The 56,889-nt window shown below is 43.5% G+C and carries 58 protein-coding genes and 2 tRNA genes (2 of these 60 running past the window's edge); 27 read left to right on the top strand and 33 right to left on the bottom strand.

All coding sequences use genetic code 11. The features are described 5' to 3' along the window. The 3 genes from E0H88_RS00585 to uvrA all read right to left on the bottom strand — a co-directional run. A protein-coding gene (locus E0H88_RS00585) for a DUF945 family protein (protein WP_131272712.1) crosses the window boundary here: on the bottom strand, positions 1-1,130 show its 5' portion. The gene continues 148 nt to the left of window position 1, outside the view; only the first 1,130 of its 1,278 coding nucleotides appear in the window; it begins with the start codon at positions 1,128-1,130; the stop codon falls past the left edge of the window. A gap of 62 nt (positions 1,131-1,192) precedes the next feature. Continuing rightward, positions 1,193-2,062, bottom strand: a complete 870-nt coding sequence (locus E0H88_RS00580) for an IS982 family transposase (protein WP_131272711.1) — start codon at positions 2,060-2,062, stop codon at positions 1,193-1,195. Between the two features lie 314 nt (positions 2,063-2,376). Then, complete coding sequence (gene uvrA, locus E0H88_RS00570; protein WP_131272709.1) at positions 2,377-5,208, bottom strand: excinuclease ABC subunit UvrA; 2,832 nt, start codon at positions 5,206-5,208, stop codon at positions 2,377-2,379. A 243-nt stretch (positions 5,209-5,451) separates the two neighbouring features. Here uvrA and E0H88_RS00565 point away from each other — a divergent pair, with 243 nt between their 5' ends. Next, positions 5,452-5,808, top strand: coding sequence for a DUF1304 domain-containing protein (locus E0H88_RS00565; RefSeq protein ID WP_409976748.1), 357 nt, complete (start codon positions 5,452-5,454; stop codon positions 5,806-5,808). Between the two features lie 64 nt (positions 5,809-5,872). Further along, positions 5,873-6,214, top strand: a complete 342-nt coding sequence (locus E0H88_RS00560) for a GlpM family protein (RefSeq protein WP_131272708.1) — start codon at positions 5,873-5,875, stop codon at positions 6,212-6,214. A gap of 251 nt (positions 6,215-6,465) precedes the next feature. On the opposite strand, the gene tenA is transcribed toward E0H88_RS00560, so the two are convergent. Further along, positions 6,466-7,137: a thiaminase II gene (gene tenA / locus E0H88_RS00555; protein ID WP_092820463.1), complete on the bottom strand. Its 672-nt coding sequence runs from the start codon at positions 7,135-7,137 to the stop codon at positions 6,466-6,468. 238 nt (positions 7,138-7,375) lie between these two features. On the opposite strand from tenA, the gene E0H88_RS00550 reads away from it, so the two are divergent. The 3 genes from E0H88_RS00550 to ssb all read left to right on the top strand — a co-directional run bounded on the left by E0H88_RS00550 (position 7,376) and on the right by ssb (position 10,612). Further along, positions 7,376-8,461: a DUF475 domain-containing protein gene (locus E0H88_RS00550; protein WP_131272707.1), complete on the top strand. Its 1,086-nt coding sequence runs from the start codon at positions 7,376-7,378 to the stop codon at positions 8,459-8,461. Positions 8,462-8,608: 147 nt separating this feature from the next. Continuing rightward, positions 8,609-9,973, top strand: coding sequence for an MFS transporter (locus E0H88_RS00545; protein ID WP_131272706.1), 1,365 nt, complete (start codon positions 8,609-8,611; stop codon positions 9,971-9,973). 51 nt (positions 9,974-10,024) lie between these two features. Continuing rightward, positions 10,025-10,612 carry a single-stranded DNA-binding protein gene (ssb, locus tag E0H88_RS00540; protein WP_131272705.1) on the top strand — a complete coding sequence of 196 codons (588 nt, stop codon included), beginning with the start codon at positions 10,025-10,027 and terminating at the stop codon, positions 10,610-10,612. A gap of 90 nt (positions 10,613-10,702) precedes the next feature. On the opposite strand, the gene E0H88_RS00535 is transcribed toward ssb, so the two are convergent. After that, positions 10,703-11,167, bottom strand: coding sequence for a hotdog fold domain-containing protein (locus E0H88_RS00535; protein ID WP_131272704.1), 465 nt, complete (start codon positions 11,165-11,167; stop codon positions 10,703-10,705). Positions 11,168-11,306: 139 nt separating this feature from the next. On the opposite strand from E0H88_RS00535, the gene E0H88_RS00530 reads away from it, so the two are divergent. Beyond that, positions 11,307-11,957: a TetR/AcrR family transcriptional regulator gene (locus E0H88_RS00530; protein ID WP_131272840.1), complete on the top strand. Its 651-nt coding sequence runs from the start codon at positions 11,307-11,309 to the stop codon at positions 11,955-11,957. Positions 11,958-12,095: 138 nt separating this feature from the next. After that, on the top strand, positions 12,096-12,659 hold the full coding sequence (ahpC, locus tag E0H88_RS00525) for an alkyl hydroperoxide reductase subunit C (protein WP_092820458.1): 564 nt from the start codon (positions 12,096-12,098) through the stop codon (positions 12,657-12,659). Between the two features lie 73 nt (positions 12,660-12,732). Here ahpC and E0H88_RS00520 read toward each other — a convergent pair whose 3' ends face one another. Both E0H88_RS00520 and ycaC read right to left on the bottom strand, forming a co-directional pair. Continuing rightward, entirely contained in the window at positions 12,733-13,656 is a 924-nt protein-coding gene (locus E0H88_RS00520; RefSeq protein ID WP_131272703.1) for a LysR substrate-binding domain-containing protein, read from the bottom strand. A 122-nt stretch (positions 13,657-13,778) separates the two neighbouring features. After that, the gene (gene ycaC / locus E0H88_RS00515; RefSeq protein WP_131272702.1) at positions 13,779-14,405 is read right to left on the bottom strand and encodes an isochorismate family cysteine hydrolase YcaC; all 627 of its coding nucleotides are present in this window, start codon (positions 14,403-14,405) and stop codon (positions 13,779-13,781) included. Positions 14,406-14,720: 315 nt separating this feature from the next. On the opposite strand from ycaC, the gene E0H88_RS00510 reads away from it, so the two are divergent. From E0H88_RS00510 to E0H88_RS00500, 3 genes are all read left to right on the top strand, one after another. Next, positions 14,721-15,608, top strand: coding sequence for a pirin family protein (locus E0H88_RS00510; RefSeq protein ID WP_131272701.1), 888 nt, complete (start codon positions 14,721-14,723; stop codon positions 15,606-15,608). A 429-nt stretch (positions 15,609-16,037) separates the two neighbouring features. Continuing rightward, on the top strand, positions 16,038-17,336 hold the full coding sequence (locus E0H88_RS00505; RefSeq protein ID WP_131272700.1) for an FAD-dependent oxidoreductase: 1,299 nt from the start codon (positions 16,038-16,040) through the stop codon (positions 17,334-17,336). Positions 17,337-17,339: 3 nt separating this feature from the next. Continuing rightward, complete coding sequence (locus E0H88_RS00500) at positions 17,340-18,173, top strand: SAM-dependent methyltransferase (protein WP_131272699.1); 834 nt, start codon at positions 17,340-17,342, stop codon at positions 18,171-18,173. 80 nt (positions 18,174-18,253) lie between these two features. On the opposite strand, the gene E0H88_RS00495 is transcribed toward E0H88_RS00500, so the two are convergent. Next, a tRNA-Thr gene (locus tag E0H88_RS00495) sits at positions 18,254-18,329 on the bottom strand. Positions 18,330-18,469: 140 nt separating this feature from the next. Beyond that, on the bottom strand, positions 18,470-18,697 hold the full coding sequence (locus tag E0H88_RS00490; protein WP_092820453.1) for a hypothetical protein: 228 nt from the start codon (positions 18,695-18,697) through the stop codon (positions 18,470-18,472). A 385-nt stretch (positions 18,698-19,082) separates the two neighbouring features. On the opposite strand from E0H88_RS00490, the gene E0H88_RS00485 reads away from it, so the two are divergent. Continuing rightward, positions 19,083-19,274, top strand: coding sequence for a hypothetical protein (locus tag E0H88_RS00485; protein WP_092820451.1), 192 nt, complete (start codon positions 19,083-19,085; stop codon positions 19,272-19,274). A 128-nt stretch (positions 19,275-19,402) separates the two neighbouring features. Then, entirely contained in the window at positions 19,403-19,660 is a 258-nt protein-coding gene (locus E0H88_RS00480) for a hypothetical protein (protein ID WP_131272698.1), read from the top strand. A gap of 301 nt (positions 19,661-19,961) precedes the next feature. Here the strand turns inward: E0H88_RS00480 and E0H88_RS00475 are convergent. Then, positions 19,962-20,051 (bottom strand) — tRNA-Ser (locus E0H88_RS00475). A 121-nt stretch (positions 20,052-20,172) separates the two neighbouring features. Here E0H88_RS00475 and E0H88_RS00470 point away from each other — a divergent pair. Then, positions 20,173-22,053, top strand: coding sequence for a potassium transporter Kup (locus E0H88_RS00470; protein WP_131272697.1), 1,881 nt, complete (start codon positions 20,173-20,175; stop codon positions 22,051-22,053). An 86-nt stretch (positions 22,054-22,139) separates the two neighbouring features. On the opposite strand, the gene E0H88_RS00465 is transcribed toward E0H88_RS00470, so the two are convergent. Continuing rightward, positions 22,140-22,619: a RodZ family helix-turn-helix domain-containing protein gene (locus tag E0H88_RS00465; RefSeq protein ID WP_131272696.1), complete on the bottom strand. Its 480-nt coding sequence runs from the start codon at positions 22,617-22,619 to the stop codon at positions 22,140-22,142. Between the two features lie 255 nt (positions 22,620-22,874). Here E0H88_RS00465 and E0H88_RS00460 point away from each other — a divergent pair, with 255 nt between their 5' ends. Next, complete coding sequence (locus E0H88_RS00460) at positions 22,875-23,990, top strand: DNA/RNA non-specific endonuclease (protein ID WP_092820447.1); 1,116 nt, start codon at positions 22,875-22,877, stop codon at positions 23,988-23,990. 47 nt (positions 23,991-24,037) lie between these two features. On the opposite strand, the gene E0H88_RS00455 is transcribed toward E0H88_RS00460, so the two are convergent. The 6 genes from E0H88_RS00455 to rplM form a co-directional block, all read right to left on the bottom strand. Beyond that, entirely contained in the window at positions 24,038-24,985 is a 948-nt protein-coding gene (locus E0H88_RS00455; RefSeq protein ID WP_092818765.1) for an IS30 family transposase, read from the bottom strand. A 121-nt stretch (positions 24,986-25,106) separates the two neighbouring features. After that, positions 25,107-25,763 carry a hypothetical protein gene (locus E0H88_RS00450; RefSeq protein ID WP_131272695.1) on the bottom strand — a complete coding sequence of 219 codons (657 nt, stop codon included), beginning with the start codon at positions 25,761-25,763 and terminating at the stop codon, positions 25,107-25,109. Between the two features lie 19 nt (positions 25,764-25,782). Continuing rightward, complete coding sequence (locus E0H88_RS00445) at positions 25,783-26,214, bottom strand: ClpXP protease specificity-enhancing factor (RefSeq protein WP_131272694.1); 432 nt, start codon at positions 26,212-26,214, stop codon at positions 25,783-25,785. Between the two features lie 12 nt (positions 26,215-26,226). Continuing rightward, positions 26,227-26,877 (bottom strand): glutathione S-transferase N-terminal domain-containing protein, encoded by a 651-nt coding sequence (locus E0H88_RS00440; RefSeq protein ID WP_131272693.1) that lies wholly within the window; start codon positions 26,875-26,877, stop codon positions 26,227-26,229. A gap of 333 nt (positions 26,878-27,210) precedes the next feature. Further along, on the bottom strand, positions 27,211-27,597 hold the full coding sequence (rpsI, locus tag E0H88_RS00435; RefSeq protein ID WP_034588505.1) for a 30S ribosomal protein S9: 387 nt from the start codon (positions 27,595-27,597) through the stop codon (positions 27,211-27,213). A gap of 12 nt (positions 27,598-27,609) precedes the next feature. Then, positions 27,610-28,038: a 50S ribosomal protein L13 gene (rplM, locus tag E0H88_RS00430; protein ID WP_004811299.1), complete on the bottom strand. Its 429-nt coding sequence runs from the start codon at positions 28,036-28,038 to the stop codon at positions 27,610-27,612. Positions 28,039-28,070: 32 nt separating this feature from the next. Between rplM and E0H88_RS15825 the strand changes: the two genes are divergently transcribed. The 4 genes from E0H88_RS15825 (at position 28,071) to E0H88_RS00415 (ending at position 31,200) form a co-directional block, all read left to right on the top strand. Beyond that, the gene (locus tag E0H88_RS15825) at positions 28,071-28,241 is read left to right on the top strand and encodes a hypothetical protein (RefSeq protein WP_165493258.1); all 171 of its coding nucleotides are present in this window, start codon (positions 28,071-28,073) and stop codon (positions 28,239-28,241) included. A 286-nt stretch (positions 28,242-28,527) separates the two neighbouring features. Then, complete coding sequence (pdxA, locus tag E0H88_RS00425; protein ID WP_131272692.1) at positions 28,528-29,496, top strand: 4-hydroxythreonine-4-phosphate dehydrogenase PdxA; 969 nt, start codon at positions 28,528-28,530, stop codon at positions 29,494-29,496. A 30-nt stretch (positions 29,497-29,526) separates the two neighbouring features. Beyond that, positions 29,527-30,339, top strand: a complete 813-nt coding sequence (gene rsmA / locus E0H88_RS00420; protein ID WP_131272691.1) for a 16S rRNA (adenine(1518)-N(6)/adenine(1519)-N(6))-dimethyltransferase RsmA — start codon at positions 29,527-29,529, stop codon at positions 30,337-30,339. A 15-nt stretch (positions 30,340-30,354) separates the two neighbouring features. Beyond that, positions 30,355-31,200: a symmetrical bis(5'-nucleosyl)-tetraphosphatase gene (locus tag E0H88_RS00415; RefSeq protein WP_131272839.1), complete on the top strand. Its 846-nt coding sequence runs from the start codon at positions 30,355-30,357 to the stop codon at positions 31,198-31,200. Positions 31,201-31,247: 47 nt separating this feature from the next. On the opposite strand, the gene E0H88_RS00410 is transcribed toward E0H88_RS00415, so the two are convergent. From E0H88_RS00410 to hflX, 8 genes are all read right to left on the bottom strand, one after another. Then, positions 31,248-31,697, bottom strand: coding sequence for a DUF2147 domain-containing protein (locus tag E0H88_RS00410; RefSeq protein WP_092820428.1), 450 nt, complete (start codon positions 31,695-31,697; stop codon positions 31,248-31,250). A gap of 158 nt (positions 31,698-31,855) precedes the next feature. Beyond that, complete coding sequence (locus tag E0H88_RS00405; RefSeq protein ID WP_092820427.1) at positions 31,856-32,305, bottom strand: DUF2147 domain-containing protein; 450 nt, start codon at positions 32,303-32,305, stop codon at positions 31,856-31,858. Positions 32,306-32,466: 161 nt separating this feature from the next. After that, the gene (locus E0H88_RS00400) at positions 32,467-32,916 is read right to left on the bottom strand and encodes a DUF2147 domain-containing protein (RefSeq protein WP_131272690.1); all 450 of its coding nucleotides are present in this window, start codon (positions 32,914-32,916) and stop codon (positions 32,467-32,469) included. A 150-nt stretch (positions 32,917-33,066) separates the two neighbouring features. Next, complete coding sequence (locus tag E0H88_RS00395) at positions 33,067-33,513, bottom strand: DUF2147 domain-containing protein (protein WP_131272689.1); 447 nt, start codon at positions 33,511-33,513, stop codon at positions 33,067-33,069. A 162-nt stretch (positions 33,514-33,675) separates the two neighbouring features. Then, complete coding sequence (locus E0H88_RS00390) at positions 33,676-34,122, bottom strand: DUF2147 domain-containing protein (protein WP_092820424.1); 447 nt, start codon at positions 34,120-34,122, stop codon at positions 33,676-33,678. Positions 34,123-34,213: 91 nt separating this feature from the next. Continuing rightward, positions 34,214-34,888, bottom strand: coding sequence for an LrgB family protein (locus tag E0H88_RS00385; RefSeq protein WP_092820423.1), 675 nt, complete (start codon positions 34,886-34,888; stop codon positions 34,214-34,216). 9 nt (positions 34,889-34,897) lie between these two features. Continuing rightward, a complete protein-coding gene (locus tag E0H88_RS00380; protein ID WP_131272688.1) occupies positions 34,898-35,269 on the bottom strand; it encodes a hypothetical protein in 372 nt (123 codons plus the stop codon). Positions 35,270-35,312: 43 nt separating this feature from the next. Continuing rightward, a complete protein-coding gene (gene hflX, locus E0H88_RS00375; protein WP_131272687.1) occupies positions 35,313-36,644 on the bottom strand; it encodes a ribosome rescue GTPase HflX in 1,332 nt (443 codons plus the stop codon). A 378-nt stretch (positions 36,645-37,022) separates the two neighbouring features. Between hflX and E0H88_RS00370 the strand changes: the two genes are divergently transcribed. Next, on the top strand, positions 37,023-37,856 hold the full coding sequence (locus E0H88_RS00370) for a lysophospholipid acyltransferase family protein (protein ID WP_131272686.1): 834 nt from the start codon (positions 37,023-37,025) through the stop codon (positions 37,854-37,856). Between the two features lie 4 nt (positions 37,857-37,860). Here E0H88_RS00370 and E0H88_RS00365 read toward each other — a convergent pair whose 3' ends face one another. Then, positions 37,861-39,495 carry a phospholipase D family protein gene (locus E0H88_RS00365; protein WP_131272685.1) on the bottom strand — a complete coding sequence of 545 codons (1,635 nt, stop codon included), beginning with the start codon at positions 39,493-39,495 and terminating at the stop codon, positions 37,861-37,863. Positions 39,496-39,606: 111 nt separating this feature from the next. Between E0H88_RS00365 and E0H88_RS00360 the strand changes: the two genes are divergently transcribed. Together E0H88_RS00360 and E0H88_RS00355 are read left to right on the top strand one after the other, a co-directional pair. Then, complete coding sequence (locus E0H88_RS00360; RefSeq protein WP_131272684.1) at positions 39,607-40,617, top strand: metallophosphoesterase; 1,011 nt, start codon at positions 39,607-39,609, stop codon at positions 40,615-40,617. Positions 40,618-40,696: 79 nt separating this feature from the next. Beyond that, positions 40,697-41,041: a hypothetical protein gene (locus E0H88_RS00355; RefSeq protein WP_092820417.1), complete on the top strand. Its 345-nt coding sequence runs from the start codon at positions 40,697-40,699 to the stop codon at positions 41,039-41,041. A gap of 53 nt (positions 41,042-41,094) precedes the next feature. On the opposite strand, the gene E0H88_RS00350 is transcribed toward E0H88_RS00355, so the two are convergent. Both E0H88_RS00350 and trhA read right to left on the bottom strand, forming a co-directional pair. Then, entirely contained in the window at positions 41,095-42,411 is a 1,317-nt protein-coding gene (locus E0H88_RS00350; RefSeq protein ID WP_092820416.1) for an MFS transporter, read from the bottom strand. 143 nt (positions 42,412-42,554) lie between these two features. Further along, on the bottom strand, positions 42,555-43,196 hold the full coding sequence (gene trhA / locus E0H88_RS00345) for a PAQR family membrane homeostasis protein TrhA (RefSeq protein ID WP_131272683.1): 642 nt from the start codon (positions 43,194-43,196) through the stop codon (positions 42,555-42,557). 103 nt (positions 43,197-43,299) lie between these two features. Here trhA and E0H88_RS00340 point away from each other — a divergent pair, with 103 nt between their 5' ends. Together E0H88_RS00340 and E0H88_RS00335 are read left to right on the top strand one after the other, a co-directional pair. Then, a complete protein-coding gene (locus E0H88_RS00340) occupies positions 43,300-44,523 on the top strand; it encodes a class I SAM-dependent methyltransferase (protein ID WP_131272682.1) in 1,224 nt (407 codons plus the stop codon). Between the two features lie 53 nt (positions 44,524-44,576). After that, the gene (locus E0H88_RS00335) at positions 44,577-44,999 is read left to right on the top strand and encodes a GNAT family N-acetyltransferase (RefSeq protein ID WP_131272681.1); all 423 of its coding nucleotides are present in this window, start codon (positions 44,577-44,579) and stop codon (positions 44,997-44,999) included. A gap of 18 nt (positions 45,000-45,017) precedes the next feature. Here the strand turns inward: E0H88_RS00335 and E0H88_RS00330 are convergent, their stop codons facing one another. Next, the gene (locus E0H88_RS00330; protein ID WP_131272680.1) at positions 45,018-45,929 is read right to left on the bottom strand and encodes a LysR family transcriptional regulator; all 912 of its coding nucleotides are present in this window, start codon (positions 45,927-45,929) and stop codon (positions 45,018-45,020) included. Between the two features lie 100 nt (positions 45,930-46,029). On the opposite strand from E0H88_RS00330, the gene E0H88_RS00325 reads away from it, so the two are divergent. Beyond that, positions 46,030-46,659 (top strand): NAD(P)H-dependent oxidoreductase, encoded by a 630-nt coding sequence (locus E0H88_RS00325; protein ID WP_131272679.1) that lies wholly within the window; start codon positions 46,030-46,032, stop codon positions 46,657-46,659. Positions 46,660-46,712: 53 nt separating this feature from the next. Here the strand turns inward: E0H88_RS00325 and E0H88_RS00320 are convergent, their stop codons facing one another. From E0H88_RS00320 to E0H88_RS00305, 4 genes are all read right to left on the bottom strand, one after another. Continuing rightward, positions 46,713-46,982: a DUF4199 domain-containing protein gene (locus E0H88_RS00320; RefSeq protein ID WP_131272678.1), complete on the bottom strand. Its 270-nt coding sequence runs from the start codon at positions 46,980-46,982 to the stop codon at positions 46,713-46,715. A 451-nt stretch (positions 46,983-47,433) separates the two neighbouring features. Beyond that, entirely contained in the window at positions 47,434-49,566 is a 2,133-nt protein-coding gene (locus E0H88_RS00315; RefSeq protein ID WP_131272677.1) for a 3-hydroxyacyl-CoA dehydrogenase NAD-binding domain-containing protein, read from the bottom strand. A gap of 11 nt (positions 49,567-49,577) precedes the next feature. Next, positions 49,578-50,783, bottom strand: a complete 1,206-nt coding sequence (locus E0H88_RS00310) for an acetyl-CoA C-acetyltransferase (protein ID WP_131272676.1) — start codon at positions 50,781-50,783, stop codon at positions 49,578-49,580. Positions 50,784-50,951: 168 nt separating this feature from the next. After that, complete coding sequence (locus tag E0H88_RS00305; RefSeq protein ID WP_092820409.1) at positions 50,952-51,962, bottom strand: AraC family transcriptional regulator; 1,011 nt, start codon at positions 51,960-51,962, stop codon at positions 50,952-50,954. Between the two features lie 217 nt (positions 51,963-52,179). Here E0H88_RS00305 and E0H88_RS00300 point away from each other — a divergent pair, with 217 nt between their 5' ends. From E0H88_RS00300 to E0H88_RS00290, 3 genes are all read left to right on the top strand, one after another. Further along, positions 52,180-53,298, top strand: coding sequence for a CaiB/BaiF CoA transferase family protein (locus E0H88_RS00300; RefSeq protein ID WP_131272675.1), 1,119 nt, complete (start codon positions 52,180-52,182; stop codon positions 53,296-53,298). A 161-nt stretch (positions 53,299-53,459) separates the two neighbouring features. Next, positions 53,460-54,698: a carbohydrate porin gene (locus tag E0H88_RS00295; RefSeq protein WP_252151960.1), complete on the top strand. Its 1,239-nt coding sequence runs from the start codon at positions 53,460-53,462 to the stop codon at positions 54,696-54,698. Positions 54,699-54,862: 164 nt separating this feature from the next. After that, positions 54,863-56,889: the 5' portion of a glucose/quinate/shikimate family membrane-bound PQQ-dependent dehydrogenase gene (locus E0H88_RS00290; RefSeq protein ID WP_131272674.1), read on the top strand. 376 nt of this gene lie beyond the right edge of the window; only the first 2,027 of its 2,403 coding nucleotides appear in the window; the start codon lies at positions 54,863-54,865; the stop codon falls past the right edge of the window.

Genomic DNA, 56,889 nt, shown 5'->3' with positions numbered 1-56,889 from the left:
TAATTTTTCATGATGGTTTTCATGATCTGTTTATCGTATTCAACATTGGCCTGGTATTCGACCAGATTGGGTGCCATTTTAACCAAACTTTCAAATGAGGATTGGTGTCCTGGCATGACCTTGCCGGTCAGATTCGCCTTGGCATACCCTTCACCCGTCTTGATTTGATTATTCTGCGATTCAAAACTAAAGCCGTCGTTCACAATAGCAAGAAAACTATTCATCAGATCTTGACTCAATTCTTTTTTCGTTTCACAGACTTCAGAATTTTTTTCCAGTAAATCCAGGAAAGCCTGTGTTTTCTGCCTGTTCAGGGCTTTCAGGCTCATATTGATCTGGAAATCGCGAAAACTTGGAATGTTATGCAGGCTCATTTCACCAATTTTAATCTGGGTATCAAAATTGACCTTGTGCTCATCTACTCCTGTATTCACAAGCACTGCAAAGTCTTTCAATTCTCCACTGCCGAATTGCTGTACATTTCGATCAGTTCGCTGAATAGAAGCAATATTTAATCGGGTTTTCCCTGGATCTAAAACAGAATTTAAGCCCTGATTGGTCTCGAATTCTAAATCACGCATTTGCACATGACCCAATTTATCATTCACTGTCATACCCGGAATCTGAAATTTGAGCTTAAGCACATCCAGTTGGTCGGCTTTAGATTTTGCATCCAGTTTAAACGTCATCGGCTCAATTCGAGTTTGTATATCTGCCCCATTTTTTTCATACACCGGTGTGGTTAAAGATGAATGAATGACACCCAACCAGTCAATTCTGGTTTGGGCTGTTAAAGGCTTTTTCAATAAACCTTGAAAGATTTCATTGCCTTGCTTGAGGCGAATTTGCGATTCAATGTGATAACCATTCCAGCTGCGTTTAATTGCATCGGTCCCGTTCAGAATCAGCACATCTTTGGGTTTACAGGGATCAATGGTGAATTCAGCAACCCAGTCTGCAGAGCCCTGCATCGCGCCCATATTAAAATTATGATATTGAAGCGACATTAAATTGGATTTTTGATTCTGTTGATAATACGAATTTAGACCCTTATCTGCATATAAATTCCCTCCTATGACCGCTGTTGCCAATACCACAATGCTTCCCAGACCCCAAGTTAATTTTGACATAGTATCTGCTCTAGATTTATATGTTTTTATTAAATAATAAGTATAATTAACCCGAATCCTGTTTAAGCCATTGATCCCATAATTTGAATTTTTGGCTTATTTTGATGGGTAAGTTGATATGCGCATAACGATGCATAGATTCCACTGAGAAATCCAGAAATACTACGTGATTTGCTTGTAACCAGATTGTATTGACCTTTCAATAAGCTGAATAAGGTTTCTATTTTATTGCGCTGTTTCAAGTGATATCCATCAGATTCAGAAAGCTGTATAGACTGCATGTTCTTTCGATGATAGGTAATTAAATCAATACCTTGATCTTTTAATCTATGCTTCGTTTCCTGACTGATATAGCCACGATCTCCATACAGCTTTGCTTCCATACCTTTAACCAATTCCTCAACCATTTTGATGTCGGCTATATGTCCATTGGATAAAGCAGAGCAAGCTATTTCTCCAAATTGATTCATCACAATATGTAATTTACAGCCATAAAACCATCCCATTGAGCTTTTACCACGAGATGCGATTTTGGCTAATGATTTATGACGCTGGATGCGTTGATTTTTACAAACTGGCAGAGTCGTTGAATCAATCCATAAATATTGACTCTGTTGACCTTTCGTCAAAGCTACATGTAAAGCATGTAGCGCCAATTGATGCATATTGATCAGGTGGATCATCCTTTGGTAACAGGGTAAGCTTTTAAATAAATGTCTTTTATCCTGTTTCAACCATGAGAAGAATGCTTTGAAATTATTGAAATGAGAGCATTTATACCAAACAGCGATAAAGATGATTTCTGAAATAGTTAATTGTGCAGCTCGGATTCTTGAGTAGCGACAGTTTTGCTTGAGGAATTTCCAATAAGTTGCTTCAAATTTAATAAAGAAATCATCAATTACACAGAATAATTGGGTACTATTAAACATCAGGACTAGAGTTGTGAGTTTTGTGTGGTAACTCAACTGATGGCTCTAGTCCGCTTATTTTTCAAGTCAATTTCTTATCCGAGATTCGGGTTAAGTAATGTTTCAATAGATGACATTTCGATGAAATCAATAGTTGTTGAAGTACTTAACAAAATTGGTGAAGAGTCTGAATTCAAGAAAAATTTTATGCAAGATATTATAGAAAATCATTTAGATTAATCTCCCCTAACCCCTCTTTAGAAAAGAGGGGAATACCACTTATTTAATAATGGAATACTCCCTCCTTTTTTAAAGGAGGGTCGGGGTGGATTAAATTATTTCAACAACGGCTTCAAGAACTTCGCTGTATGTGAAACCTTAGATTTAACTACCTGTTCAGGCGTACCTTCGGCAATAATCATACCGCCACCGGCACCGCCTTCAGGACCCAGATCAATTACCCAGTCAGCGGTTTTAATCACATCCAGATTATGCTCAATCACCACAATGGTATTTCCCTTGTTGCGTAGCTCATGCAGAATGTCGAGCAGCTTGGCAATATCGTGGAAATGCAGACCGGTAGTCGGTTCATCCAGTACATACAGGGTTTTACCGGTATCACGTTTGGCCAGTTCTCGTGCCAGTTTGACCCGCTGTGCTTCACCACCGGAAAGGGTGGTTGCAGACTGACCCAAACGGATATAGCCCAGACCCACCTGATTTAAGGTTTCCAGACGGCGGTGAATGACCGGAATGGCATCAAAGAAATGCATGGCATCTTCAACCGTCATTTCCAGTACATCAGAAATGTTTTTACCCTTATAGCCGACTTCCAAAGTTTCACGATTATAGCGTTTGCCATGACAGGCATCGCAAGGCACATACATATCCGGCAGGAAGTGCATGGCGACCTTGATCATGCCGTCACCCTCACAGGCTTCACAGCGACCGCCTTTCACGTTAAACGAGAAACGACCTGCGGCATAACCACGCGCCTTGGCTTCTGGCGTTTGGGCAAATAACTCACGAATCGGGGTGAACAGACCAGTATAAGTCGCCGGGTTAGAACGTGGGGTACGTCCAATCGGGCTCTGGTCAATATCCACGACTTTATCCAGAAATTGCAGACCATCAATCGAGTCAAACTTTTCAGCCGTTAAAGTCGTTGCACCGTTTAATTGTGTTGCGGCCAATGGTAACAGGGTACGGTTAATCAAGGTTGATTTACCCGAACCTGAAACTCCAGTCACGCAGGTCATCACGCCTAAAGGAATAGTCAGGTCGACATTTTTCAGGTTATGGCCGGCAGCCCCCATCAGCCTGATTTGCTCTTCCGGTTTTGGCGGCTGAGTCCGGACTTTCGGAACTTCAATTTTCAACTTGCCTGAAAGATACTTTCCGGTCAGCGAGTCTTCATGGGCTGCCAGTTCTTCATAGGTTCCTTCGGCAATCACATGACCGCCATGTACGCCTGCACCCGGACCAATATCAATAATATGGTCGGCGGCACGAATTGCATCTTCATCATGCTCGACCACCAGCACGGTATTGCCCAAATCACGCAGGCGAACCAGGGTTTCCAGCAGGCGGTCATTATCACGTTGATGCAAACCGATGGATGGTTCATCCAGTACGTACATCACCCCCATCAGGCCGGCACCAATTTGTGATGCCAGACGGATACGCTGTGCTTCACCGCCAGACAGGGTTTCGGCAGAACGGGACAGGCTGAGATAATTTAAGCCCACTGAAACCAGGAAGTGCAGACGCTCACGGATTTCCTTGAAAATCTTGTCGGCAATTTCACCTTTGGCCCCTTCAAGATTTAAGTCCTGATAATAGCTTTCGGCATCGCCAATCGACATCTTGGTGATCTCGGCAATGGTTTTGTCTTTGACCCGGACATTGCGGGAAATTTCATTCAGACGTGAACCGCCACAGGCATCACAAGCGGCATTGGAAAGGTACTGGGCTAAATCATCACGCACATAGTTCGATTCCGTTTCACGGTAACGACGTTCCAGATGCGGCAAGATGCCTTCAAAAGGCATGACACGATTGTGTTTGCGCCCGCGCTCATCAATATAGCTTAAATCGATTTTTTCCTTGCCGGTCCCGTACAGGAATTTCTTTTTGGTCTCGGCATCCAGCTCGTTCCACGGCGTATCCAGGGAAAAGCCAAAATGCTCTGCGACTTTTTCAATCATGCTGTAGTAATAAGGACGCTGTCTGTCCCAACCGCGAATTGCACCCTGGCTAATCGAAACTTCAGTATTGGGAATCAGCTTTTCTGCACTGAAATGGCTGCGGGTTCCCAGACCATCACAGACCGGGCAGGCGCCAAAGGGATTGTTGAATGAAAACAGGCGCGGTTCCAGTTCGGCAACCGCACGGTCGCATTCCGGGCAGGAGTGCTTGGCAGAGAAAACCCGTTCCGGTTGTTCGCCTTTCATCCAGGCCAGAATGGCAATATCGCCGCCTAAACGCAGCGCAGTTTCGAAGGATTCGGCAATCCGGTTACCCAAGTCATCACGGACTTTAAAGCGGTCAACCACCACTTCAATGGTGTGCTTTTTCTTTTTGTCCAGTTCGGGTGGGGTGTCAATTTCAACAATCTCACCATCCACACGGGCACGGACAAAGCCCTGACTTTGCAGCTGTTCAAACAGATTGCTGTATTCACCTTTGCGTTCACGTACTACGGGTGCAAGCAGCATCAAGGCTGTGCCTTCTTCCAGACTTTTAACCGCATCGACCATTTCCGATACGGTCTGCGCCACCATCGGCAAGTCATGTTCAGGACAATATGGTGTTCCTACACGGGCATATAAAAGACGCAAATAGTCGTAAATTTCCGTGATTGTTCCCACAGTTGAACGCGGGTTATGGCTGGTCGATTTCTGCTCGATGGCAATCGCGGGACTTAAACCTTCAATCGAGTCAACTTCCGGTTTTTCCATTTGCGACAGGAACTGGCGTGCATAGGCAGACAGGGATTCCACATAACGGCGCTGACCTTCGGCATATAAGGTATCAAAGGCGAGGGATGATTTACCTGAACCCGAAAGCCCCGTAATCACCACAAACTTGTCGCGTGGAATATCGAGTGACACATTTTTTAAGTTATGGGTACGTGCACCTCGAATACGGATATGACTTTGGCTCATGCAATGATCCTAGAAAATTCATCAAAAACCTATATATGATAGCGCATGAAAAATGTTCAAGCTTTATTTAATAAAAATAAAACGTCAGTCTGTGTCGGGCTGCTCAAGGATTTAAATCAAATATATGGAAATGACATTTCGCTGTACCTATAAGTCATACATTTAGATATTGAAATTCTGTATTTCGACCGATTCACCGTTAAAATGCAAAATATCGTCTGAAAAATAAAAAACGGAAATCTCATGATTATTACAAAAGTTCTGATTGCCCTGATCGCGCTGTTACATCTCTATATTTTAATTTTAGAAATGTTCTTGTGGGATAAGCCTTTAGGTATGAAAGCCTTTGGCAATACTGTGGAAAAGGCAAAACTGACCAAAGTGCTGGCGCAAAATCAGGGACTTTATAATGGTTTCTTAGCTGCAGGTCTGATTTGGTCATTATTTGCCCCTGCAAGCTATACGGCTGCACTGGCGAATTTCTTCTTGGGCTGTGTGTTGGTTGCAGGCATTTATGGGGGGATTACCGCAAGCAAAAAGATTATTTATATTCAGGCATTGCCTGCACTGCTGGCCTTGATTGTGCTGAATTTAGTTTAAGTAAACGATATTTCGCGGCGTAAACTATACGATTCAATCAATTGATCAGTTCGGATGAGGCGGGATGCTGGCTTTATTTTTGAAATGTATTTTAGGGGCAACGGTTGTGCTGCTGATTTCCCTCCTTTCCAAAAGTAAGGCGTTTTATATTGCCGGTCTGGTGCCGTTATTTCCGACTTTTGCCTTAATTGCCCATGTAATTGTGTCACAGCAGCAAGGTGCAGCAGCTTTGCAGAAAACGGCATTGTTTGGTTTATGGTCTTTAATTCCCTATGCCATCTATTTGTTGATGGTTTATGTGTTGGCAAGCAAAATGTCGATGTGGTCTTGTTTGGGCGTGGCAACGCTTTGCTGGGTTGTGGCTGCGGCAGGATTGATTTATGGCTGGCAGATGTTTCAGCAGTAATGATTTAGTAAAAACTAAAGTATTAAAAATATTTGCTATCGTGGTAGAGCCATTCGCAACTGTTCGAGGTAGAACCACTTATTTATTTAAAATAATGTTTCTACGATAAATTTTATATTTTTCGGTAATCGACAAGTTTTGCGAATGGCCAATGCTTTTGGTTACTTTGGGCGAAACCAAAGTAACGAATTAGCTGTTTCAATTTATGTGATAGCTGTAAGACTCCGCCAAAAAGAAACAGGCGATTTTGATTAATTATCCAAACCCAACCACTGTCGTTGATCATAAGCACTATCCCAGAACAGCCATTCCAGTTTAGCCGCCGTGGTATAGGCATGATGCATTTTCTCTAAAGTATCGGCATCACAACGCGCAGCTACGCTATCAATAGTCGCAATCACGTTACGAACCGCCTGATTAAATTCTTCACCTGAATAGGTGTCAATCCAGGCCTGATAAGGATTATTTGGAACTGAATGGGCAACAATGGCGTTACCTACTTCGGCATAAATCCAGAAACACGGCAGTAAAGAAGCCAGTACCACCGGATAGCTTTCTGACCAGGCTGTGGCGGTTAAAAATGAAGTGTAATGATGACAAGCCAGAGTCAGCGGCGTGGTTCTAAATTCTTCCTGGCTAATGTCAAATTCCTGCATAAAGTCAGCATGCAGACTGCGTTCCACTACAATGGCAATCCTAGCGGCATCTGAAAACTGCATGACATCTTCAGCGCTAAAGGCTTTTGCAGCGCAGACTGCCAGTGCACGGCCATAGGCCAGTAAATAATGCGCATCCTGAATTACATAATGGCTAAATACATCTTTATTTAATGTGCCTTGTGCTAGTTCCTGATTAAATGGCAGGGCTAAAGTTTTTTCATATAAAGCCAAGTTGCGTTGCCATACCTCTTGAGAAAAGCTCATGTCATCATCCTGTCGATATTAAAAGAAGAATTTACAGTAGGCAGGACTATAACAAGAGTTTTCAGTCCAAGATATGCAGCAGAAAAAATAGTGGATTTGTACTCAAAAAAAATTCATACGAAGAACTTTGGCTTAACAGGAAAAAGTCGTCATAATTGTGCGCATAAAATCTTAAGCACTCTTTTTAAGTTTTACTGAATTCACCCGATATAAATATTTGTCTATAGGTCGATCTATCATGATGAAACATTTTGGTTTCTCAATCATTTTTACGATCGTGTGTCTGGCTATATCTGCATACTGGGGCTTTACGCATGGCCCGGAAGCAGGTTTAAAGACCATGTTCACGGCATTGACCATTACTGCTATTCTGGCGGTGATGGAAGTGTCGCTTTCTTTCGATAATGCGGTGGTAAACGCCTCTGTGCTCAGAGGCTGGGATCATTTCTGGAAAATGATTTTCTTAACCGTCGGTATCATTATTGCTGTATTTGGTATGCGTCTGGTGTTCCCAATCGTGATTGTTGCCGTGACTGCCGACATGGGCATGATGGAAGTGGTCAAGATGGCCCTGAATGATCCGATTAATTATTCTGAAAAGCTGATGGCCCATCATGCGGAAATTGCAGCCTTTGGTGGCTCATTCCTGTTGCTGGTGTTCCTGAACTTCTTCCTGGATAGTGAAAAAGATACCCACTGGTTCAAATGGCTGGAAGCACGTTTGTCCAATCTGGCCAACGTGCCGGCAATGTCTGTATTCCTTGCCCTGATTGGCTTGCTGATCATGGCTGCTAATGTGGATGAAGCGGTGCGTCTGGTGGTCACCATGGCGGGGATCTGGGGCATTGTGGTCTATGTTGGGGTTCAGGTACTGAGCCACTTGTTAGGCGGTGAACCTGAAATTGATGAAGATGGCAATGCTGTGGCGCATGATGCCAGTGGAGCCTCTACAGGCGTGATTAAAGCCGGTTTGGGCGGTTTTATTTACTTGGAAGTGCTGGATGCATCGTTCAGTTTTGATGGGGTGATTGGTGCTTTTGCCATTACTTCGGATGTGGTGATTATTATGCTCGGTCTGGCGATTGGTGCCATGTTCGTGCGTTCGATGACCATTTATCTGGTGGAAAAAGGTACTCTGGATGCCTATATCTATCTTGAACACGGTGCGCATTATGCCATTGGCGCTTTAGCCTTCATTATGCTGGCCAGCGGTACCGGCGTGCATGTGCCGGAAGTGGTTACCGGTTTAATTGGGGTAGCATTTATTGTCTGGGCAGTCATTGCATCCATTCAATATAGCAAACGTCAAGAGCGAATCCGTTAATGGTTTTTTAAGAAAACCGAGTACAATAGGGGTGCATGAAAATGCGCCCTTTTTTGTGGTGGTTCATTCCTGAAAAATCAGCATTTGTAAGATGAATGTTGTAGGATAATCCATTGAAATAAAACTTATAGACCTAAGCCAATTGATATGATGAATGCTTTAGAACGCCGTTCAACCTTTGCCTTAAGCAGTATTTTTGCACTGCGTATGTTGGGCCTGTTCATGATTATTCCTGTATTTTCTATAGCAGGACAGTCATATCAAGGGGCAACCCCTGCACTGATTGGATTAGCCGTCGGGGTCTATGGTTTAACCCAGGCCATTTTACAGATTCCTTTTAGCCTGCTGGCCGACCGCTTTAGTCGTAAACCTTTGATCATTCTGGGCTTGTTGCTGTTTGCTCTTGGTGGTGCGGTTGCGGCAATGTCCGAAACCATTTATGGCGTCATCATTGGCCGTGCCATTGCCGGTGGTGGTGCAGTTTCAGCGGTGGTGATGGCACTTTTGGCCGATGTCACCCGTGAAGAACAGCGCAGCAAGGCCATGGCTGTGATGGGCATGAGCATTGGCGTATCCTTTATGGTGGCCTTCAGTCTGGGACCTTGGCTGACCAGTCTGGTCGGTATTTCCGGACTGTTCTGGGTGACCACCCTTATGGGTTTGGCTGCCATATCGATGCTGTTATTTGTCCCTAAAGTGACCCGTCATCATAAAAATTACCAGCAAGGCTATGTAGCACAGCTAAAACAGGTGTTGAAAATGGGCGATTTAAACCGTCTGCATGTTTCAATTTTTGCCTTGCATCTGTTGCTGACCGCGATGTTTGTATATATGCCATCGCAACTGATTCAGTTTGCCGGCATTCCCTTATCCAGTCATGGTCTGGTGTATCTGCCACTGCTCATTATTAGCCTGTTTTTTGCCTTTCCGAGTATTATTCTGGCGGAAAAATATCGCAAAATGCGCGGTATTTTCCTGACTGCAATTGCTGGAATTGTACTGGGTCTGCTGGTGCTGATTTTTGGCTATGAATCCAAATATGTTTTATTGGCAGGTTTGGGATTATTCTTTATTGCCTTTAACGTCATGGAGGCCTTGCTGCCTTCATGGCTATCCAAATCTGCACCAATCCAGTCTAAAGCCACGGCTATGGGCATCAATTCCAGTAGCCAGTTTTTAGGGGCATTTTTTGGGGGCATGATTGGCGGTCAACTCTTGTTACTAAATAATACCTCGATAGGTTGGGGCATCCTGGCGGGGATCGCGGTGCTCTGGTTATTGATCAGCTTTAGCTTGGCCCAGCCGCGCTATCTTTCCTCACTGGTATTGGCCTTGCCCGAGACAAAACAAACGGATGAGTGGACTTCTCAACTTTTGGCGATTCGTGGTATTGAAGAGGTTGTGGTGATGTCCGACCAGCAATTTGCTTATGTTAAAATTGATAAACAGCTGATAGATGAAGCTGCGCGACAAGATTTAACGCAGTTGTTGGGTAAAGAGGTAGCCATTTAAGCATAACTCTTATAAAGTAAAATATAGAAATAAATAGGAAGTGTACGTCTGATGCGTGGTGTTAATAAAGTTATTTTAGTTGGAACTTTAGGTAAAGATCCTGAAACCAAAACTTTTCCAAATGGTGGTTCTCTGACTCAGTTTTCAATTGCAACCAGCGATTCGTGGACTGATAAAAATACGGGTGAGCGTAAAGAACAAACTGAATGGCATCGTATTGTGTTGCATAACCGCTTGGGTGAAATTGCACAGCAATATCTACGTAAGGGTTCAAAAGTTTATATTGAAGGTTCATTGCGTACGCGTCAGTGGACAGACCAAAGCGGTCAGGAACGCTACACCACAGAAATTCGTGGTGAACAGATGCAAATGTTAGATAGCAACCGTCAGCAAGGTGAACAAGCTGCAGGTGGCGATAACGCCGGTTATAACCAGCCACGTTTCAATAATAATCAAGGCGGCGGTTATAACAACAATAATAACAACCAGGGCGGTTATGGCAATCAGGGCGGTTATAACAACCAGAACAATCCGGGTAATGGTTATGGCAACAACAACCCAGGCGGTTTTGCACCAAAACAGCAGCCTGCACCGGCAGCAGCTGCGCCGGCAGATCTAGATGATGATTTACCGTTCTAACTTTTAATTAAAACGGCAAGTCATCTTTAAAACCCTTCCATTGTGGAGGGTTTTTTAATGGGCGGTTGATCAGTAGTTTAGGATGAACGCTTATTTTTTGGCAGAAACCCACATGGTGATGATGGCACGGAACACCACATCCTGATTGGTATCTTTGACTTCAACCTGAACTGGATAATCACTGCCTGCGTTCCAGGGAAAATTGGCTTGCAGCGGGGTGGCAACTGCAACCAAATCGGTATTGGCTTTTTTCAGATATTCCACCTGCATGCCTTTGGGAATCCAGCGATGCGTAGCAGGAACGGTGGCATCGGTCATGGTTCCTCCGGCAAGCTCTGCCATATTGCACATGGCAATAGCATGTACCGTGCCCAGATGATTCAGCACAGCGCGGTGCTTTTTCATCCTGATTTCGCAGTATTCGGGTTCAAGTCTTTCAAATAGTGGTGAAATGCTGCTGAAATAAGGCGCTTTTAAGCACAGCATTTTAGAAAATGTCCATTTCCCGGCAGGCTTATTGGCCAATGTGTTCCATATTTTTAGTGCTTGGCTCATCAGAGAATTCCTTCTTATCATTTTAAGAAAATCATTCTAATACAGAATAATATTCTGTTATTTGGCATAAGTGACTGCTTTTCGGTAATAAATGGTCTATGATTTTGCCTGTTCTCATCATGTATCGAAGCATATGGATATGCAGCAAGCCGATTTATTCCACCGTATTTATCCTGGACGCCGTGCCGAACTGAAGCGCATTTTGCTACAGCATGCTTTAGACTGCTTTTCTGAATTCACGATTGAAGCGACCAGCATTGAAATGATTCGTGAGCGTGCAGACAGTAGTGTGGGTGCGATTTATCATCATTTTAAAAACAAGGAAGGCCTAGTCGGAGCACTTTTTAGTGCAGCTTTACAAGATCAGATGCAGCAGCGCACAGCTGCATTACAGCAAGCCCAAGGCGTGCAGCAGGGGATGGCTGTCATTATTGGCCAATATATCGATTGGGTGGTGCAGAACCCTGACTTTGCCCGCTTCCTGTTTATGGCACGCATGAGTTTAGGGGCAGGGCAGCACGCAGAAATTGCTGCACAAAACCAGCAACGCAATCAGGCGGTATTTGACTGGCTGAAAAAGCAGACAGATGAAGACCTTGCACAGCTTGCAAAAATTCCGCGTGAATTGCTGTTCTCTTTAATGCTGGGTGCAACTGAAAGTTATTGCCGTGCCTGGTTATCACGCAAAGTCAGTACTTCTCCCATTCTCTATAAGCAGGCTTTGATTGATGCAGCTTGGCATTCAATTACGCAGTTTCCTTCTTACGCTAAAATTGGCTACAGCGATTAGAACAGAGCATAAGATAGAATTTTTAAATCTAAAAAATCGATCATTTTTATAAAAAAGTACGGTTTTACCTATTTAAAAAACTTTCGTATTCTAGCTTCACCAGATAAGCAATCCCAGAAACGAGCTAGAGGATATCTCATGAGTTTAATCAATACTGAAGTAAAGCCATTCAACGCAACAGCATATAAAAACGGTGAATTCATCCAGGTGTCTGAACAGGACATGATCGGAAAATGGTCCGTGGTATTTTTCTATCCTGCAGATTTCACTTTCGTTTGTCCAACAGAACTTGGCGATTTAGCTGATAATTATGCTGAATTCCAGAAAATGGGCGTAGAAATCTATTCAGTATCGACAGATACCCATTTCACTCATAAAGCCTGGCACGATTCTTCTGAGGAAATCAAGAAAATCCAGTACAGCATGGTGGGTGACCCAACCTGGACCTTGGCAAAAAACTTCGAAGTGCTCATCGAAGCTGAAGGTTTGGCTGACCGTGGCACTTTCGTGATTGACCCGGAAGGCAAAATCCAGATTATCGAAATCAATGCTGGCGGTATTGGCCGTGATGCGCAAGAACTCCTGCGTAAAGTGAAAGCTGCACAATATGTCCATGCTCACCCAGGTGAAGTGTGTCCGGCTAAATGGAAAGAAGGTGATGCTACCCTTGCACCTTCAATCGACCTGATCGGTAAAATCTAATCTCAAGTTAAAATAATCTTCTAAAAAATCCAGGACTTCGGTTCTGGATTTTTTTATGTCTATTGTTTGAAAATTAAGGCGTATAGCCGAGGTGATCCCTGGCTAAATCTTTTAGACCTTTGATCAAGTAATCAATCAGTTTTTCCATCACCAGACGTTGCCCTTTACGCGAAGCATAGACCAGTTGCACTGTACCTAAATTTGAGCACCATTCCGGTAAAATATGAATCAGCCTGCCTTGCTGGATGTCCTGTTCAACCGCCAAATAGGGCAAGTCGGCAATGCCCAAACCGTCACGTACCGCGTAATAAACCCCTGCCAGATCATTGCTTTTGATCCGCGGTTGCAGCGGAATGTCAATCACCTCATCATGTTCGCGATTGTGTAAATGCCAGTAATATTGTGATTTTTGCGTACCGAGAACAATGCTTGGAAATTCATGCAATTCGGTGAAATGCCGGATTTGCCGTCCCTGTAGCAGTTCCGGACTGGCCACCAGACAATGCGTGGTTTTAATCACGTCACGGACAATCAGGCTGGAGTCTTCATTGGCCTGAAAATTGGTGCGAATAGCCAGGTCGATATCATCATGCAGCAGGTCGACACGGCGGCTGGTCAGCTCCAGTTCAATCTGGACTTTGGGATAATCTTTTAAAAACTGGTTGAGTAAAGTTCGTACCTGGAAATGCATCATCAGTGCAGGGCAGCTGATTTTGATCAGGCCTTGTGGTTCGCTTTTCTGTTTCAGCAAGACATGATTGGCACATTCGACCTGCGCAATGACCTTGCAACATTCCTCATAAAATTCCTGTCCCAAAGGCGTCACTTTAAAATGACGGGTGGAACGCTGAATCAGGCTGACATTAAACTGGTGTTCCAGATCTAAAATGCGTCGGCTGAGTTTTGATTTGGTGATATTGCTGGCTTCACTTGCTGCACTAAATCCCCCGTGTTTAACCACCAGGAAAAAGTAATAATAATCATCAAATGAATGCATACATCATGCTCAAAACAGGACCAGGGAATAACCGTTATTCTAGCTGAAAATCAGCCAGATAACGGATATTGAATAAGACAAAATAAGCGATCCGAAGACCGCCTATTTTAAAAAGACGAGGGTTATTTTTGAGCGCTGTGCTGGTTATAGCTGTTGATCAGGTTGCGATAATCCGGGATGTGATTGGAGAACAGGGTACCCAAACCTTCAATGTCATTACGCCAGTCACGGTGCAATTCACAGGCAGCTCCAAACCAGGTCATCAGTTGCGCGCCGGCATTAGACATGCGATTCCAGGCAGAATCACGGGTTAAAGGGTTAAAGGTGCCGGAAGCATCGGTAATCACGAACACTTCAAAATCTTCTTCAAGCGCTGAAAGTGCCGGGAAGGCGACACAGACTTCAGTCACCACACCGGCAATAATCAGCTGTTTTTTACCTGTGGCTTTTACCGCTTTAACGAAGTCTTCATTGTCCCAGGCATTAATTTGACCGGGACGGGCGATATAAGGCGCATCCGGAAACATCTCTTTCAGTTCGGGTACCAATGGACCATTAGGGCCCTGTTCAAAACTGGTGGTTAAAATCGTTGGAAGAATGAAATATTTGGCTGCTGCAGCCAGGGCCAATACGTTATTTTTAAATTTGTCCGGATCGATGTCGCGTACCAGTGATAACAGACCGGTTTGATGATCCACCAGAAGAACCGCTGCATTCTCTTTATCTAAACGAATGTAAGGCTTGCTCATTTTCCTATTCCTTGTTGTGATGAAAAACATCCTGACATCAACCGAAAACAGAAGTGTGGCGATGTCGTGATATTTTTTATGCTAAGTGTCAAAATAGGACAATGGAAGTGCTGATTCCGAGAAGGTTAATCATAAAAATAGGATAATTTATAAATATGAGGCTTTTTTCTAAATATTTAAACTTGATGATTATTCGATAAAGTCATTTTGTCTTGTTTGTAGGACAGTGTGTATTAATGTCACTCTATATTCAGAACAATGAAAGCACTAATATAAGTCCATGTTCATCCTATCAAGAATATAGGAGTTTAAAAGATGAAAAAAATTATTGGCGTTTACCGTAACCAGAACATGCATTGGGTGGGTGATGGCTTTCCGGTAAAAAACCTGTTTTCCTATGACCGTTTAGGGCAGGCGATCAGTCCATTTTTACTTTTGGACTATGCAGCACCCTACCATTTTAGCCCAACGATGCAGCAGCATGGTGTCGGTTCCCATCCGCATCGCGGTTTTGAAACCGTGACCCTTGCCTATCAGGGTGAAGTGACGCATAAGGACTCGGCGGGCAGCGGCGGGACCATTCAAAGCGGTGATGTGCAATGGATGACGGCAGGAGCAGGTCTGGTGCATGAAGAATTTCATTCGGCTGAGTTTGCCCAAAAAGGCGGCCTGTTTGAAATGGTACAGCTGTGGGTCAACCTGCCTGCAGCAGACAAAATGACCGCACCGAAATATCAGGCGATTGCAGCAAAGGACATCCCGGTCATTGAATTTGAACACGGTGCAGGGCATATCCGGGTGATCGCCGGCCGCTATATGGACGGTCATGCAGAACATCAGGGTCCTGCTTCCACCCATACTCCGGTCAATGTCTGGGATGGCCAATTAAAAGCCGGGCAGGTTCAGCATCTGCATGTTCCTGTGGATCACAATGTACTGCTTGTGGTGTTGTCTGGCGAAATGCAGCTGAACGGAACGCAGCATGTACAAGACAGCTCGATTGTGATGTTTGCTCAAGATGGCGAAGCCGATATTCGACTTGAAGCACTGCAAGACAGCAAATTCTTGCTGCTGACCGGTCAACCGTTAAATGAGCCAATTCAAGGCTACGGACCTTTTGTGATGAATAGCAAAGATGAAATCATTCAAGCATTTAATGATTTCAATAGTGGTAAATTCGGTGAAATACCGGTTGCAGGTTAAGTCGGTATTCATCGGAGCTGAGTGAAAAAGAAAGAGCCCCCTAAAAATTGAGGGGCTTTTTTGCGAACAGAATTTTTTTGTTGTCAGCATATTTGTATAGTTGGAGCTGAGGAAAACGTGATGGAGTTATCAAGTTTTTGCGTTATGTATCATAATAATATTAGAGGATTTTGTAAAACGTTTGTTATAAAAACGGTTAATATATATTGCTTTTTTTAAAGGTTTTTTATTATTTATATTTGAAAAATAAAACAATTTATTGAATTTTTTAAAAGGTTTTTTCTATATAAATAAAGGTAATTTTTTACTTTAGACGCTTCATGATGAGTTTTGTTAAAAACATACATTCTGGAATATTTTAATACCACCTTTTAATCTCGCTTGGTTCATAATTTCAAGAATCTTATGTGTAACTGACGGATAATAATTTTGGATATTGCAGTTATTGGCAGTGGCATGGCTGGGCTAGCTACCGCAAGAATTCTTAAAGATGCAGGTCATAGCATTACTATTTTTGAAGCGTTACCTGGTCGTGGTATGGATAGCCATAGCATTAAATTCGAAGGTGGCCTGATTGATGCGCCCTTACGCGTCATGAACCCGCATTTGTGGAAAAATACCCTGAGTTTGGCAACCTATTTGGGTATACCCACTTTTCCTGTTCGTACCTATATGGCATGCAGCTGGTTGTTTGAAGACCGCACTGAAACCTGGTTGACTACATCACGCAGCCGTATTGGCAATTTTCCGATTATTAATAACCGGAAAGGCATTCAGCAATATGGCTGGCGCATGGTTAAAGGCATGCTGCAACTGAAAGCGGCCATCACCCGATTCTTCAAATCAAAGAATCAGGAGATTACTCTGGCTGAATTTATCAATAATAATGATATTGAAGAAGTGTTCTGGCATGGTGCAGTGATGCCTGTACTGTATACCATTTGTACCTGTAACCCGAAAACCATTGGCGAATGGCCGGCAAAACCTTTATTGACATTCTTGCGTCAATTGACGGATGGCGATGCTTTACTGCGTATTCAGGGGGGCACACCGGCACTGGTAAACAAGCTGATTAAAGGCATTGAAATTCATGACAGTTCTGCCATTACCCAAGTCAAAGAACAAGAACAGGGTGTTGTGGTTGAAAATGCGTTGGGTGAGCAACGCATTTTTGATCGTGTCATTGTGGCCACGCCGACCAATAAAATTGAAACGTTTTTAAATAATGAACAATTTGCAGATGATATTGCGCTGTTAAAGAAATTCAAATTTGAACAGGGCCAATTGGTGATCCACACTGACCAAACCGTAATGCCACCCAAACGTAAAGATTGGGCGGTACTCAGTTATATGATGGATCGTAAATTTACCCGTCAGCAGTTTACCGTATGGCTGAATTCGGTCGAGCCGAGTCTGGTCGGTAAAAATCCAGTGTTCCAGACCTGGCAGCCGGTGACGGAGATTGACCCGAAAAAAATCATCTCGTCAGTCACCTTAACCCGTGCTGTGGTGGATTCACAAACCGTAGCTTTAAATAAAGAGCTGCAGGCCCGTCATAAAGATCTAAACCGTAAAGTGTACTATTGTGGTTCCTGGTCTTGTGATGGTTTGCCGCTTTTGGAATCGGCAGTGACTTCAGCAATGAATATTGCGGAAATTCTGAATGCCCCATTGCCGTTTGTTGGATTAAAACCTAAAGTTGAGGTTGCCCCACAACTCGGCTACTAAGACATGAAATGGCTTCAAGCGATTCGGCAGAAACTTCCTCAACATAAATACGCAATCAATGCCAAACAGTTAGGAGATGATGCTGTCCTCGCCTGGAGCAATCTGGGCTATTGGGAGGATGCAAGATCTTCCTATCCAGAAGCTTGCCGCCAATTGGCAGATCAACTGGCGCAAGCAGTAGCTTTAAATTCAAATGACTGTTTATTGGATTTAGGCTGTGGCCAGGGAGCAAGCCTGCTGTACTGGCAACAGCACTATCGGGTTCAGCATATTGAAGCGGTAGAATTACAAGCCAGTTGTGTCATTCAAATTCAAAAACATTTTCCGCACATTGCGGCCATTTACCCGCAATCCTTTTTAAATTTAAAGCAGATTTCTTTCAAACAGCGCTTTGATGTGGTGCTGTGTATTGATGCTGCCTATCATTCCAATCTGAATTCATTTCTCGATTCAGTCGGCAGTGTTTTAAATTCACAAGGCCGACTGGGCTTTCATTATTTAATGCTGTCCGAGCAATGGTCGAATTTAAATGGACTGCAACAGCAAAAATACAGATGGCTGCTCAAGGCTGCTGATGTGAATCTGGAACATTTAATGACCGCACCGCTCTTGGAGCAGACCTTGCAGCAACATGATTTTAGCGACATTGAAATTCGGGATTTATCCAAAGCCGTTTTGCAGGGATTTGTAAGCTATGTGCAACATTTGCAGCTATTGCCGCAGCAGGGCACAGCGATGGATGCCTTTAAGATTCGCATGACCGCAAAGCTCTGTCAGCAGCTGTATCAGGATGGGTTGGTCAATTATGTACAGATCAGTGCGAAAAAGAATGCCTGAGCATGGAGCAATATTTTAGTTTTTAAAAGCTAAGTGCAAAAACAACAAAGCCCCACTAAAAAGCGAGGCTAAGTATAAAATGGTGCCGGCACACGGATTCGAACTGTGGACCTACTGATTACAAGTCAGTTGCTCTACCAACTGAGCTATGCCGGCAACGTGCAGAGAATAATAGCGATTTTTTTTGAAAACGCAAGCCAAAAAATGAACGGTTGGATCGGGTGAATGGAACCGGCTATTCTCCATCACCCTCTACATCCGCTATTCACATTCATGTCCTGTTGCGATTGAACCGGTTATTTGCTCCTTAAAATCTGGTCCAGGTCTTGAGCACATTCTTCCAGGGTTAAAGCCATATCGATTTGCATTTGTGGTTTAAGTTCGTCGGCGAGTTTGCGCCATTGTTCGATCAGTCGGAGGGCTTTTTGAATTTTATGTTTATTAATATCCTTGGCAATTGTTGGAGTATAACCACCACGTTTAGCATTCTTGATTTGTTTGACATAATTATTGCTGGTATTCATATCTACTCCCGAATAGCAGTTTTTCTATGTGTTCAATGTGCTTGTATAGGTCGACTTCAGGCTCTGTTATATGATTGTTATCATGGAAATATTGCATTTATATGATCATATTTCAATAGTTTTGTTTAGTTTGTGGACTCGAAATAATAGCGTGCAGAAATTGTGCCATTTATGTGACATGTTAATGAAATCCCAAGCTTTGATGGCTTTTGGTAATCAATGTGAAGGGGGTTACATCGAAGTTGTTGCAGATCAATTATCTAGAGACATTACATTTACAATGATGGAAATTGAAACATAGCTGGCGTTAGTGAATGAACTTTAAGGTGTAGATTAATGCTGATGTAGCGCAAGCGATCAATAGCAATGCACAGGATAGATAAACATGACCGCACAAGATAACCCACAACCAGACCAGCAAAAACAGCCTGTTCCTTTAACTGAAAATCCTGATCAGCAGAAATACCCTAATCCACCTAACCCTCAACCGGACCAACCGGACCAGCATATCGAAACATTCAATCCGCAAAAAAAGCCGAATGAACAGCCTGAAAATCCAATCAGACAACAGAAGTAACGCATTTTTTGCGTGTTTTGCATGAAGGTTCCGGTTCTTATCACTTCATCGTTGAAGATAAACGGATTTTTCTGGCTAGAGGGTTTGATGGGTATTATTTATTAATCGGCTAAAGGGAAATACATAAGATGACAAAACAGGCCAAAATGATCATTGCTGTAGTGGTACTTATCCTTATCGTTATTGCTGCATTGCTGTATGTTCAATCCATGAAAAAAGAGGAATTTGGCGGTTTTCAAGAAGGGAGCGAACAGTATTACGGCTATCGCTATGCACAAGACCATCTTAAATCTGTAGATCAATGCGATGATGACAAAGACGATCCCGCCATGAATTTCAATGAGGAATTTTTTCAGGGATGTCAGAAATATTTTGAAGATAAATAATGTTTCAAAACCATGTGAAATAGAAAAGCAGTTGCTCAGTTGTTTTCTGTTTGAATCCTTTTTAAATATCAATTATATAGAGGCGAAGTTGGCTGCTTAATATTACATCCGCTAGCCTGGTCTGAGCTTATTAAGCCGTAGTAGATAATATAAAGATCTCAATCTTGACGATTTTTCCCCGTTTATTTTTACGGTTTTAGAATCGCTGGGTATTTTTGCTGAATAGGATACGATAAAAAAGGCTTAAACTATTGAAGTTTAAGCCTTTTACACTACGGCACACTACCGTAAACATCGAATTTGGCGGTGAGAGAGGGATTCGAACCCTCGATACGCGCAAACGTATACACACTTTCCAGGCGTGCTCCTTCAGCCACTCGGACACCTCACCATTGGAGCGCGATAATAGCGAAAAAAAGCTGCTCTGCCAAGTTGAAACAATTGATTTAGAGCAAAAGTTTTTGCTCGGTGATATCATTGCGAAAAAATAGTGTTCAAAACGAAGACGAAATATGCAAAGTACTGCACAAAAAGCCGCCTTGCCTGTGATTACCCTTGCAGCGCTTGGGGTGGTATTTGGAGACATTGGCACCAGCCCATTATATGCCCTCCGGCAATGTTTCCTCACAGCGCATCTGGCTATTACCGAGGCATCGGTTCTTGGAATTTTATCACTGATTTTTTGGTGCATCATGCTGACGATCAGTTTTAAATACGTCACCATCATTATGCGTGCAGACAACAATGGGGAAGGCGGGATTATGTCGTTATTGGCATTGAACCTACGAACCACACGTATTGCAGACAACAAGAAAATTTATCTGATTGCATTGGGTTTTATTGGTGCTTCGTTATTTTTTGGCGATGGCATTATTACGCCTGCCATTTCCGTGTTGTCGGCAATTGAAGGCTTAAGTATTGCAACACCCATGTTTAACCAGTGGCTTATGCCTTTGGCGATTGGAATTTTAACTGGTCTGTTTATTATTCAGCGGCATGGTACTGCCACCATGGGCAAATTTTTTGGCCCTTTAACCTTGGCCTGGTTTTTATCCATTGGTGCCGTGGGGATATGGAGCATTATCCAAACCCCCTTTGTATTGACCATGATCAGCCCGCATTGGGCTTTTAATTTCGTGGTGCATCAGCCTTATGTTGCTTTTCTGACTATGGGTGCGGTGATTCTGACCATGACCGGAGGGGAAGCGCTCTATGCCGATATGGGACATTTTGGTCGTCTGCCTATTCGCTTGGCATGGTTCATTATTGTTTTACCTTGCCTGCTCTTAAACTATGCAGGACAAGGGGCGTTACTGCTACGTAATCCGGATGCGATTGCCAATCCTTTTTATATGCTGGTTCCCGGTTGGGCATTGTATCCGATGATTGGTCTGGCAACCGCAGCAGCAGTCATTGCCTCGCAAGCCGTGATTACGGGTGTTTTTTCCATGACCAATCAGGCCATCCAGCTGCGTTATTTACCCCGTTTAACCGTGCATCACACTTCGGATGTTGAACAGGGGCAAATCTATTTGCCCTTCATTAACTGGGTGCTGTTTATTTCGGTCATTATTCTGATTTTATTATTTGAAAACAGTGCCAATCTCGCCAGTGCTTATGGCGTTGCCGTGACCATGACTATGCTGTGCGGGACCATTTTGATTGCATTTCTGGCTTATGGTTTCTGGCGCTGGCCGGTATGGAAGGTTCTGCTCTTTGCCGTGCCATTTTTGCTGATTGATTTGGTCTTTGTTGCATCGACCTCATTAAAAATTATTGCAGGTGGTTGGGTACCAATTTTGATTGGTGCAGCCGTGTATACCATTTTGATGACCTGGAAAGCAGGTCGTGAAATCTTGCTGGCTCGTTTGGAAAAAGACGCCTTGCCGATCGATCTGTTTATCAAAAGTATTGGTATGAGTGCTGAAACACAATTTGTTCCAGGTGCAGCCGTATTCCTGACCGGTACACCGAATATCGTGCCACACGCCATGCTGCATAATATCAAGCACAATAAGGTCTTGCATGAGCTGAATATTATGGTAACCGTGAATACCCGTGACATTCCTTATGTGACGCAGGAAGAACGGAGTAAAATTGAAAAACTGGATAACCGTTTCTATCGTATTTCACTGTATTACGGTTTTAAAGATCAACCCAATATTCCTGAAGCACTGGAACAGGCCTATCAGGAATTGGGTTTTGAGTTTGACATGATGCAGATGAGCTTCTTTATCTCCCGAGATCGACTGATTCATACAGTGGGCGACGGCTTATCCCCTTGGCGTGAAAAGCTGTTCATTTCGATGCAGCGTAACACCAGTCCGGTGAGTGACTTTTATCAGATTCCTCCCAATCGTGTGGTTGAATTAGGTAGTCAAATCGAAATCTAGGCGCTAGACATTGCAGGCAATAAAAAACCAAGGTGGAAAATCCTTGGTTTTTTATTTGGAGGATGAAAGCCTGAACAAGAGTGTGATTAGTTCTCTGTTGCGTCTGCCACTGGCATTTCGGGAGATGCATTTACCGGAGTATCTGTCACCTCAGTCGCTGGGGCTGCTTGTACTGCATCATCTGGCTGTGGTGCAGCTTCAGGAGTCGCTGCAAAGGCTTCCTGGGGTGCAGCGACACCAGCGATATTTGCCGGTGCGATAGTTGCAGATTCAGGGGTGGTATCTGCTTGAGGCATATTCGCTGCGTTCACTGGTGTATCAGCAGTAGATTGACTGACTGGCGCAGCTGCAATCTCTTGATCTGCAACTTGCCCTGCCTCCACAATACGGATCTGACCACTGGCGACCAAATTTTCAATGGAACCGGCCTGACCATTTACCGTCGTGTTTACTTTGACTTTAGACAGACTTTCTAAGGTATCGCCCGGTTGAATGGCAGGTTCTGCAAATGCAGTTGCACTTATCATTCCTGTGACTAGACTTAAACCTAAAAGCTTAAAATGCATAAAATACTCCGTAGCAATCATTATTCAGATTTTTTGCGTATTTTTACCTTGTCATAAGCATGATCGGTTTTTCAATCAAACATACGTAAAGCTATTAAGACTTGTTATAAAAGCTTTAGAAAATGAGACAGACTGTTACAACAACTGTGCTTTTGTTGAACAGTTTTAGTCTAAATGTTAAGCAAATAAAATTTACTACATATACTTCATTTTCACTGCTTGTTAAGCTCGTGAAAAATAGGGGTTCGGCTCAAAATGGCAATGAAGAAAGGTAAAAGCGGTCAATCTTTGATGCAAATTTTAAATCAGAATAGTTTAAAAATTGTTTTGGGGGTAGTGGCGACCAGCAGCTTTGCAATTGCTTTTGGACAGGAAAAAATTCAACAGCTGGTCTCCTTGCCATCTGCATCAAACTCGGCCTGTCTGGATCAGTTTTACCGTGATATTCCGCCTTATCTGGCCAAGGAAAGCCTGACTAAAAATGCCTTTCCGCTGTGCTTTAATGGCTTTAACGTGATGTATTCGGGGGTGTCGAAAACGCCTTTGTGGGTGGCGGAAGCTTTGACCCCGCAGCGCTTGAGCCAGAAAATTCCACGTGAAGACAACTTCCATGAAGAAACACGTTTAAAAACAGAATATCGTGCGACCTTGGCCGACTATAAAGCTTCGGGCTATGATCGTGGACACATGGCACCGAATGCCGACATGCCGAATAAAGATGCCCAGTTTGACAGCTTCTCATTGGCCAACATGGTGCCGCAGGCCCCGAAAAACAATCAGCAGGTGTGGCGGGAGCTGGAAGAGGCGACTCGCGCCATTGTGACCAAGCAGAAGCAGGATGTCTATATTGTAACGGGACCGGTGTATTCAGCTAAAAAACTGAAAACTATAGGTAATGGGGTGATCGTCCCGACAGCAACCTATAAAGCCATCTATATGCCAAAAACAGGGGCGGCAGGGGTGTACTATGCCGACAACACCCTAAAAGATACTGCACCCAAAGTGCAGGTGATGAGTATCTGTGCCCTGGAAGATCTGACCGGAATCAACATTTTTCCGCAGTTAACCGAAGACCAGAAGCGCAATACTTACAATTTGCCATTAAAGGCAAGTGCCGTGAAAGCGAATCAGAAAATTGCCTATTCTTATTGGGATGCAGAAAGCCAATGTGCCGAAGAAGTCAGTGCAGATGAGCTGAGCGCTTTGCAGAAAAAGTTTAAATCTTCCTCTGCAAGTTCAGCAAACTCAACCCCTACACAAGCGAACGAGAACAACGGCAGTGCGTCAACGATCGATCCAGATACCCAGGATGCGATTGTTAAGCAACTGATTGAAGGGCTTTTGCAGTATATTTTACAGTTGTTGAAATAAGTCCTTTTTAGGTAGGATGAAAGTCATCATGCTACCTTTTTAATAACTTAGATTAGCATTTGAAGTGCAACACCATGTTGTTGCCATAATACCTGACTCGGACTTTTAAAGCCGAGTCTTTTTCTTGGGCGATGATTCAAACGTTGAGTGATTTCTGCAATATATTCATCCGTATAGGCATTTAAATTACTGCCTTTTTTAATATATTGCCTGATTAAGCCATTGGTATTTTCATTCGTGCCTCGTTGCCAAGCGCTATAAGGATCAGCGAAATACCAGTCTATTTCTAATTCTTGAGCAGTATACTCATGCAGGCTGAACTCCTTACCATTATCTGCAGTAATCGTCTTGAGCTGATCTTTGATCGGCTCAAGAAGGCTGATGGTTGTTTGGCAAATTTCCTCTGCCTTGCGTGAGCTACACTTTTTCAGCCATAAATAACCTGTCTTCCTATCTACAATAGAGACCAATGATTGCTGATGCTTCTTACCAACAATCGTATCTATTTCCAAATCACCAAAGCGAGTCCGCTGCTCAATCTCAATAGGTCTGTCATGAATGCTTTTACGATTACTCAGCTGACCACGGGTTTCAGGAGAGCCGTATTTCCTCTTTCTTTGATTTCTGAAACGTAGGTTATGAAAGAGTGTACCGCCCTTATTTTTATCCTGCCGTATAAAGCGATAAATTGAATGCAAACTGACTGGAACACGAGAAGCAATCTGTTCAGGACTCCATTGAAGATCAAGATAAGAGATGACATGTGCCCATATTTCACAAGGGATTCTTTTAGGATTAGGACAATGCCGTCTTCGAGCTACTTTATTGGCATGTTTAGCAAAATAGCCATTTCTCGCTCGATTACGTTTGATTTCTCTAGAAATGGTTGAAGGTGAGCGATTCAGTCTCCAAGCGATATAACGTTTAGAAAAACCTTCACGTAACAAAGTATAAATCTGATATCTTTCTTCTTGGGTAAGATGAGTGTAGTTCATGATGCAACTTTGACTTTGGTCGGTCGGAAGCAAAATGCTAGCTCATCTTGCTTCCTTCCAATAATTTAATCTCTGTTGCACTTCATTTGAGAATCTAAGTTGAATATCAACTTGAATGTTCTTAATTAAACATAGATGTTGCTGCGCTATATAAAATCCAAAGAATGACGATAGCTACAATAGGTTCAAATACTTTTGACCATGCTGGAACTGGGGCATTTACCACTTCATGGCTGATATTTGCTTCGTCATGTGGGTATTGTTGGCTGACCATTTGATTAAACTCCTTCATTGTTGAGTCTAATGATATCTCTTCTTGCTTAATCGGTTTAGAGCCTTTTAATTCTGTTAGCTCGTTTGTTGACCAAACCCAATCGGAAGCCTGGCCAGATAAATGTTCAATCTGTCCTAAAATCAGTTCACGTAAGCCTATGATATTCAGGTTTCCAATATCGTTGAGTTGTTTTAATTCTGCCAACTGTAATTTTAATATTTCAGTTACTGTTGGTTCTAGTTCATTTTTAGGCAAGGGAGACTGATTTTTTGAAGATGTCGTGAGATGTCGTGCAATCTCTTGAATAAAAAGATCATCTGGTGAGGAGATTTCCTGATAAACTTTTTTATCATCGGTGCGCCAAAGTGAAATAAGTTTACCTAATACCAGCGCGTTAATTTCTAACAGATGAATTTTGCGATCTTCTCTAGAATAGTGCTCGAGAAGCTGAGGCTTTTGATTGTTAATCTGCTCAGCAAAATATTGTACTAAATCAAAAGCCATTCACTTGCTCCATCTTATTTTAATCTAATAACCGTAGGCTCGGTTTTTTCTTAGGTTGTTCAGTTTCTTCTGAAGTTGTGGTTGATTCTAATGTATCTTCAGTAATTTGGGTACCTTCATATTCATTTGGATCAAAGAATAGACCTTGTCCATTTTCACGAGCATAAATACCCAGTACTGCATTTAAAGGTACATAGATGTCACGTGAAACGCCACCGAAACGCGCAGAGAAGGTGATTGCCTCATTACCCATATGTAACTTGTGCACGGCATGAGGAACGATATTTAAAACAATCTGACCATCCTGAATGAATTGTTCCGGTACCATGGTATTAGGCTGAGTCGCATCAACCAATAAATATGGGGTCAGGTTATTGTCACAAATCCATTCATAGATAGCACGTGCTAAATAAGGTCGGGTAGGGGTGAGATTCAATTCTTGTTCAGACATGATGTTGCTCGATTAATTTACTAAAAATTCGCTGTAGCGGTTTTTTTCCTGCATCGTTAAAGATATGGCAAATGCAGGCCGGCTAAAAATTCGTTGACAATATAGATGAATGGGACGGCAATGCTGTTTAGGCAATTCGATACCCATGGCCTTTAACCGTATAAAAATAGGTGCCAGCATACAATCTAAAATTGTAAAGTTTTCAGACATAAAAAAGGGAAAATACTGAAATAATGGCGTAAGTGAAATCAGTGTATCCCTGAGCTGCTTTTGAGCTTTCGCTTTTTCTTTTTCATTCAGGGTATCTGGATGACACAGCATAATATCCGCCAGTTTTAACCAGTCTTGCTCAAAACGCCAGATATATTGCCGTTGCTCTGCTCGTGGCATCGGTGCATCGGCATAGAGTTTGTTTTGACGATAACGGTCGTCTAGATATTCGGAAATAATGCTGGAATTAAATAATTTTAAATCATTTTCAATCAGCATGGGGAGCTGATTATAGGGATTGAGACTGGCCAGATCTTCATCCTCTTCATCTACAATAATTAGATTATATTTGATTTGCTTCTCTGCAAGTACATAGCGTATCCAGTGGGAGCGAAAATCATCCGCATGACTGTAAAGCGTAATTCCTTGTAGATGTGCATTTTCGATTGACATAATCCGAAACAGTGATAAATGAATGGAATAGGATACTAAAATTCAAGCTAAAAAGCACGAAGCATAAAAGCGCAATTGGGGTTAAGATAAAAAGATGATAAGAAAAAATAGCGGGAGGAAAACAAGATGTTAATCAAACTGGCGATGGTTTCACTGTTTATTTTGATTGGTCTTGCGAATTATTATCTCACCAAATCTTTCTGGTGCCATGAAGGTGTGTGGGGTAAGGATGTGCATGAACAGTAGGATGAAAATATTCACCCAGATTAAAATTGAAGTACCATAAAAAAACCCTGGATAATCCAGGGTTTTTTGTCCGATTCGGTAAACGAATTAACGTTTAGAGAATTGAGGACGTTTACGCGCTTTACGTAAACCAAGTTTCTTACGTTCAACTTCACGAGCATCACGAGTAACGAAACCAGCTTGACGAAGAGCAGGTTTTAAAGTTTCATCAGCAGCGATCAATGCACGAGTAATACCGTGACGGATAGCGCCAGCTTGACCACCGATACCACCACCAGCAACAGTGATGTAAAGGTCATATTTTTCAGTAGCTTCTAAAAGCTCTAAAGGTTGACGAACAACCATACGAGCAGTTTCACGACCGAAATATTGCTCTAAAGAACGGTTGTTGATTACGAGTTTACCAGTACCAGCTGATAGGAAAACACGTGCAGTTGCGGTCTTACGGCGACCTGTACCATAGTTAGTAGCCATGTGCTGTATCCCTTAGATGTCCAAAACTTGTGGCTGTTGAGCAGTATGAGGATGCTCAGTACCAGCGTACACTTTCATTTTTTTGATCATTGCATAACCAAGAGGACCTTTTGGCAACATGCCTTTTACAGCGCGTTGGAAAATTTCTTCTGGTTTGTGAGCAACTAACTTCTCGAAGTTAGTTTCACGAATACCACCAGGGAAACCAGTATGGCGATAATATTTCTTATCAAGTGATTTTTTACCAGTCACTTGAACTTGTTCAGCATTGATCACAACGATGTAATCACCAGTGTCAACGTGAGGAGTATAAGAAGTTTTATGCTTACCGCGTAAACGACGAGCGATTTCAGTCGCAAGACGACCTAAAGTTTTGCCAGAAGCATCAACAACGTACCAGTCGTGTTGAACTTCAGCTGGCTTAGCGCTGAGAGTTTTCATTAAACCACTACCTATTATAGTTGGTTTGGACTATGGAAGCTGTCCAAACAAAAGGAGACCGAATTCTACCTGAAAGACAGGAGAACCACAATGAAAATATAAAATTTCAAGCGCTATATTTTAAAAGAACAAGGATTAAAATGGAAGTGTTGGGGAATCTAAAATGGGGGGCGGTAAATGAAGATCAAAATATTGGCTTTTAGTTCTGCAACTGTGAAGTTTGCATGTTCTTCTTAAAAGCAATAGAAACAATTTTATCGACTTGAGGATCTGTGCCATTCAGTATTTTTGGTATTTTTAGCAAGCGATGATGAAAATTTACAATTTTGTTTTTATTGAAGTATTAAAGTGAAAAATATCAGTGTATGGCTAATGATGAGTTGTTTTTTTGATTAAGTCAGTTGATCTATAAGTGTTTTGCACAGCTTCAGCTTTCTTGTCCGGCATTCGCGTTATAATGTTGAACATTGAGCCCTATTTGGATGAATTATGCTTCCTTTATATGTCACGAGTGGTGAACCTGCTGGTATTGGTCCGGATATTTGTTTAAGTTTGGCTGATCGTGTTGATGAGCGTCCTATTGTCGTTTTGGCAGATATCAATCTATTAAAAAAGCGTGCTGAATTATTAAAAAAAGAAATTGAACTAATTGAATATCAAGGACAATTAGAGTCTGCTGCTCAAGGACAACTGTATGTGGAACATATTCCCTTAAATACTGAAGTGGTTTGGGGCCAACTCAATACAGAAAATTCTGCCTATGTATTAGAACAATTACGTCGTTCGGCAGACTATGCCATGTCGGGTAAAAGTGTCGGTGTGGCAACTGCACCCGTACAGAAATCCATTATCAATGAAGCGGGTATCCATTTTAGCGGGCATACCGAGTATTACCAGGAATTTGCTGGTGTTGATCGCGTGGTGATGATGCTCGCTACCAAGACTTTAAGGGTGGCACTGGTGACCACGCATCTGGCTTTACGTGATGTACCTGATGCGATCACGCCTGAACGCTTGCATCAGGTGATTGATATCTTAATCCACGATTTAAAAACCAAATTCAGGATTGATCATCCACATATTCTGGTGTGTGGTTTAAATCCGCATGCAGGGGAAAATGGCTATTTGGGGATGGAAGAAATTGAGGTGATCAATCCTGTACTTGAAAGCTATCGCGCACAAGGTATCAACATGAGTTTAAGTTTGCCGGCGGATACTCTATTTACTCCGGAAAATTTAAAAGATGCTGATGCCGTACTGGCGATGTATCACGATCAGGGCTTACCTGTGTTAAAATCACAGGGTTTTGGTGAAGCCATCAATATTACTTTGGGCTTACCGTTTATCCGAACTTCTGTCGATCATGGCACAGCACTCTCCCTTGCAGGTACAGGTCTGGCAAAAAGCTCAAGCTTGCATGTGGCTGTGGATTTGGCGCTTCAACTTGCGCGTCAATGATCTTGTCTTTATTACACGTTGGAAATGTTTATGTATCAGATTAATGCCTTAAACCCCAAAGATGAAGGGCATCACACGCGTAAGCGTTTTGGGCAAAACTTCTTACATGACCAACGTGTCATTGCCAAAATTGTCCGTTCAGTGAACCCACGTTCTGGCGATAACATTGTTGAAATTGGTCCGGGTCTTGCGGCATTGACTTCACCTTTAATTGGTGAATGTGATGCCTTAACTGTGGTTGAACTTGACCGTGACCTGGCGGCAGGCTTGCCAGGCCGTGTACCACATCCTGAGCGTTTGACCATTGTTGAAACCGATGCCTTGAAATACGACTTTACTGAGTTATTTCAGGAAGGCCGTCCGCTACGTGTGGTGGGTAACCTGCCTTATAATATTTCGACACCGCTGCTGTTCCATCTCCTGGAGTTTGGCGACAAAGTCAAAGACATGCACTTCATGCTGCAAAAGGAAGTGGTTGACCGTATTACTGCATCACCCAATACCAAAGAATATGGTCGTTTGTCGGTGATGATCCAGTATTACTGCAAACCGACTTTCCTGTTTGAAGTCCCGCCGGGATCATTTAATCCTCCTCCAAAAGTGACGTCTGCGGTGTTCCGTCTAGAGCCGTACGATGTTAAACCGATTGTGGCTAAAAATGAAAAAGCCTTGGCCCGTCTGGTTTCACATGTCTTTACCCAGCGTCGTAAAACTTTGCGCAACAGTTTAAAAGGCATGCTGGTTGAAGAGGGATTTGAAAAAGCAGGTGTTGATCCGATGGCACGTCCAGAGACTTTGACCTTGGCTCAATTTGTTGCATTAGCAGATCAAATGGTGGATTAAGTGGCAGATTCGAATATTCGATATAATTATGTGATCGGTGATGTTCAAGGCTGTTTTGAAGCCTTAAAAAGCTTGCTGAAAGAAATCAAGTTCGATCCGGATCAGGATTTTATCTGGTTTGCAGGCGATTTGGTGGCACGGGGTGAAAACTCGCTGGGTGCACTGCGCTTTATTAAAAAACTTGTAGACCGTGGCGTGGCAGCGACAGTACTGGGCAATCATGATTTAACCCTGTTGGCATGTGCACGTGGTTTAAAAGAGCTGAAAGAAAAAGACAATACCCGTGATGTAATTGATGCAATTGATAGCGATGATTTAATTGACTGGTTGCGTAAACAGCCTTTATGCCTGTTCCCGAATGAGCACACCATATTGACCCATGCCGGTATTCCTTGCCTTTGGTCAGCAGAACAAACTGCAGCATTGGCAAAAGAAATAGAAGTGGTCATTGCTCATGATGATTTTGCTGTAGTGGATGCTTTCCTGGCAGAAATGTACGGTACGGAACCTGATCTTTGGTCAGATGATTTACAAGGCAATGCGCGCTTGCGTTGTATTACCAATTATTTGACCCGTATGCGTTTAACCAATGCAGAAGGTCGAATGGAGTTCTGCTTTAAAGACTCGCTGGATGATCCTATGCCTGAAGGCTTTCAGCCCTGGTTTGACTTTGAGTCCAAAGCGGCCAAAACCCATCAAATTATCTTTGGACACTGGGCTGGATTACAAGGGAAAACCATTACGCCACAGATTCAGAATGTGGATGGGGGCTGTGTTTGGGGAAATCAACTGATTGCGTATCGATTGGAAGATAAAGAATTATTTAAAGTCGATAATCCGGTCATGTCATCCTCGAGCTAAGCCATAATAAAAAAGCCACATGTTGTGGCTTTTTTATTTACAGGGACTTAATCCAGTCTGATCCAGGTCTGGCTGCGTCCTAAGGTGGAAATACCCATATAAGCCCTTAAGGTTAAACGCTTGCCTGTTGCATTCAGTCTGATTTTGGCGTCATAAACTTTACCCGCTAGAGGATCTATAACACGGCCTTTTTCGTAGTTATTGGTTCCAGCTACATGTTTTAAGCCCTTTAGAATTTCCATACCCAAAATTGGCTGATTGGTATAGGGTGCTGGGCAATTATTACATGTCTCTCGTGGAGTATAACCTGGGCGAGGAGTAACTTTAATAATTTTCCCGGTAAATGTATTATTGTTTTCTTTATTAATTTTAATAATTGCTTTTGCAGCACCGGTCTTATCGTCAATTTGCTGCCATGTTCCAGAAATGTCTTGAGCGAAAACATTTCCACTGAAAAGTACAGCAGCAAAAGCAGCCAGCAATAGATTCTTTTGCATATAAGACTCTCACTTAATCTTTCATTTTCTGATTAACGGATATATTAGATAGATAAAGTAATTAGTCAATATACTCTAGAGTCAAGCAAACAGTTTTAAGCCGATTTGGATAAAAAGCCACTATATTGTGGCTTTTTAATTAAAAACAGAGATTTGGATTAATCGACCCGTAACCAGGTTTGACTGCGACCCAATGCCGAGATACCGATATAACCACGTAGGGTAAGCCGTTTTCCATTGGTGTTCAGTCGAACTTTGGCATCATAAATTTTGCCGGCTAAAGGATCGATAACACGGCCTTTTTCATAGTTATTCGTACCTTCTACATGCTTTAACCCGGTGAGGACATCCATACCTAAAATCGGTTGATTGGTATAGGGTGCCGGGCATTTGTTGCATGTCTTTTGAGGTGTATACCCTGGGCGAGGTGTCACTTTTACAATTTTACCCGTATAAATATCATTTGCATCTTTACGAATTTCAATAATTGCTTTAGGTGAACCGGTTTTATCATCAATTTGTTGCCATGTACCAGATAGATCTTGTGCCAATAGATTTCCACTAAAAGCTAAACTGGCAAGAACAGTAAGTAAGATATTTTTTTTCATTTAATTTCCTACGGTTGTGCTGAATAATTTTTTTAATCTATAAAAACATATTAGGAGTGTTTAGAAATTAGTCAATATAGGGGGTCCTGAAAATGAAGAATAATGTGAACTATTTAAATATCAGTGAATAAAAAGCCACATAGTGCGGCTTTTTGTCATATTCAGTCGTTCCTGATCCAGGTCTGAGTTCGCCCCAAAGCAGAAATTCCTACATAACCACGTAAAATAAGACGTTTACCGTTCGGGGTCATCCGTCCTTTCAAGCCATATATTTTCCCGGTTAAAGGGTCAAGTACACGACCATTTGCATAATTATTTCCATTGACCTGTTTTAAGCCTTTAAAAATTTCTAACCCTAGTATTGGCTGATTGGTATAAGGGGGTGGACATTGGAAACATGTTTCTCGGGGAGTATAGCCTGGGCGTGGCGTTACTTTGATAATTTTTCCGGCATAGGATCCATCGGTTTGCTTTTGAATTTCAATCAGTGCTTTAGGTGAACCGGTTTTATCATCAATTTGTATCCATGTGCCAATGATGTCCTGAGCAAAAATTGAAAAACTGCTGAATAGTGCTACAAAAAATGTAGTGGTGATTGCTATTTTTTTCATAAGATTTCCTCATCTGTATAAGTCAGCCATCCTGATGACTTATTTAAAGTGGGGGGAAGCAATACGAAATTGAGCAGTCTTTGGAATAAAGTTTTTAAGTGCTCATTCGTACCATGCTCCCCATCTATGCTGAGCTGTAATCTGTATCATTTAATCTTGTTTAATCCATGTCTGGCTACGGCCAAGCGCAGACACACCGACATAACCGCGTAGAGTGAGACGTTTACCGTTCGGGCTTAACTTTGCTTTGCCGCTATAGATTTTACCGTTCAGCGGGTCAAGAACTTTGGCATTTACAAACTGATTATTCCCGGCAGGTTTCAAGCCGGTTAAAATATCTAATCCTAAGATGGGTTTGTCGGTATAGGGTGCTGGACAATTTACACAGGTTTCTTTTGAGGTATAACCCGGACGAGGAGTGACTTTTACAATTTTGGCCGTATAAGTTCCATTGCTTTCTTGACGCATTTCAAGAATGGCTTTTGATGAGCCTGTTTTATCGTCAATGGTTTTCCATGTTCCGCTAAGATCATTTGCCAATACGTTCCCACTACAAACTAAACTGGCAAAAGCAACAAATAATAGATTTTTCTTCATATCAATTCCTGTAAGTGTGGAAAATATTTTTTTTAATTTATATAAAGATATAGTTATCGTTTAAAAAATAGTCAACCCACTGTTTCATAAAAATGAAATATAATGTGAATTATTTAAATATCAGTGAAGAAAAAAGCCACATAGTGTGGCTTTTTGTCATATTCAGTCGTTCCTGATCCAGGTCTGACTACGGCCTAATGCTGAAACCCCGACATAACCACGCAGGGTCAAGCGTTTACCATTTGGACTTAATTTCGCTTTCATGCTGTAGATATGACCAGATAGCGGATCGATAATTTTACCATTCGCATAGTTGGGTCCTTCTACGTGTTTTAAACCTTTCAAGACATCCATGCCTAGAATGGGCTGATTGGTATAAGGTGCCGGGCATTTGACGCAAATTTCTTTGGGCGTATAGCCAGGACGCGGAGTGACTTTGACCACTTGTGCGGTATAAGTGCCATTATTTTCCTGACGAATTTCAAGAATGGCTTTTGATGAACCGGTTTTATCATCAATATTTTTCCACGTTCCTGTAAGGTCTTGAGCTAGGGCAAAACTCGCTAAAGTTGAGCAGATTAATGCAATAGTAAGTTTCATCTTGACCATTTGAATGTTCCTTCATTCCACTAACAGTATTCCTGATACTAGGCGTATTTTTGACAGGCAACAATCATTATTAATGCAAATGACTATTTGGTCACATTTTTTGTAAATACAGTATAAATGTAGGCAGCCATATGGCAGTAAATACAGCATTCACAGCCATGCCAAAAGCGGCATAGCGTCCTGCCACACTGCCTCTTTGCCATGCCTGTGCTGTTCCAATGGCATGCGCGGCCAGACCTAATGCCAGACCCGAAGCGCGTTCATCATTGATATGACGCAAGATCAATGGCGAAAAGGCAGCGCCAATCACGCCGGATAAAATCACAATCAGAATCACCATGCTTATAGGTGCATGTAACAGCGTGGCAATATTAATGGCGATTGGTGTAGTCACGGCACGTGTAGCAAAGGCCATAATGCTGGAGTCGGTCATATGCAATAAATAGGCAAGTCCCATCGGTAACGCGACTGCACTGATACTGGCAAACACCAGAATTCCGAGCATGGCTTTTAGCGGCAGATCATCATAACGCATGGCGGCTAGGGGAATGGCCAATGCAACGGTGACATAGCCCAAGAGGCGATTAAAAAGCGGATTGACCTGTGCCATATAGGATTCATAAGGCATTCCGAATAAGAACAACAAGCCAATAATTAAAAACATGCCAATCACAATGACCGGAATTTGCGGCAGGCGTTTATTGATCGGTTTTGCGACCAGATAGGCGATCAGGGTAATGAAAAAACCGGAGAGTACTGCAAACATATAATTTCCCTATAACCAGCGCTTGGACATTTTTGCATAGATCCACAATGGAATCAGGGTGCTGACAAACATGACCAGTAGAAAAGCCGGCATTTCCCTGCCCATTTGAGTCAGCATAATCAGGGACCCTGCGCTAATGGGCAAAAAGGCAAAGGCACTTTCTTTCATGATCTTGTTATTGGTATCGACCAGGCGACTGGGTAATTTCCTGAAACTTCTCCAAATGAATAAAGTCGCCAATAGGCTGATCAAGCCCACTAGATTACCCAGCTCAGGATGGTGAAATTGTGTGGTTAACCATACTGCGCCTTCACGGAAACAGATGATTAATGCCAGGGTGCCAATCCAAGCTGGCCAGTCGATTGTTTTTATCCAGTCCATTTTTACCAACAATTATAATTACACTTGTCACGTTTTAACTGATTTATCTTTTTATTTCAAATTCCTCAAGCGGCCGTTTAAATTGTGCAGCCTTGTGCCCCAGAATTTCATCTATAGGTAAATGTGCCTGTTTAATCAGCTGTTCCAGCTTTTGTGGCGCCATAATCACATGCAAATGCAGATTACCTACATCATCATAATGTTCAGATTGAATGACATTCAAGGCATACAGTTGAGTACGTAATTTGCCATAGGCAGGCTTTAACTTCAGCTCGAAGCTTTGAATCTGGCCCATCAAACATTCTTGCACCGCTTGACGCAGCAGGTCTAAACCTTTGCCTGTGTGTGCGGATACATAAACCCGATCGGGCATGTGCGGTTTGGCATAGACAATTTTGACATCTTCACCGCTGACATCAATTTTATTGTAGACGCGCAGGACCGGCACATTGGCGCCAATTTCCTTGAGTACCGACTCTACCGCTTCAATCTGTTCCAGCATGTCTGGGCTGCTGGAATCAATCACATGCAGCAGCAAGGTGGCTTCCAGTGTTTCTTCGAGCGTTGCCTTAAAGGACTCGACTAAAGAATGCGAGAGATTACGCACGAAACCCACGGTATCTGCCAGAACCAAACGTCCAATTCCATCCCACTCCAGACGGCGCAGTGTAGGGTCCAAGGTTGCAAACAGCTGATCTGCCGCGTAAACATCGCTCTTGGCCAGAATATTAAACAGGGTGGATTTGCCGGCATTGGTATAACCGACTAAAGAGACGGTCGGCACAGCGGCCTTTTGCCGTGCAACACGACCTTGCATGCGGGTTTGGCGAACTTTATCCAGTTTGGCTTTGAGTTGCCCCATGCGGATACGCAGTAAACGGCGGTCTGTTTCCAGCAGGGTTTCACCCGGGCCGCGTAAGCCAATCCCGCCTTTTTGACTGTCAAGATTGCTCCGGCTACGCACTAAACGCGAGGAAAGGTGCTGTAACTGTGCCAGTTCGACTTGCAATTTACCTTCATAGGTCCGGGCACGTTGCGCAAAAATATCTAAAATCAGTTCAGTACGGTCCACCACACGGCAGAGCATGATTTTTTCTAAATTACGCGCTTGAGCGGGGGTCAGCGAATGATCGAAAATAACCAGGTTGGCTTCAAGGTCCTGTACCAGCGCAGCAATTTCTTCGGCCTTGCCAGAACCGATAAACAGTTTGGGATCGGGTTTAATACGTTGAGCGCTAATATGTTCCAAAATTTCAGCACCGGCAGATTCTGCCAGTAAACGAAATTCTTCTGCATCAAGGTCGTCTAATAGCTGTACCGATACACTCACTAAGATTGTTCGTTCACCACCCTGATGTTGCTCAAAATATTCCACTAACGATGATCTCTACTGCGTTAAAATTTTATTTTAGTTGAAAATGCACAGGCAGAGGGAAAAATAGCAAAAACTTAACACAGCATCGTAACAAGATATTCAGTCCCGGGCGTGTTTTTATGAGCAGGGACTTCTAAAAAGCAGTGATTAAAAGCAGCAAATCACGGAGATGTATCCGAATCTTTTTTTTAATTTTTAGCACATTATTTCATCTCTTTATTTATGATAAAAATAAATGATTTATTGACTCTGTCTGCTGATTTTAAAAAGTGAATTGCTGATTTAAATTTTTATGATCAATGCAAGTTTAAAATGAACAGTATAGAATGACAGTAAATAAATGATTAAACGTTGTAGCTAATAATTAGTGATCCATCTATGACTCAATCCCCCCTAACTGAAAGTTCATCGTTAAATGGCTTGTCTAAATTTTTCTTATATAGCAAAAAGTTATTGGCTGGTTTAGCGGCAATTATTCAGGGATTTTATCTGGTTTTTCGCCATCGTTTATATAAAGACCCGAATAATCCCTGTAATACGCGTTATGTACAGCATTTCTGCCGCGAATTATGCAAAGTATTTAACCTTGAAATTCAGGTGCATGGGGTAATTCCACGCGAACCCGCGCTGTGGGTGAGCAATCATGTTTCCTGGCTGGATATTGCCGTTTTGGGTTCAGGGGCACGGGTGTTCTTTTTAGCCAAAGCGGAAATTGAAAAATGGCCGATTCTGGGCAAACTGGCCAAGGGCGGCGGTACCTTATTTATTAAGCGGGGTTCTGGTGATTCAATTAAAATTAAAGAGCAAATTACCAATTTTTTAAAACGCGATATTCCGGTGTTATTTTTTCCGGAAGCCACCACTTCGGATGGCAGTAAAATTAAAAAAATCTATGGACGTATTTTAGGGGCTGCCATTGACGCCAATCGTCCGGTGCAAATTTGTTTGATTTGTTATGTGAATCAGGATGGGCAACTGGATACCATCGCGCCATTTGTTGGAGATCTTAGCTTTGCCGACCATGTCAAAAAAGTGCTGGAAATGCCCAAAGTCACTGCACATTTAATGGCATTGCCGGCAATTTCTGTGCAAGGGCATACTGTTGAAAGCTTGACTGAAGAAGTGCAAACGCAAATGATCGAAGGCTTGGCCCGCTTACAGCAAAAAGTCCTGAAGGCGTCACCTGCAACACTTCTGTCCAAGCAGTCCTGAAGGCTTACATAAAGCCTTCAACCGGTAACCAGGAAATGATTTTAACACCGGCTTTTTGCCACCATTTCATCTTGGGTTCTTTCTGATAAGTTTTGATGCTGCCATCATGACGTTTAATTTGCCAGTTGATTTTATTGTTGGCATTTAACACCAGCTTGTAGGCATATTTAGACAGGTTCTGGTCCATGGTGGAATGAATCTCTTTGGCCAGGTTCGGGCTGTCCAGCAATACGCCAATTTCGGTATTCAAATAGGCAGAGCGTGGGTCGAAATTAAAAGAACCAATAAAAACCTGCTTCTCATCTATGGCCATCAGTTTGGCATGCAGGCTGGAACGGCTTAAACCTTTGATGCTGACTTTGGCTTTTTCCGCAATTTCCTGGGTATGGGCATTCAAGTTTTCGGTTTCCGGTGCAGACAGAAACTCGTAAAGCTGGACATTATTCTGAAGTAAATCCTTGCGGTATTTGCCATAAAAGGCATGCACCAAAGCTACATCATTGGCTTTAAAGGAATTGGTGAGTACCCGCACATTGATATTGTTTTGAGCCAGCTCACTCAGCATCTTTTCGCCTTTTTTTTCTGGAACAAAATAAGCGGAAATAATATCGACACTGTGTTGGGGCTTTTCTAAACGGTTAATCAGCTGAAAATTCAGATGCTGTTCTTTTTTGGCCTTTGCGCGGATTTTACTTGGTGAATCACTGACCACTTCCGCTTTGACCCAGTCAAATTGAATGCTGTTATTGAGCCAGTTTTCAAAAGCATGAGATCGGGTGGCTAAATCGAGATAATTCTGCACGGTAATATTTTGTGAGTGTTCCTCGAGCTGTTTTTTCAGGCTGTCAAAACGCAAGGAATAATGGTTTGGATTAACAATTTGCTTGACCGGAAAAGCATAATCGTCATTCCAGTATTCATCAAAAGAATGAATAATTTCATCCGATGCAGCACCAACCAGCATCACATCGACATCGGAAAACTGATAATTGTCACTGACGTTATAATACTGGTTACTCATATTGCGACCACCAATTAATGCAATCTGGTTGTCTGCAATAAAGCTTTTGTTATGCATGCGACGGTTGATCCGTTTTAAATCCAGCACCATGTCCATGGCACGGTAATGTCTAAAACGGTAAGGATTATACAGGCGCACATCAATATTCTGATGCTGATCCAGTGCCAGATAAATGCCTTCCATCTTTTTGGCATTGTTGTCATCCATCAATAAGCGGACCTTTACGCCCCGGTCCGCTGCCTGAATGATAGAGTGCAGGGCCAGCGCACCAATTTTATCGTTGTCCCAAATGTAGTATTGCAAATCTAAAGTTTTTTCTGCTTTATCAATTAAATGGATACGTGCCGCCAATGCCTCAAGCGGGTCGTACAGAACATGATAGCCGGTCAGGTTGGGGTTTTGTTCCCTCAAGGGCAAAATGATTTTAGCCAGGGAGGTCTGTTCGGTTTTGGTGTCAAATGAATATTCAACTGGCTGCGGTATTTGTTTGGGAAGGGTGGAACATGCCGGAATCCCCAGCAGCAGACTGCAACTTAATAATACAGTGGTTTTATAGCTGGCCGTGCCAGGTGATTGACCGCTGTGTAAGTGGGTGTGCTGATGAGAAGATCGCGTCATAAGGTGTAAACAATACCAAAAATTGGTTTGAGTATAATTGTGAGCTGTGAAAAGATAAATATCGTAATAGATGAATGATGTAATATCAGCGTCAAGATTAGAGAAGATAATATGTGGGATTCACACTCAGTCATTTTTTATTTTTACTTGTGTTTTGCAGTACTTGGCATATGGGGTATTGCACAGGCCTGGCTGAGCCAAACCCGAACAGAAACCATTCATCCCTTTAAGGCATTTGTACATTTATTGGCCTTTTACTTATCCTATTTACTGTTTCCGCTGTTTTTCTTTAGTTTATATGCCGGCTGGAGTGGCTATTACTCTATTCACCAGGCGGTGTTTATTTTCTTGCTGAGTTGTGTGCTGATTTATGCCCGTTTTATCGAACCTCAGCATGTCATGGTTAAAACCCTGCAATACCAGCTCAATCCGGAACAAAACCTGCAAAGCCCCGTCAAAATTGCCTTGATTGCCGATTTACATATCGGACTGTTTTCCGGGCATGAACGCCAGCTGAAAATTATTGTCGATAAAATTAATCAGCAGAATCCCGATCTGGTGGTGGTCGCAGGGGACTGGACCTATGAACCGGAAAACAAACTGGCAGATGAACTGGCCATTTTACAAAATATCAATGCGCCGGTGTATTCGGTGAACGGCAATCATGACGAACAGTATCCCGGACCGCCGATTCTACAATTATTGCAACATGCGCTTAAAGTGAATAACGTGATTGATATCGAAGGTCAAATTGTTGAATTTGATGAATTCAGGTTGCTGGGCGTGGGCGATTTATGGGCCGGAAAAACCGATATGCGTTATATGCCGGATTTGCCGCAAGACAAACCCTGGGTAATTTTGTCGCATAACCCGGATACGGTGGATATGGTACCGCAATTGCCGACACGCCCTCTTATGCTGTCGGGGCATACTCATGGCGGACAGGTGGAACTGCCTTGGCTGACCAATTACATCATGAAAAAAGTCTCCATTCTTGGACATAAAAAAGGGTTGTACCAACATGAAAATGCAGATGTTTTTGTGACTGTAGGCACAGGAATGGTGGGTGTGCCTTTTCGTTTTCGGGTACCGCCGACCATTGATATTATTGAGCTGATTTAAGGCTCAATAATGGGTTGTCCTATATGTGACATGCGATAAAATAATAAGCATTGAATAAAACAAGAATGAGGAGAGGCCGATGTCTTTTTCGCAGGAAGTGGGACAGTTTTTTGATTTAACTGCTGCGCAATCGTCACAGCTGGAAATGGGCCTGCTCGCTTTGCAACAGGCTTTTTTGCAAGCCGAAAGCGATGTGGTCAATACACCCGCATTTGCCAGCAGGTTTTATCAAAAGTTTCAGCACCTAATTGGTGATTTTGGCTTTAATGACAATAATGTGGAAGCTTTGCTGGATCATTTATACGGAACGGAAACCTACCGTCAGCTGGTCACCTGGATTGTTTCGAGTTACTACAATGCGGGGGGAGAGCGAAGCAGGTTTGAAGAAATCTATCAACAGATTTTAAGCGATGAGCAGGTTTAAACTATAAAAAAACCAGCGTGGATAATGCTGGTTTTTTTTATGTCTGGATGAAATTAAACTTGGTTGTTTACATCTTCATTTTTGGTTTCACGAATGGCCAGGAAGGCAAGCAGTGAAAGAAGAGAGGCGGCGGTTAAATAATAACCCACGGCATATAAACCATATGTCGTTGCAAGCTTGGTTGCAATAAGGGGTGCAAAAGACGCCCCAAAAATGCCAGCAAGGTTAAAAGTTAATGCCGAACCGGTATAACGAACTGAAGTCGGGAAAATTTCAGACAGTACCGTACCAATCGGGCCATAGGTTAAGCCCATAATCGCTAGACCAATACATAAGAACAGGAAGACGACAATCGTACTGCCAGATTCAAGCATGCTTGAGAACACCAGGCCAAACAATGCTGAAACGATACATACGCCAATTGAAGTGGCTTTACGACCAAATTTTTCCGCAAACACGGCAGAAAGTGGAATGAATGCAGCAAAGCATAAAGTGGCAACCAGTTGCAGTTCCAGAAATTCAGAACGTGTGTAACCAAGCTTGGTGGTTCCCCAGTTTAAGGCAAATACCGTGGTGAGGTAGAACACCACAAAGGTACAGATGGCAGCGATGGTACCGAGAATCAGCATGCCCCAGTGTTTGGTCAACACTTCTTTGAACGGAATATTTACTTCTTTCTGCTTATCCAATACTTTCTGGAAGGCGGGTGTCTCATGCAGTTTCAGGCGAATCCATAAACCCACGATCACCAGTAACGCACTTGAAATAAACGGGATACGCCAGCCCCATTGCATAAAGTCCTGTTCCGACATCAATGCGCCAAGGGTAATAAACGAACCTGTCGCCAGGATAAAGCCGATTGGTGCCCCAAGTTGCGGGAACATGCCGTACCAGGCACGTTTACCTTCAGGTGCATTTTCAGTTGCAAGAAGAACCGCGCCACTCCATTCACCGCCTAAGCCCAGACCTTGACCTAAACGGCAAAGAGCAAGCAATAGCGGTGCAACAAGACCCACTTGAGCATAAGTCGGCAATAAACCGATACATACGGTCGAAATACCCATGGTCAGCAAGGCTGCGACCAGGGTTGCCTTACGGCCAATCCGGTCACCCAAATGTCCAAACAGGGCAGCACCAATCGGACGCGCAATAAAGGCAATCGCAAAGGTGGCTAAAGACTGAATGGTTGCCGTGGTGGGGTCTGTGCTGGCTGGAAAGAACAGATGTGGAAAAATAATGACTGCTGCCGTTGCGTAAATATAAAAATCGAAAAACTCGATTGTTGTACCGACAAGACTTGCAGTAAGAACGCGGAATTTTGAATTGGTTGCGGCTTCTTCTGAAGCAGCGATAGAATCTGATGACGCCATGGATGACCTTACACTTACTAAAAATAAAAAAACTTAATTTTAAAAGCGTAATCTTTTTAAAAAAGGCGTAATTTTTTAAAAAAACAACGAAGAATCTTCTCTACTCAACTCGCTCAGGGTCACTGAAATGAAGAATGAGAGGATTAAATCACGTAAAGATAGATAGACAGAAAATGTGATCCTGCACCGATCAATACAAAAATATGCCAGATAGCGTGCGTGTATCTTACCTTTTTTAGCGCATAAAACAATGCACCCACGGTGTAAGCAAGCCCGCCAACGATCAGATAGGTTAATGCTGGGGTACTTAAAAAGTGTTGCATATCATCCATAACCAGTAAAGCCAGCCACCCCATGACCAAATAGGCGATGAGTGAAATTTTCTGGAAACGATGAATGAGAACCAATTTGAATAGTGTGCCAATGGCGGCAATCAACCAAAGGGCGATTAATAAATATTGTGCCTTGGCTGTAGGAATGGCAATGGACAGGAACGGGGTATAGGTTCCCGCAATCAGGTAATAAATGGCAGTATGGTCCAGTTTTTTGTACCAGCCACGACGTTGTGGCGATTCGGCATAATGGTACAGGCTAGATGCAGAAAACAGTAAAATCATGCTGAATGCATACACACACAGTCCAATAAATTGTCCGAGCGGTAAATCACTGCCTTTGATCAGCATAAAAATACTGGCGATAAGCGCTAGGAGTGCGCCAAAAGCATGACTGATCGCATTGATTTTTTCTTCATGTGGATCGTAAGCCTGCAGCTGGGAAGTTGTCATTATTTATTTTCTATAATTAAAAAATACACTTGTATAGTAATGCAGTTTTACCTTTAAAGTAAGAAGTTTTAAACTGATGGCTTAATTTATTCGAGTGATGTATATGTCTCAACCGGCTTCTCCTTTTATTCAGGAACAAAAATTCTTAGACGCTTTTCAGCAAGCCATTGAAACACATAGTTTTGATCGAATGATTATTAGCCAGTATAAAGGTGAGCTGGAGCATTTGGAGAAAATGACCTTGCGAGTCATTTCACTGCAAAACCAGCCAGTGCTCAGTTGTCTGTACCGTTACAAGACTCAGGATGTCACTAAAAATTATCCTTTGGCAGAAGCGGTGCCCGTGGTGCAGTCATTGTTGGCGCAATCGAAGCAGGCCAATCTGTTTACTGCGGGCGAAGAACTGCAACTGAAAAAGAACAAGAAAAAAGCCATGCTGAGCAACAGTAAAAAGGCCGGTACACCAGTGAATCCTGCTGAGACCCAGCAAGGCCATGACCGTGCCAAGCATCGCTATGTCGATCAGGACAGCTATTTTTTACAACCGCTCGGCATTACCGACCATAACGCGCAGATTATTCCGAGCATGGCACGAAAATGGAAGCAGATTAATAAATTTGTCGAAATTTTCTCAGGTGCTCTGGATCAAATTCAGCAACACGATCATGCACTGCGTGTGGTGGATTTTGGTTCAGGCAAAGGCTATCTGACTTTTGCCTTATATGATTATCTGGCCAAACACGGGCAGACGCCTTTTGTCACCGGGGTCGAGCTGAATCCGAAAATGGTGGAGTTTTGTCAGGACGTTGCGCAGCGTTCCGATTTTCAGCAACTGGATTTTTTCCAGGGCGATGTCCGTACCTATCAGCCGGAACATCTCGATGTCATGATTGCGCTGCATGCTTGTGATGTGGCAACCGACTTTGCCATTCATACCGGGATTCGCTTAAATGCACAAATGATCATGTGCGCGCCGTGCTGTCATAAAGAATTGCGTCCACAGCTAAAAAGCCCTGAAGTGCTGAAACCGATGTTGCAATTTGGCATTCATGCCGGACAGCAGGCTGAAATGCTGACCGATACCATTCGCGCTTTATTGCTTAAAGCCTATGGCTATGAAACCAAGGTGTTTGAATTTGTGGCGCTGGAACATACCAGTAAAAACAAGATGATTCTGGCCACCAAACGCAAAGATTATCGTGAGCCTGACCCACAGGTTTTGGCACAGATTCAGGCCTTAAAACAGATGTATGGCATTCAAAAGCATTCTCTGGAATTGTTGCTAAATGATCAGTGGGATCAGCAGGATATTGGCTGCAAGTGTTAATTTAAAATGGATATAGCAATGTTAAAACTGCTTTTTAGGAAGATGATGTTTCAATGACAGAATTGAAAATACGTTCAGGCAGCTGGGATGAATTGCAAAACGATGCCAAACTGATTCGTGAGCAGGTCTTTATTCAGGAACAACACATTCCTGTTGAAGAAGAATGGGATGCGCAAGATGCCGTGTCGCTGCATTTCGCAGTTTATGATCAGAATCAGCCAATTGCGACTGCGCGATTATTGCAAAACAACAGCATTGGCCGTGTCGCGGTATTGAAGTCACATCGCGGTTTGGGTATCGGTAAATTACTGATGCAAGCCATTATCGAACAAGCAAAATCCGAACAGCGTGAATTTTTAAAGCTGTCATCGCAAGTATATGCCATTCAGTTTTATGCAGGTCTTGGTTTTCAGGTGCAGGGCGATGAATATCTGGACTGCGGCATTGCGCATATTGATATGTATTTGAAACTTTAATCATCTTTATCACAGTGGTTAAGCATCAGTCAGATGCTGCTGTAGTGATTGAGCGATCAGATCAATGGTGATACGGATGCGTAATGGCAAAAAATGTGATTGTTTCCAAACAATTTGAATGGGATAGTCGTTACTTGAATGATCTGCAAGCAAGTGCTTCAATCGCCCTGATTGCAGATAAGGCTGAATCAGCCACGATGGAAGCCAGCTAATTCCACCACCTATTAAAGTGTAGTCTAAAATAGCCTGCATATCGTCCATCTGGATGTTGCCATTTGGCCTGTATTTTATGGTTTTCAGATTTGGGTCTTTAAATTGCCAAGCTTGCATTTGACCTGATTTCGCATAGCGAATCAGATGTTGCTGTTCTAAGTCCGTGAGCGATGACGGGGTGCCATGCTGTTCTAAATAATGTGGTGTGGCGCAAAGCCACATTGCATGTTGGCCAATCTTTTTTGCAATCAGCTGACTGCTGTCTTCCAGATGGCCAATTCGAATAGCAAGATTAAAATTATCTTCAATTAAATCGACCCGCCGATCATTAAAAGACAGTTCTATATTTAATTCAGGATGTTGTTCGGACAAGGTTTTCAGTATCGGCACAATAAATTTTTGACCGAATAAAACAGGCATGGACAGGCGTAATGAGCCTCGAATATGTTGACTGCTGCTGTCCAGCAGATTTTCGGCGGTCAGCAGTTCCTGTACAGCACGCTGGCTGTATTCATAAAATACTGCACCTTCGTCGGTCAAGGTCACATGGCGGGTATTGCGGGTCAGCAGCACAGCGCCCATTTGCTGTTCCAGCTTGGCGACCATTTTACTGACGGCAGAACGGGTGAGATGCAATTTTTCAGCCGCTTGAGTAAAACTGCCTAATTCAACCACAGTCATAAAGGCATTCAGGCTTTTCAGATCCGTAAGGCGCATTTTTGTTTCCAGTATGGAATCAATGTGATGATTTATTATCGCTTTTGCATCTAATTTGGCAATGCTAATCTTGTGCTCAATGAACAGAGTGAGCCAGATCATGAGTCAAATTTTGGTGCTTAAATCCAGTTTTATGCAGAGTCAATCCATGAGCAATCAGCTGATAGATGCCTATTTACAGACGCGTCAGCAGCAGGGTTTTGAAGATCAGGTCATTGAACATGACTTGGCTGCGATGCATTTGCCGGTATTGGACTTGGAACTGTTTCAGGCCCTGCGAGGCGAGGTGAATGAAAAACCTGAGATTAAGCGCGCCGTTGCCTTGTCGGATCAATTTATTCAGGAACTTCAGCACTGTGATTTATTGCTGATTGCGGTGCCGATGTATAACTTGAATGTGCCGACTCAGTTGAAAAACTGGTTTGATTTGATTGCACGGGCACGTGTCACTTTTCAATATACTGAAACAGCACCTGTGGGATTAATTCAAGGGGTTAAAGCGGCTGTTTTCAGTTCAAGAGGCGGTATTCATCAAGGTTTGACAACCGATGCCGTCACACCTTATTTGACTGCTGTATTGGGGCTGGTCGGTATTGAGGATGTCGATTTTATTTATGCAGAAGGTACCGATCTGCAGCCGCAGGGTAAAGCCAAAGCAGTGCAGTCCGCCTTGGTGCAAATTGACCATTATTTAAAGGCTCAAAAAAGTGTACAAAACGCATCAATTTGAAATGACATTAAAAAAGCGGGTGATAAAGCCCGCTTTGATACGCCGATAATGCTTTAGTGACTGTGTGCACTTGATGCTTCGGCATGGTCTGTCATATGTGCATGTTCTTCTTCAGTCATATGCATTTCAGCCGCAGTAGGTTCAGACGCTGAAGACTGCTGCTGTTGTGCAGTAGGTTGATTACGTTTTTGACTTGGCATGTAGTCCGGTTCATTGCTTATGGCCAGATAAAAGATGCCCATAAATAATGCACCTAAAATACAAACAATAATAACGGCTTTCCAACCCCACGGTGATTTTTCAGGAGAAGAGTTGTTTGTCATAAGAGGTCTACCCACCAGATAAATAAAAAAATTTAAAACTTATGTAACTTTATAACATAAAAGCCCTGCGAAAGCAGATGAGATTCTTTGGTTCAAACAATCCGCATGCCCAAGGGTAAAAAAGAGAAGCATTGGGCTCACTGCTGTCTCACAGTTGAATTCCAGGTGTTAGATTTGTGAGTGTGGCAAGGATGCCACACATTCCCCATCACGACAGGACGTCGTGTATGGGGAATAAAGATTTTTGCCTACTTTTGGTCTTTCAAAAGTAGGGTCCAGCCTACACAAAGTGACTTAAACTCTTAAAGAAAAGACAAGGCTATGAAAAAATTAAATATAAATAAATATCAAATATTTAAATATAAAATGTCATCATATTTATTCGGTGCTGAAATAAAATCCAATTATGGGACAACACTGGCATTTCGCCTCTCTTTTTATAGGATGAAGTTTAAATTTTTTCGCCTTGGGCAATCTTGTCTTTGAGCAATTGAGGCACTTTAAAACGTGCGCCATATTTGGCTTCAAGGGTATTGGCACGCAGCAGGGCTTTTTCTAAACCATATTGATTTAAAAATTGCAAAGCACCCCCGGTCCAAGGGGCAAAACCAATCCCGAAAATAGAGCCAACATTGCCATCAACCGTCGATTCCAGAACTCCTTCTTCCAGGCAGCGCAAGGTATCCAGTGACTGCACAAACAGGAAGCGGTCAATCATTTCCTGTTCAGAAATGTCGGTATCTTGCTGCCATTTTTTCAGGCCATCCCAAAGCTGCTTTTTGCCGCCTTCCGGATAGTCATAGAAGCCTGCACCGGCAGACTTGCCTTTACGGCCGAACTCATGAATCATGCTGTGAATCACGTCATCCGCAGCTGAGCGCGGCAGGTCTTTGCCTTCAGCCTGTAAAGCTTTTCGCGCTTCATTGGCGACATGTTCAGACAAGGTTAAAGAAACTTCATCCTGAATGGCCAGTGGACCCACAGGCATACCCGCTTTCAGCGCAGCCATTTCAATTCTTGCCGGATGCACACCTTCAGCCAATAAGCGCAGACCTTCCTGAACAAAGGTGCCAAATACACGGCTGGTAAAGAAACCGCGGCTGTCATTCACCACAATCGGGATTTTACCTATTTGCTGTACAAAGTCATAGGCTTTGGCCAAGGTCTCATTGGATGTATTTTTGCCCTTGATGATTTCAACCAGCTGCATTTTATCGACCGGGCTAAAGAAATGCAGGCCAATAAAGTTCTGCTCATTTTTAGAAGCCTGAGCCAGTTCTGTAATGGGCAAGGTTGAGGTATTGGATGCCATTACACCAGCATCGACCAGATAGTTTTCCGCTTCTTGCGTCACTTTGGCTTTCAGTTCGGGATTTTCAAATACCGCTTCAATGATCAGGTCACAACCTTGCAAGTCCGCAGCATCTGCGGTTGTCTGAATCAGGGCTAAAACCTGATCTCTTTTCTCGACAGTTAAACGGCCCTGCGATACTTTTTTATCCAGCAGTTTTTGGCTGTAGGCTTTGCCTTTTTCAGCCGCTTCAATAGACACATCTTTCAGCACTACGGCAATGCCTTTAGAGGCTGTAGCATAGGCAATGCCTGCACCCATCATGCCGGCACCTAAAATGCCGACTTTAGTGGCTTGCCATTTGGCAATGTCTTTTGGACGGCTGGCACCGGATTTAATCGCATTCAGTCCATGCCAGAAAGTGCCGATCATGTTCTTGGAAATCTGACCGGTGGCGAGATAGGTAAAGTAACGTGATTCAATGGTCAGAGCGGTATCGACATCGACCTGAGCACCTTCTACCGCTGCCGCCATAATCGCTTCAGGTGCTGGGTAGCAGCCCTTGGTCTTGTCACGCAGCATGGCAGGCGCAATGGCCAGCATTTGTGCAATCGCTGGTGAAGATGGCGTACCGCCCGGAATTTTATAGCCTTTTACATCAAATGGTTGCATAGACTTCGGATTGGCTTTGACCCAGGCGATGGCTTTGTCTAAAAGCTCCTGTTCAGAACCGGCTGTGTCGTGAATCAGTCCTAAAGATCTGGCTTTTTCTACACCCAATTGCTTGCCTTCCATGAGCAGAGGAAAGGCATTTTGTAGCCCCAAGAGACGGACCATGCGCACAATACCGCCACCGCCAGGCAATAAACCCAGCGTCACTTCAGGCAGACCGAATTTGGCTTTGGCATCATTCAGTGCAATACGCTGATGACAGCACAAAGCCAGTTCCCAACCACCACCCAGTGCCGTGCCGTTGAGCGCTGCAACCACGGGAATGCCACGGGTTTCGATATAACGCAGCTTGGCTTTCATGTCTTCAATCATGTTGAAGAATTCTGTGGCATGTTCAGGGGTGGCCTGAATCAGCTCATCCAGGTCGCCACCGGCAAAGAAGGTTTTTTTGTTCGAGCGGAAAATGATGCCTGCAATGTTGTCATCGGCTTTTAATTTTTCTACAGTTTCGGTTAAAGCATCGCGGAAATCTGCATTCATGGTATTGGCAGACTGGTTTGGAGAATCTAAGGTCAAAATCACGATATTTTCGGCATTTTTTTCAAATTGAATTGCGCTCATTTTTGTTCTCCTTATACCAATTCAATAATGGTTGCGATGCCCATACCACCACCGACACACAGCGTTGCAAGACCACGTTTCTTGCCTTGGCGTTCCAGCTCATCCAGTAGTGTGCCCAAAATCATGGCACCGGTTGCACCCAGTGGATGTCCCATGGCAATTGCACCGCCGTTGACATTGACTTTGGCCGGATCAACCTTCAGTTCATTAATGAAACGCATCACCACAGCTGCAAAAGCTTCATTCACTTCAAACAGGTCGATATCATCAATGCTTAAACCGGCTTTTTCCAAAGCCTTACGTGCAGCCGGGGCAGGGCCGGTCAGCATGATGGTCGGATCAGTGCCTACAAGTGCAGTAGACAATACTTTGGCGCGTGGTTTTAAGCCTTGTTCCTGAACGGCTTTTTCGGATGCCACCAGCACGACAGCCGCACCATCGACAATGCCTGATGAATTTCCGGCATGGTGTACATGATTGACTGCACCCACTTCCGGATATTTTTGCAGGGCAATGGCATCGAAACCCATCTGTCCCATCATGGCAAAACTTGGATTGAGTTTGCCTAGGCCTTCTGCTGTCGTGGTCGGTTTAATGAATTCGTCTTGGTCCAGAATTACCACACCTGCCTTGTCTTTGACAGGGACCACTGATTTGTTAAAAAAACCGTTGGCTTGAGCTGCAGCGGCTTTCTTTTGTGAATCGGCAGCAAAGGCATCGACATCCGAACGCGTATAACCATCAATGGTGGCAATCAGGTCGGCACCAATGCCTTGCGGAATAAAGTCACAGGCCATATTGGTTTCAGGGTCGAGTGCCCAGGGACCGCCATCGGAACCCATCGGCACGCGCGACATGGATTCGACCCCACCGGCCACCACAATATCTTCCCAGCCCGAACGGACTTTTTGCGCAGCCAAGTTCACGGCTTCCAGGCCTGATGCACAGAAGCGGTTGATCTGTACTCCAGCCACATCATTGTCCCATCCGGCAGCAATGGCTGCGGTTTTGGCAATGTCGGCACCCTGGTCGCCAATCGGGGTAACACAGCCCAGGACAATATCATCCACCTTGGAAGTATCGAGTTGATGACGGTCTTTCAGTTCATTCAGCAAGGTGGTCAACAGGCTAATCGGTTTCACTTGATGCAGTGAACCGTCTTTTTTTCCTTTTCCGCGTGGTGTGCGAATGGCATCGATGATATAAGCCTCGCTCATGGCATTTCCCTTTTATGACTTTAAATTTTTTATACTTTTTTGAGTGTAATGATTAATTTTTGAAGTGCAATGATGAGAACGGGTCAGGTCAGATGATGTTTTTGGTCAATAAAAAAAAGCCCAAGTCGGAACCTGGGCATAGAGAGAAACTGAAAAAATCGGTTGTGATCAGTGATAACCGTGTAACTGGCGATATAAACCTGGAGTTACCCCGGTCCATTTTTTAAAGGCACGGTGGAAAGTACTGGTTTCACTAAAGCCGACCTGCTGCGCGACATCTTCCAGGGTCAAACCCGGATTCAGCAACAGGTGAATGGCCGCATCACGACGCAAGGCATCTTTCACACCCTGATAGCTTTTGCCTTCCGCAGCCAGGCGGCGACGCAAAGTTTGCGGAGAGAGGTACAACATCGAAGCGACATCGTTGAGTGTCGGCATTTCTTCGCCAATCTGGCTCTTTAACACTTCACGGATACGAGAAGTCAGCGAGTTGGTGTTTTTGAATTTAACCAGCAACTGTGCAGGCGCTGCTTTGAGGAATTCTTCCAGCGTCTCTTCATTTTGACGAACCGGAAGATCAAGATAGTCTGCGGCAAAGGTAATTTCGGTACGTGGCGCATCGAATTGCATCACCGGTGCGAAGAACAGGGCATCATATTCATCGGCATGTGCAGGACGTGGGTAACCAAAATGAACGCGTTCGAGTGGCAGACGGCGTTCGATGAGCCAGGATGCCAGACCGTGCCAGATCATCAGCATGCTTTCGGTAATGAAGTGATCCGGATCCATGCTTTGGGGAATAAGGGGAACCAGACGTGCTTCATGTTTGTCACGCTCTAAAATCACCGACCATTCATCGCCAAACAGTTTATAGAACTGGGAAGAAAGCTCCAGGGCATCTCCTAGCGTTTTCGCGTGAATAATCAACTGACACATAATGGCAAAAGTGCCCAAACGACGTGGCTGTATATCAAAGCCGAGATGTTCGTCCTGGGTCACCATCCAGAGCATCTGAATAAATCGGGTGTATTGTTCCGGAGAAATACGTGCTTTAGGCTGACGTAATAATTCCGCTTCAATGCCCACATGTGACAATAAAGTTTCGACATCCATGCCCAGACGTTTTGCGCCGGTTAGAGCCGCATTGACGAAGTGGATACTGATCGTATCGCGGCTCATATTAAATCCTTCAGTCTCTTTCTCTTTTATATTCACTTGCAGTTGACCTAAATGACGCTAAAAATTGTTTGAGTGGCAATTTACAATAGATGTTTTACCTTATTGACATCTTAAATTGCCGAAATGATCAAGGTAAATGGCTGAACATGACATTGTTTTATGAGTTTTATATTTCTAATATGCATATAAAATCAATATAAAATGAGAAAAAACGGATATGACTACGGCTTTAAACGGATTAAAAGTGCTTGATTTTTCCACTTTACTCCCAGGTCCCTTTGCCACTTTGTATTTAGCGGACCTCGGTGCAGAAGTGATCCATATCGAATCGCCTACACGTCCAGACCTGATCCGGCTGATGCCACCTTATGCCAATGGGCAGGCAACGGCGCACAGTTACTTAAACCGTAATAAGCAGTCGATTGCGCTGGATTTAAAAGATGCACAGAGTATCCAGCTGATTAAACAGAAGATTACTGAATACGATATTGTGGTTGAGCAGTTTAGACCGGGAGTGATGCAGCGTCTGGGTCTGGACTATGCCACGCTTGCAGCATTGAACCCTCGACTGATTTATTGCTCCATTACCGGCTATGGACAGTCCGGAAGTTATAAAGACAAGGCCGGACACGACATTAACTATTTGGCTTTGTCTGGAATTGCGGGACATAGTGGCCGGCAAGAGGGTGGACCACCGGCATTGGGTATACAGGTCGCCGATGTCGCAGGAGGCTCCTTGCATGCGGTCATCGGGATTCTGGCCGCCGTGGTTGAGCGTGAGCAAAGTGGCGTGGGACAATATATTGATATTTCGATGACCGATTGTGTATCCACTTTAAATAATATGGCGGCGGCAGCCACATTGGCAGGAAATACCAAACAATTTCCCGAACAGTCGTATTTAAATGGCGGCAGTTTTTATGACTATTACCAGACTCAGGATGGCCGTTATTTATCGATTGGGAGTTTGGAGCCACAGTTTATGTCTGGCTTGGCGCAAATTCTGGATCTTCCCCTGCTTCGTGAAAAGGGGGCTTCATTTGACCCGGCAGATCAGCACGTAGTCAAGCAGGCGCTTCAGGAAAAAATTCAATCTAAAACCTTGCAGGAATGGCAAGAAATCTTTGCTGATCAGGATGTATGTGTAGAGCCTGTTTTAACTCTGGATGAAGCCCTGGATTCCACTTTGGCGCAGCAGCGGCAATGGATCGTTGAAGTACCGCTGGATCCAGACAGTCAACAGACCGAAACACAACTGGCCTGTCCGATCAAATTTTCCCGCTCTAAGACAAAATATTTATATATCGGGCAGCGTTTAGGGGCTGGAAACTGGTAGTTTTCACATGGATTAAAAACATTAACATTGAAAAACAATGTATTCACAATTTGTGCCCAATGTTACATAAAAAACAGGAGTAGCATCAATATTACAAAAAAATAATATTAAGGTGAGCCACTGTGAAGAAGTTATGGAGCACGTTCGGTGTCGGTGCCAGCCTGATCTTTCTAAGCGGTGCCTTGCATACAGCAAATGCAGCCGATGCATTTGATTCATACAGCCCGTGGATGTTCGGTGACTGGAACGGTCAACGTACAGCATTACAGCAAAAAGGTTATGACTTCAGTCTGGGTTATACCGGTGAAATTGCGACGCTATTGGGCTCGGATCATCATTCCAGTCATGGCACTGAATACGCAGATCAGTTTGCAATTGGTGTCCATTTCGATTTAAACAAGATTCTAGGCTGGCAAGACACTGAAGCGCAAATAACCGTGACCGAACGTAATGGCCGTAATTTGTCGAATACTTCAGCTGCCTTAAATGGTCATCTCAGTTCGGTACAAGAAGTCTGGGGCCGTGGACAAACCTGGCGTTTGACAGACTTCTGGATCAAGAAAAAATTCCTGCAGCAAAAACTGGATCTCAAAGTGGGCCGCTTTGGTGAAGGTGAAGACTTCAACAGTTTCGATTGCGATTTCCAGAATCTGGCACTTTGCGGTTCTCAAGTGGGGAACTGGGTCGGTGACCAGTGGTACAACTGGCCAGTGAGTCAATGGGCTGTCCGGGTGAAATATAACCTCAATCCCGAAGTCTATGCCCAGGTCGGTGCCTATGAATATAACCCGGAAAACCTTGAACGAGGCAAAGGCTTCAATTTAAGTACCGATGGTTCTCATGGTGCAATTATTCCTACTGAAGTGGTCTGGACACCGAAACTCGGTGCAGCAAAACTTCCGGGTGAATACCGTGCCGGTTATTACTACAGCAGCGCCGACGCTGCAGAAATTAAGGATGCATCTGAAACTGACCACAAACAAGGGGCCTGGGTTGTTGCCAAACAGCAACTGACTGCACATCACGGTGATGCATCTCGTGGTCTGAGTGCTTTTGTAAACTTAACTGTACATGATCGTGACACAAACCAAGTCCGTGACATGCAAAATATGGGTCTGGTTTATAAAGGTTTAATGGACTCCAGGCATCAGGACGAGATTGCGATCGGTATTGCCCGTATCCATATCAATCACGAGGTTAATGAGGCGAACATTCGCAATAACAGGGTAGATGCCCGTGGCCTACAGAGCGAAGAATACGATACGGAAATTTACTACACTATTCATGCAACAAACTGGCTTACTATCCGTCCAAATATTCAATATATCCATCAGGTTGGTGCATATAAGAATGGCGAAAATGCCTGGGTAGGCGGTATTAAGCTACAAACAGCGTTCTAGTTTCTAGATGATAAGTACTCGGGTTTTATTATTAGACATTTGGAGCACAATTTTCTTTTACAGATCGGTTTAATCCGGATATTTAAAATCTACAAACTAAAAAAGTGCTCATATGTAACTTTAGGTATGGGCTTTAAAAAGAATCCTAAAAATAGGTGGCCAATATGAGTACTCCATCTTCAGGTTCAGGGCTAAAAACGGTTTTGGCTGTGGTGGCCGTCATTTTCGGTTTAGTACTGCTGGTTGGAGGAATATATCTTGCGGTGCTTGGCGGGTCTTGGTACTACATCATCGCAGGTCTATTCTTCATTGCTACTGCAGTTTTATTGCATAAATTAAAAAGTTCGGCACTGCTGATTTACGCGGCGCTGGTATTAGGGACTGTGGTGTGGGGGCTTTGGGAAGTGGGTTCTGACTTCTTTGCGCTGGCACCTCGTCTGGACATTTTAGGGCTATTTGGTCTTTTATTGCTTATTCCTGCAGTGACTCGCGGATTTGAACATCCTAAAGCTGCAAAACTGGCTCTTGCAGGCACATTGGCCATCACGATTGCCGTGATGATTTACGCTGTATTTAATGATCCTCAGGAAATTCACGGTGAATTAAGCACCCAACAGCCTGCAACATCACAGCCCATTCCAGGCATTGCAGATGGCGACTGGCCTGCGTATGGCCGTACCCAGTCCGGTTTACGCTATTCTCCCTTGACACAAATCAATTCAGAAAACGTAAAAAACCTGGAAGTGGCTTGGGAGTATCACACTGGCGAATTCAAAACTGAAAATGACTCCGGTGAAACAACCAATCAGGTGACGCCAATTAAAGTGGGTGACAATATGTACTTCTGTACTACTCACCAGAAATTGACCGCACTTGATCCTGCAACGGGGAAAGCCAAATGGACCTATGATCCTAAATTACGTGCTGATAATACCTATCAGCATTTAACCTGTCGTGGCGTGTCTTATTATGACGTAAACAATACTGCTGGTTTTGAAACCAGTTTGGCAGCTAAAAAATCTAGCTCTGCCGAATGTCCTCAAAAAGTGATTTTGCCGGTCAATGATGGTCGTCTGGTGGCGGTAAATGCACAAACCGGTAAACCATGTTCTGACTTTGGTAAAAATGGTGAAGTGGATTTGCAAAAAGACATGCCGTTCCCGTATCCAGGAGGATATATCCCAACTTCACCTCCAGTGATTACCGGTACAACCATCATCATTGCAGGTTCAACAACCGACAACTATTCAACCAAAGAACCTTCGGGTGTGATCCGCGGTTATGATGTCAATAGCGGTGAACTGCTTTGGGTATTTGATACCGGTGCGGAAGATCCAAATGCGATTCCTGCACCTGGTCAAAAATTTGTGCATAACTCGCCAAACGCATGGGCACCTTTGGCCTATGATGCGAAACTGGATATCGTTTATGTTCCAACGGGTGTCGGTACTCCGGATATTTATGGCGGCCACCGTACCGAGTTGGATGAACGTTATGCCAACTCGATGCTTGCGCTGAATGCGTCTACCGGTAAGTTGATCTGGAATTTCCAGACCACCCATCATGACCTTTGGGATATGGATGTACCCTCTCAACCGACTTTGGCTGATATCAAAGACAAATCTGGCAATATCGTTCCTGCGATTTACGTGCTGACTAAAACAGGGAATGCGTTTGTGCTGGACCGACGTACCGGTGCGGCTATTATTCCAATTACGGAAAAACCGGTGCCGCAAAGGGTAAAACGCGGTCCGCAAACCAAAGGCGAACGATATTCTCCTACGCAACCGTTCTCTGACTTTGACCTGGCACCGAAAGACAAATTGACCGACAAACAGATGTGGGGAGCCACCATGTTTGACCAGTTAATGTGCCGAGTAGCGTTCAAGAAATTAAACTACGATGGCATTTATACGCCACCTTCTGAAAATGGCACTTTGGTGTTCCCGGGCAACTTGGGGGTGTTTGAATGGGGCGGTATGTCGGTCAACCCGGACCGTCAAATTGCCGTGATGAACCCGATTGGCTTGCCATTTGTGTCCAGACTGATCCCAGAAGATCCGAACCGTAAGCAGACAGCCAAAGGCGCGGGGACTGAACAGGGTGTTCAGCCTATGTACGGTGTGCCGTATGGTGTGGAAATCAGTGCCTTCCTTTCTCCATTCGGGTTGCCATGTAAACAGCCGGCTTG

The organism is Acinetobacter sp. ANC 4216, assembly GCF_004331195.1.
GTDB classification, from domain to species: domain Bacteria; phylum Pseudomonadota; class Gammaproteobacteria; order Pseudomonadales; family Moraxellaceae; genus Acinetobacter; species Acinetobacter kookii.
The sequence above is the reverse complement of the archived record's forward strand: the minus strand, read 5'-3'. Positions and strand labels throughout refer to the sequence as shown.

Excerpts from the sequence above, each read along its gene's own strand:
- trhA (WP_131272683.1), bottom strand. The coding sequence starts at position 43,196 with ATGACAACTTCCCAGCTGCAGGCTTACGATCCACATGAAGAAAAAATC.
- E0H88_RS00460 (WP_092820447.1), top strand. The coding sequence starts at position 22,875 with ATGGCAATGAAGAAAGGTAAAAGCGGTCAATCTTTGATGCAAATTTTA.
- E0H88_RS00370 (WP_131272686.1), top strand. The coding sequence starts at position 37,023 with ATGACTCAATCCCCCCTAACTGAAAGTTCATCGTTAAATGGCTTGTCT.
- rplM (WP_004811299.1), bottom strand. The coding sequence starts at position 28,038 with ATGAAAACTCTCAGCGCTAAGCCAGCTGAAGTTCAACACGACTGGTAC.
- uvrA (WP_131272709.1), bottom strand. The coding sequence starts at position 5,208 with ATGAGCCAAAGTCATATCCGTATTCGAGGTGCACGTACCCATAACTTA.
- E0H88_RS00330 (WP_131272680.1), bottom strand. The coding sequence starts at position 45,929 with ATGCGCCTTACGGATCTGAAAAGCCTGAATGCCTTTATGACTGTGGTT.
- E0H88_RS00490 (WP_092820453.1), bottom strand. The coding sequence starts at position 18,697 with ATGAATACCAGCAATAATTATGTCAAACAAATCAAGAATGCTAAACGT.
- E0H88_RS00390 (WP_092820424.1), bottom strand. The coding sequence starts at position 34,122 with ATGGTCAAGATGAAACTTACTATTGCATTAATCTGCTCAACTTTAGCG.
- E0H88_RS00560 (WP_131272708.1), top strand. The coding sequence starts at position 5,873 with ATGCTGGCTTTATTTTTGAAATGTATTTTAGGGGCAACGGTTGTGCTG.
- E0H88_RS00300 (WP_131272675.1), top strand. The coding sequence starts at position 52,180 with ATGACTACGGCTTTAAACGGATTAAAAGTGCTTGATTTTTCCACTTTA.
- E0H88_RS00470 (WP_131272697.1), top strand. The coding sequence starts at position 20,173 with ATGCAAAGTACTGCACAAAAAGCCGCCTTGCCTGTGATTACCCTTGCA.
- E0H88_RS00355 (WP_092820417.1), top strand. The coding sequence starts at position 40,697 with ATGTCTTTTTCGCAGGAAGTGGGACAGTTTTTTGATTTAACTGCTGCG.
- E0H88_RS00325 (WP_131272679.1), top strand. The coding sequence starts at position 46,030 with ATGAGTCAAATTTTGGTGCTTAAATCCAGTTTTATGCAGAGTCAATCC.
- E0H88_RS00340 (WP_131272682.1), top strand. The coding sequence starts at position 43,300 with ATGTCTCAACCGGCTTCTCCTTTTATTCAGGAACAAAAATTCTTAGAC.
- E0H88_RS00580 (WP_131272711.1), bottom strand. The coding sequence starts at position 2,062 with ATGTTTAATAGTACCCAATTATTCTGTGTAATTGATGATTTCTTTATT.
- E0H88_RS00520 (WP_131272703.1), bottom strand. The coding sequence starts at position 13,656 with ATGCATTCATTTGATGATTATTATTACTTTTTCCTGGTGGTTAAACAC.
- E0H88_RS15825 (WP_165493258.1), top strand. The coding sequence starts at position 28,071 with ATGGAAGCTGTCCAAACAAAAGGAGACCGAATTCTACCTGAAAGACAG.
- E0H88_RS00455 (WP_092818765.1), bottom strand. The coding sequence starts at position 24,985 with ATGAACTACACTCATCTTACCCAAGAAGAAAGATATCAGATTTATACT.
- E0H88_RS00335 (WP_131272681.1), top strand. The coding sequence starts at position 44,577 with ATGACAGAATTGAAAATACGTTCAGGCAGCTGGGATGAATTGCAAAAC.
- E0H88_RS00535 (WP_131272704.1), bottom strand. The coding sequence starts at position 11,167 with ATGAGCCAAGCACTAAAAATATGGAACACATTGGCCAATAAGCCTGCC.
- E0H88_RS00385 (WP_092820423.1), bottom strand. The coding sequence starts at position 34,888 with ATGTTTGCAGTACTCTCCGGTTTTTTCATTACCCTGATCGCCTATCTG.
- E0H88_RS00510 (WP_131272701.1), top strand. The coding sequence starts at position 14,721 with ATGAAAAAAATTATTGGCGTTTACCGTAACCAGAACATGCATTGGGTG.
- ycaC (WP_131272702.1), bottom strand. The coding sequence starts at position 14,405 with ATGAGCAAGCCTTACATTCGTTTAGATAAAGAGAATGCAGCGGTTCTT.
- E0H88_RS00565 (WP_409976748.1), top strand. The coding sequence starts at position 5,452 with ATGATTATTACAAAAGTTCTGATTGCCCTGATCGCGCTGTTACATCTC.
- ssb (WP_131272705.1), top strand. The coding sequence starts at position 10,025 with ATGCGTGGTGTTAATAAAGTTATTTTAGTTGGAACTTTAGGTAAAGAT.
- E0H88_RS00480 (WP_131272698.1), top strand. The coding sequence starts at position 19,403 with ATGACAAAACAGGCCAAAATGATCATTGCTGTAGTGGTACTTATCCTT.
- E0H88_RS00360 (WP_131272684.1), top strand. The coding sequence starts at position 39,607 with ATGTGGGATTCACACTCAGTCATTTTTTATTTTTACTTGTGTTTTGCA.
- E0H88_RS00380 (WP_131272688.1), bottom strand. The coding sequence starts at position 35,269 with ATGGACTGGATAAAAACAATCGACTGGCCAGCTTGGATTGGCACCCTG.
- E0H88_RS00315 (WP_131272677.1), bottom strand. The coding sequence starts at position 49,566 with ATGAGCGCAATTCAATTTGAAAAAAATGCCGAAAATATCGTGATTTTG.
- E0H88_RS00365 (WP_131272685.1), bottom strand. The coding sequence starts at position 39,495 with ATGACGCGATCTTCTCATCAGCACACCCACTTACACAGCGGTCAATCA.
- E0H88_RS00400 (WP_131272690.1), bottom strand. The coding sequence starts at position 32,916 with ATGAAAAAAATAGCAATCACCACTACATTTTTTGTAGCACTATTCAGC.
- E0H88_RS00305 (WP_092820409.1), bottom strand. The coding sequence starts at position 51,962 with ATGAGCCGCGATACGATCAGTATCCACTTCGTCAATGCGGCTCTAACC.
- rsmA (WP_131272691.1), top strand. The coding sequence starts at position 29,527 with ATGTATCAGATTAATGCCTTAAACCCCAAAGATGAAGGGCATCACACG.
- E0H88_RS00405 (WP_092820427.1), bottom strand. The coding sequence starts at position 32,305 with ATGAAAAAAAATATCTTACTTACTGTTCTTGCCAGTTTAGCTTTTAGT.
- E0H88_RS00445 (WP_131272694.1), bottom strand. The coding sequence starts at position 26,214 with ATGTCTGAACAAGAATTGAATCTCACCCCTACCCGACCTTATTTAGCA.
- E0H88_RS00395 (WP_131272689.1), bottom strand. The coding sequence starts at position 33,513 with ATGAAGAAAAATCTATTATTTGTTGCTTTTGCCAGTTTAGTTTGTAGT.
- rpsI (WP_034588505.1), bottom strand. The coding sequence starts at position 27,597 with ATGGCTACTAACTATGGTACAGGTCGCCGTAAGACCGCAACTGCACGT.
- E0H88_RS00310 (WP_131272676.1), bottom strand. The coding sequence starts at position 50,783 with ATGAGCGAGGCTTATATCATCGATGCCATTCGCACACCACGCGGAAAA.
- E0H88_RS00350 (WP_092820416.1), bottom strand. The coding sequence starts at position 42,411 with ATGGCGTCATCAGATTCTATCGCTGCTTCAGAAGAAGCCGCAACCAAT.
- E0H88_RS00410 (WP_092820428.1), bottom strand. The coding sequence starts at position 31,697 with ATGCAAAAGAATCTATTGCTGGCTGCTTTTGCTGCTGTACTTTTCAGT.
- E0H88_RS00320 (WP_131272678.1), bottom strand. The coding sequence starts at position 46,982 with ATGACAAACAACTCTTCTCCTGAAAAATCACCGTGGGGTTGGAAAGCC.
- E0H88_RS00450 (WP_131272695.1), bottom strand. The coding sequence starts at position 25,763 with ATGGCTTTTGATTTAGTACAATATTTTGCTGAGCAGATTAACAATCAA.
- E0H88_RS00465 (WP_131272696.1), bottom strand. The coding sequence starts at position 22,619 with ATGCATTTTAAGCTTTTAGGTTTAAGTCTAGTCACAGGAATGATAAGT.
- E0H88_RS00530 (WP_131272840.1), top strand. The coding sequence starts at position 11,307 with ATGCAGCAAGCCGATTTATTCCACCGTATTTATCCTGGACGCCGTGCC.
- ahpC (WP_092820458.1), top strand. The coding sequence starts at position 12,096 with ATGAGTTTAATCAATACTGAAGTAAAGCCATTCAACGCAACAGCATAT.
- E0H88_RS00545 (WP_131272706.1), top strand. The coding sequence starts at position 8,609 with ATGATGAATGCTTTAGAACGCCGTTCAACCTTTGCCTTAAGCAGTATT.
- E0H88_RS00440 (WP_131272693.1), bottom strand. The coding sequence starts at position 26,877 with ATGTCAATCGAAAATGCACATCTACAAGGAATTACGCTTTACAGTCAT.
- E0H88_RS00485 (WP_092820451.1), top strand. The coding sequence starts at position 19,083 with ATGACCGCACAAGATAACCCACAACCAGACCAGCAAAAACAGCCTGTT.
- tenA (WP_092820463.1), bottom strand. The coding sequence starts at position 7,137 with ATGAGCTTTTCTCAAGAGGTATGGCAACGCAACTTGGCTTTATATGAA.
- pdxA (WP_131272692.1), top strand. The coding sequence starts at position 28,528 with ATGCTTCCTTTATATGTCACGAGTGGTGAACCTGCTGGTATTGGTCCG.
- E0H88_RS00550 (WP_131272707.1), top strand. The coding sequence starts at position 7,376 with ATGATGAAACATTTTGGTTTCTCAATCATTTTTACGATCGTGTGTCTG.
- E0H88_RS00500 (WP_131272699.1), top strand. The coding sequence starts at position 17,340 with ATGAAATGGCTTCAAGCGATTCGGCAGAAACTTCCTCAACATAAATAC.